This is a genomic window from Flavobacterium pectinovorum, assembly GCF_900142715.1.
In the GTDB taxonomy this organism is placed as follows: domain Bacteria; phylum Bacteroidota; class Bacteroidia; order Flavobacteriales; family Flavobacteriaceae; genus Flavobacterium; species Flavobacterium pectinovorum.
Map to the genome: position 1 here is coordinate 57672 of NZ_FRBX01000001.1, position 57671 is coordinate 115342.

Annotated in this window: 40 protein-coding genes (2 of these 40 cut by a window edge); 26 read left to right on the top strand and 14 right to left on the bottom strand. The window is 33.8% G+C overall.

All coding sequences use genetic code 11. The features are described from left to right. The 13 genes from BUE22_RS00205 to BUE22_RS00265 form a co-directional block, all read left to right on the top strand. A protein-coding gene (locus BUE22_RS00205; RefSeq protein WP_073392772.1) for a type VI secretion system Vgr family protein crosses the window boundary here: on the top strand, positions 1-1453 show its 3' portion. It extends 317 nt beyond the left edge of the window; only the last 1453 of its 1770 coding nucleotides appear in the window; its start codon lies beyond the left edge, outside the window; the stop codon is at positions 1451-1453. A 9-nt stretch (positions 1454-1462) separates the two neighbouring features. Continuing rightward, positions 1463-2812: a hypothetical protein gene (locus BUE22_RS00210; RefSeq protein WP_073392776.1), complete on the top strand. Its 1350-nt coding sequence runs from the start codon at positions 1463-1465 to the stop codon at positions 2810-2812. A gap of 2 nt (positions 2813-2814) precedes the next feature. Beyond that, entirely contained in the window at positions 2815-6987 is a 4173-nt protein-coding gene (locus BUE22_RS00215) for a DUF6531 domain-containing protein (protein WP_084540180.1), read from the top strand. 1 nt (position 6988) lies between these two features. Then, positions 6989-7606 carry a hypothetical protein gene (locus tag BUE22_RS00220; RefSeq protein ID WP_084540181.1) on the top strand — a complete coding sequence of 206 codons (618 nt, stop codon included), beginning with the start codon at positions 6989-6991 and terminating at the stop codon, positions 7604-7606. Positions 7607-7654: 48 nt separating this feature from the next. Then, positions 7655-8005, top strand: a complete 351-nt coding sequence (locus BUE22_RS00225; RefSeq protein ID WP_073392778.1) for an immunity 51 family protein — start codon at positions 7655-7657, stop codon at positions 8003-8005. A gap of 129 nt (positions 8006-8134) precedes the next feature. Beyond that, positions 8135-9064 carry a hypothetical protein gene (locus tag BUE22_RS00230; RefSeq protein WP_073392780.1) on the top strand — a complete coding sequence of 310 codons (930 nt, stop codon included), beginning with the start codon at positions 8135-8137 and terminating at the stop codon, positions 9062-9064. Positions 9065-9404: 340 nt separating this feature from the next. Then, the gene (locus BUE22_RS00235) at positions 9405-10154 is read left to right on the top strand and encodes a hypothetical protein (RefSeq protein WP_073392783.1); all 750 of its coding nucleotides are present in this window, start codon (positions 9405-9407) and stop codon (positions 10152-10154) included. A gap of 50 nt (positions 10155-10204) precedes the next feature. Next, positions 10205-10900 (top strand): hypothetical protein, encoded by a 696-nt coding sequence (locus BUE22_RS00240; RefSeq protein ID WP_073392786.1) that lies wholly within the window; start codon positions 10205-10207, stop codon positions 10898-10900. A gap of 98 nt (positions 10901-10998) precedes the next feature. Then, positions 10999-11523, top strand: coding sequence for an RHS repeat-associated core domain-containing protein (locus tag BUE22_RS00245; protein ID WP_073392788.1), 525 nt, complete (start codon positions 10999-11001; stop codon positions 11521-11523). 14 nt (positions 11524-11537) lie between these two features. Further along, on the top strand, positions 11538-12215 hold the full coding sequence (locus BUE22_RS00250) for a leucine-rich repeat domain-containing protein (protein WP_073392791.1): 678 nt from the start codon (positions 11538-11540) through the stop codon (positions 12213-12215). A 358-nt stretch (positions 12216-12573) separates the two neighbouring features. After that, positions 12574-13185: a hypothetical protein gene (locus tag BUE22_RS00255; protein WP_073392792.1), complete on the top strand. Its 612-nt coding sequence runs from the start codon at positions 12574-12576 to the stop codon at positions 13183-13185. A gap of 302 nt (positions 13186-13487) precedes the next feature. Beyond that, positions 13488-14369, top strand: coding sequence for a leucine-rich repeat domain-containing protein (locus tag BUE22_RS00260; protein WP_073392795.1), 882 nt, complete (start codon positions 13488-13490; stop codon positions 14367-14369). 180 nt (positions 14370-14549) lie between these two features. Further along, complete coding sequence (locus BUE22_RS00265) at positions 14550-15041, top strand: Imm26 family immunity protein (protein WP_073392797.1); 492 nt, start codon at positions 14550-14552, stop codon at positions 15039-15041. A 185-nt stretch (positions 15042-15226) separates the two neighbouring features. On the opposite strand, the gene BUE22_RS00270 is transcribed toward BUE22_RS00265, so the two are convergent. The 3 genes from BUE22_RS00270 to BUE22_RS00280 all read right to left on the bottom strand — a co-directional run bounded on the left by BUE22_RS00270 (position 15227) and on the right by BUE22_RS00280 (position 17632). Further along, a complete protein-coding gene (locus BUE22_RS00270; protein ID WP_073392800.1) occupies positions 15227-15700 on the bottom strand; it encodes a hypothetical protein in 474 nt (157 codons plus the stop codon). A gap of 284 nt (positions 15701-15984) precedes the next feature. Beyond that, on the bottom strand, positions 15985-16482 hold the full coding sequence (locus tag BUE22_RS00275) for a hypothetical protein (protein WP_073392801.1): 498 nt from the start codon (positions 16480-16482) through the stop codon (positions 15985-15987). A 178-nt stretch (positions 16483-16660) separates the two neighbouring features. Next, positions 16661-17632 carry a helix-turn-helix transcriptional regulator gene (locus BUE22_RS00280; protein ID WP_073392804.1) on the bottom strand — a complete coding sequence of 324 codons (972 nt, stop codon included), beginning with the start codon at positions 17630-17632 and terminating at the stop codon, positions 16661-16663. Positions 17633-17731: 99 nt separating this feature from the next. On the opposite strand from BUE22_RS00280, the gene BUE22_RS00285 reads away from it, so the two are divergent. The 4 genes from BUE22_RS00285 (at position 17732) to BUE22_RS00300 (ending at position 21235) form a co-directional block, all read left to right on the top strand. Then, on the top strand, positions 17732-19030 hold the full coding sequence (locus tag BUE22_RS00285; protein ID WP_073394236.1) for an amidohydrolase family protein: 1299 nt from the start codon (positions 17732-17734) through the stop codon (positions 19028-19030). A gap of 161 nt (positions 19031-19191) precedes the next feature. Then, positions 19192-19599, top strand: a complete 408-nt coding sequence (locus BUE22_RS00290) for a cupin domain-containing protein (RefSeq protein ID WP_073392807.1) — start codon at positions 19192-19194, stop codon at positions 19597-19599. A gap of 136 nt (positions 19600-19735) precedes the next feature. Continuing rightward, positions 19736-20653: an alpha/beta fold hydrolase gene (locus tag BUE22_RS00295; protein WP_084540182.1), complete on the top strand. Its 918-nt coding sequence runs from the start codon at positions 19736-19738 to the stop codon at positions 20651-20653. A 69-nt stretch (positions 20654-20722) separates the two neighbouring features. Further along, on the top strand, positions 20723-21235 hold the full coding sequence (locus tag BUE22_RS00300) for a RidA family protein (RefSeq protein ID WP_073392809.1): 513 nt from the start codon (positions 20723-20725) through the stop codon (positions 21233-21235). Positions 21236-21314: 79 nt separating this feature from the next. Here BUE22_RS00300 and BUE22_RS00305 read toward each other — a convergent pair whose 3' ends face one another. Next, positions 21315-22823 carry a PAS domain-containing sensor histidine kinase gene (locus BUE22_RS00305; protein WP_073392811.1) on the bottom strand — a complete coding sequence of 503 codons (1509 nt, stop codon included), beginning with the start codon at positions 22821-22823 and terminating at the stop codon, positions 21315-21317. 223 nt (positions 22824-23046) lie between these two features. Beyond that, positions 23047-23415 (bottom strand): winged helix-turn-helix transcriptional regulator, encoded by a 369-nt coding sequence (locus tag BUE22_RS00310; protein WP_243396814.1) that lies wholly within the window; start codon positions 23413-23415, stop codon positions 23047-23049. Positions 23416-23550: 135 nt separating this feature from the next. Between BUE22_RS00310 and BUE22_RS00315 the strand changes: the two genes are divergently transcribed. The 3 genes from BUE22_RS00315 (at position 23551) to BUE22_RS00325 (ending at position 26526) form a co-directional block, all read left to right on the top strand. After that, positions 23551-24306, top strand: coding sequence for an NADPH-dependent F420 reductase (locus tag BUE22_RS00315; protein WP_073392816.1), 756 nt, complete (start codon positions 23551-23553; stop codon positions 24304-24306). A gap of 439 nt (positions 24307-24745) precedes the next feature. Then, the gene (locus BUE22_RS00320; protein ID WP_073392819.1) at positions 24746-25642 is read left to right on the top strand and encodes a helix-turn-helix domain-containing protein; all 897 of its coding nucleotides are present in this window, start codon (positions 24746-24748) and stop codon (positions 25640-25642) included. Positions 25643-25758: 116 nt separating this feature from the next. Further along, complete coding sequence (locus BUE22_RS00325; RefSeq protein ID WP_073392822.1) at positions 25759-26526, top strand: SDR family NAD(P)-dependent oxidoreductase; 768 nt, start codon at positions 25759-25761, stop codon at positions 26524-26526. 98 nt (positions 26527-26624) lie between these two features. On the opposite strand, the gene BUE22_RS00330 is transcribed toward BUE22_RS00325, so the two are convergent. Beyond that, positions 26625-28166 (bottom strand): helix-turn-helix domain-containing protein, encoded by a 1542-nt coding sequence (locus tag BUE22_RS00330; protein ID WP_073392824.1) that lies wholly within the window; start codon positions 28164-28166, stop codon positions 26625-26627. A 588-nt stretch (positions 28167-28754) separates the two neighbouring features. Here BUE22_RS00330 and BUE22_RS00335 point away from each other — a divergent pair. Genes BUE22_RS00335 through BUE22_RS00350 form a run of 4 tightly spaced genes read left to right on the top strand, consistent with a single transcriptional unit; the run spans position 28755 to position 39273 of the window. Beyond that, the gene (locus BUE22_RS00335) at positions 28755-29459 is read left to right on the top strand and encodes a hypothetical protein (protein ID WP_073392826.1); all 705 of its coding nucleotides are present in this window, start codon (positions 28755-28757) and stop codon (positions 29457-29459) included. Between the two features lie 11 nt (positions 29460-29470). After that, positions 29471-36349 carry an Ig-like domain-containing protein gene (locus tag BUE22_RS00340; protein ID WP_084540183.1) on the top strand — a complete coding sequence of 2293 codons (6879 nt, stop codon included), beginning with the start codon at positions 29471-29473 and terminating at the stop codon, positions 36347-36349. Between the two features lie 60 nt (positions 36350-36409). Further along, positions 36410-37318: a PorP/SprF family type IX secretion system membrane protein gene (locus BUE22_RS00345; RefSeq protein WP_073392832.1), complete on the top strand. Its 909-nt coding sequence runs from the start codon at positions 36410-36412 to the stop codon at positions 37316-37318. Between the two features lie 2 nt (positions 37319-37320). Beyond that, positions 37321-39273, top strand: a complete 1953-nt coding sequence (locus BUE22_RS00350) for an OmpA family protein (RefSeq protein ID WP_073392834.1) — start codon at positions 37321-37323, stop codon at positions 39271-39273. Positions 39274-39451: 178 nt separating this feature from the next. Here BUE22_RS00350 and BUE22_RS00355 read toward each other — a convergent pair whose 3' ends face one another. The 8 genes from BUE22_RS00355 to BUE22_RS00390 form a co-directional block, all read right to left on the bottom strand. Then, a complete protein-coding gene (locus BUE22_RS00355) occupies positions 39452-40375 on the bottom strand; it encodes a glycoside hydrolase family 16 protein (RefSeq protein WP_073392837.1) in 924 nt (307 codons plus the stop codon). A gap of 44 nt (positions 40376-40419) precedes the next feature. Beyond that, a complete protein-coding gene (locus tag BUE22_RS00360) occupies positions 40420-41811 on the bottom strand; it encodes an endo-1,4-beta-xylanase (RefSeq protein WP_073392839.1) in 1392 nt (463 codons plus the stop codon). Between the two features lie 133 nt (positions 41812-41944). Then, positions 41945-43066 (bottom strand): hypothetical protein, encoded by a 1122-nt coding sequence (locus tag BUE22_RS00365; protein WP_073392841.1) that lies wholly within the window; start codon positions 43064-43066, stop codon positions 41945-41947. Between the two features lie 10 nt (positions 43067-43076). Further along, positions 43077-44600, bottom strand: a complete 1524-nt coding sequence (locus BUE22_RS00370) for a RagB/SusD family nutrient uptake outer membrane protein (RefSeq protein ID WP_073392843.1) — start codon at positions 44598-44600, stop codon at positions 43077-43079. A gap of 61 nt (positions 44601-44661) precedes the next feature. Further along, the gene (locus BUE22_RS00375) at positions 44662-47715 is read right to left on the bottom strand and encodes a SusC/RagA family TonB-linked outer membrane protein (RefSeq protein ID WP_243396802.1); all 3054 of its coding nucleotides are present in this window, start codon (positions 47713-47715) and stop codon (positions 44662-44664) included. A gap of 541 nt (positions 47716-48256) precedes the next feature. Next, on the bottom strand, positions 48257-52417 hold the full coding sequence (locus BUE22_RS00380; RefSeq protein WP_073392848.1) for a hybrid sensor histidine kinase/response regulator transcription factor: 4161 nt from the start codon (positions 52415-52417) through the stop codon (positions 48257-48259). 244 nt (positions 52418-52661) lie between these two features. Next, positions 52662-54962 (bottom strand): beta-glucosidase BglX, encoded by a 2301-nt coding sequence (gene bglX, locus BUE22_RS00385; RefSeq protein ID WP_073392851.1) that lies wholly within the window; start codon positions 54960-54962, stop codon positions 52662-52664. Positions 54963-55328: 366 nt separating this feature from the next. After that, positions 55329-55598 (bottom strand): hypothetical protein, encoded by a 270-nt coding sequence (locus BUE22_RS00390; protein WP_042566645.1) that lies wholly within the window; start codon positions 55596-55598, stop codon positions 55329-55331. A gap of 224 nt (positions 55599-55822) precedes the next feature. Between BUE22_RS00390 and BUE22_RS00395 the strand changes: the two genes are divergently transcribed. Beyond that, the gene (locus tag BUE22_RS00395) at positions 55823-56851 is read left to right on the top strand and encodes a rod shape-determining protein (protein ID WP_073392854.1); all 1029 of its coding nucleotides are present in this window, start codon (positions 55823-55825) and stop codon (positions 56849-56851) included. A 337-nt stretch (positions 56852-57188) separates the two neighbouring features. Continuing rightward, on the top strand, positions 57189-57671 hold the 5' portion of the coding sequence (locus BUE22_RS00400; protein WP_073392856.1) for a DUF6624 domain-containing protein. Its footprint extends 117 nt past the window's final position; the window shows 483 of its 600 coding nt (coding positions 1-483); it begins with the start codon at positions 57189-57191; its stop codon lies off the right edge, out of view.

A 57671-nucleotide genomic window follows, 5' to 3' on the forward strand; every position in this document is an offset into this window, starting at 1 on the left:
AAAATTACATTCCTGGGAAGAACTATCTTTAAAAGACATCATAAAAGAGGTAATAAAAAATGGTGCTGGAGAGCAACTGCAAAATGATATCAATCCTGAATATACCAGTAAGATGGATTATCAGAATCAATATCTCGAAACAGATTTTCAGTTCATCCAGAGATTAGCAAAACAATACAATGAATGGTTGTATTATGATGGTGAAAAATTAATATTCGGTAAACCAAAAAGCTTTGATAGTCCTATATCGTTAACGTACAATAGTGAGATTTCTAAACTAAAAATATCTGTGCAGGCAGTACCTAATAAATTTAGTGCTTTTACATACAATGAAGGTGCTGATAAACGCTACACTGCAAAATCAAAAGACACAGTAAGCGGATTGCCAAAATTAGGTAATGAAGCATTTGCAAGCTCAAAAGAAGTGTTTGCAACACCTGCGTTTACGCATGGTATAGTGAGTACCGGTGATGATTTGGTTTTAGAATCTTTCTTAAAAAAGAAACAGGAAAGCGCAGCAGCCAATACTAATTATGTTTCAGCAACTACAAAAAACTCAAAACTAAAAGTAGGAAGTATTGTTACCATACAATCAAGTGTTTTAGAAAACTCAAGTATGTTGACACAAGAAGTAGGCTCTTTTATAATTACCGAAATTAGTCATTATGCAACACATTTGGGAGAGTATGAAAATAATTTCAGAGCCATACCTTCAAAAGTACTAAGCTTGCCGGAACCCGATGTTGCGTATCCAATTGCTCAAACACAGCAGGCTGTAGTAGAAAGCAATACAGATCCTCAAAATAAAGGAAGAGTGAGAGTTCAGATGCTTTGGCAGCAAGGTACTCAAATGAAAACCGCCTGGCTGCGTGTCATGACGCCGGATGCGGGTAGTAGTGATAAAGTAGGAACCAACCGAGGAATGGTATTTATTCCGGATGTAGGCGATCATGTAATGGTACATTTTCGTTATGGTGATCCTAACCGACCTTTTATTTTAGGAAGTGTTTTTCACGGAAAAAGCGGCGGCGGCGGTGGAAAAGACAATAACAAAAGAAGCTTTGCCACAAGAGGCGGAACTTCGCTTGTTCTCGATGAAGAAAAAAACACCTTTACGGCAACAGATCCAAGTGGTAATATGATAATGCTTAACGGAGACGGAACAATGACTATTTATGCCCCAAATAAGGTTGATATACAATCAAAAGAAATAAACCTTATTGCTGATGAAAAAGTAAGCATTAGCGGAGTAAATGAAGTAAATGTTGACAGTAAAAAAGTACTCGTTTCCGGGACAGATGAAGTGACCGTTAAAAGTGATACCCAAATTACGGATGAAGCACCAAGTATTAATATTAAAGGAAAAAATACAATTCTGGCAGAAGGAATGGTCGTTGATATAGATGGTAAAACTATGACTAACGTTAAAGGCGGAATCGTAAATTTAAATTAAAAATTAGAAATGAATAACGCTCACAATCCTATTGCTGTAAGGGTCGAAAACATTCAAAAAATATGGAATAAGACCAGAGCAGCCAAACCAAAAGCGCAAGTGTTTAGTATGGTTTGTTATACCGAAGATTATCCATTGGTAGATAGTTTCATTCGGTTAGAATCTTCCGCTTACGGCAGATCAGAGGATTCGTTTGTAGCTTTTTCAATTGATTTTTATGATAAAAAAGACTTTTACACCACTATTATAGAACAATGGATTCTGGCTTTTGATGAAGACCTGAAAAAAAACATTGGATGGAATTGGGAAGATTTTGCTTCTTTTAAAGCTGCTCTTCAGGAGATTGATAAATTAAGTGTTGCTGGCTTAAAAGATTTTTACATCAACATGCTGGTAAGTTTCAAAAAGTTTGAAGCGAGAACAGGCAATCTTTTAATTGTTAGTTTTTTAATAAAAAAAGTAAGCAGCCTTGATTTACTAAATGAAAGCATAAAAGAACTGATAGTTTTATTGCCTGAAAATATAGGATTCCTGTTTCTTGATTATAAGGAAAGGCAACAATATAAGGAAGTGATTGCCTCAGTAAAAGAAAAAGGGATCATGATCGAAATTCCAAATCAGGAAATAAATAAAGCGTACAAAGAAATAGCCACACAAGGAAACCCAAACGATCCGCAGGTGCGCTATAGAAAATGTTTATTTGAAATAGGCGAAGCGGCAAAAGATAAAAAGCAGGAAAAAGTAAAAAAACTAGGCAACGAGCTTATAGACATTAGCAAGAGTACAGGAGAAACCAGTTTTTGGGCTTCCTCTTATCTTGTTTACGCCAGTTTTTTATTTCAGTTTAAAGATGAGCAGGAACTTATTCATCAATTATTGGATAAAGGGATAAAAATAACAACACCTCTTTATAAGGACAAACAAGATATTGCAGGTATTTTGATGCAGCTGCTCATGTACAAAGGCTCACATTACAGTATCATGGGGAAACGCGATACTGCTATAGATTATTTTTTAAAACAAACAGTTATAGCCAAAGAAGTCCAGCAGGAAATGCAGGTAATAAATGGCTATAATTATGCACTGTTATTGGCTGCAAAAAAACGAGACCAACAATATAGTGAAATTTTAAACGATGCCTTCGAATACGGATATGCCTTGACAGATGAAGTACTCAAAATCATCAATTTTACCTTTATAGCCAACAGTTATTTAGAAAATGACCCAAAAATTGATTATTCAGAAAAAGAAGCTATTTCGGACAGAATGAAGTCAATTTTTGGAAAAAACTGGAAAGACAATCCAAAACAAATTGCAAAACAAATACAAGAGGAATATCAATTAAACAACACCTATTAATTATGTTATTGACCGATAATCATTTGACTATGGTCGTAGGGATAGATATCCATTTTACTACCCTGCCGCCTTTTAATCCGTTTCATCCTTACATAGGTATTGTTATTGATCCAGCCGATTATATTCCTTTTTTAGGTACCAGTGTACATGTCAACGGTTTTAAGAGAGGGAACTCAGACACAGGAGGAATCATTATTCCGCTGGTGCACATTCCACTTTTTACCCCGCCATGGCTTATGACGCCTATTATCGGTCATGAAAGCATGAACTTTTTTGCTTCCCAAACCGTTTTTTCAGACAGTACCAGAATGAGTCCAAAAGGACATATGTTGATGACTTGTAATGATATCGGGATTCCGTTATCGCTGTCGTTGGGAAAAACCAAAATAGGCAAAAAAATGCTTCCTTTTGCGCCAACGCTTTTTGCGCCAACCTCATTTTCTTTGCCAATACCAACGGGAAAACCAGTAATGGTAGGAGGTCCTTATCCGCCCGACTGGGGAGGTATGCTAACCGGATTACTGGCCAGTATAGGATTCAGTACCCTGATGAAATATGGAAAAAAAGCATTCAATAAACTTCTAAAAGGATCCGTTGGTCCCAACTGGCTAAGTAAGCTTTTGTGTAAAGCAGGTTTTGAGCCGGTAAACCTTATCAACGGAGCTGTAATCTACGAAGGCAGCGATTTTGACATCACAGGCCCGATAGTCCTTAATTGGGAACGTCGCTGGTACTCAGATTCTGAGTATATCGGATGGCTTGGTCACGGCGTGCATTGTGTATATGACAGGGCAGTAGAGTTATATCCGGAAGATGATGCCTTGGGGCTTCGCATGGATGATGGAAGAATAGTGGCATTCCCGTCACTATTGCCCGAAGAAGAATTTTACCTGCGTCAGGAAAAAACAACCCTTAAAAGAACCGCAGACGGATATCAGGCATACGAGCATAAAAGCAAACTTTTTTATGATTTCACCCTTTTTGACGGTAAAAAATACCAGCTTACGCAAATAACCAATAACGATGGGCTGTGCATTATTTTTGAATTTTCGGCATACCGTTTAAATAAAATTATCGATACCGCCGGCAGGGAAATAAAAGTAAGCACAATAAACGGACTTATCCAGAAATTAGAATTGGAGGGACCGGAAGGAGACGAACTTTTGATCGCTTATGAATATGATGAGCATCAAAACATGTCTGCCATTATAGATGCTTTGGGTAAACCAACTGTTATTAAATTCCAAAACCATCTTATGGTGGAAAAAACAGATCGTAACGGACAGACTTTTTATTGGGAATATGATTCGCAAAACCGCTGTGTACACACTTGGGGCGATGGCGGATGGCAGGAAGGCTGGCTCGAATACCATCCCGAAGAAGGCTATAACCTTGTAACGGATGCCAACGGAGCGGTAACCACCTACTATTATGAGCCCAGCCAACTGGTAACCCAGGTAAAAGACCCTATGGGCAACAGCATTTTTTATGACTATACCGAGTTTATGGAACTCTATCGAGAAATCGATCAGGAAGGCCGAATCACCGGGTTCATTTACGACGAAAAAGGCAATAAAACAGGTACTGTTTACCCGGACGGCACAGAAGAAATGATGATTTATGATGACGAGAACCGCCCATCGATTGCCATTGATCCCGAAGGACAAAAGACCATTTATTTGTACCATGCCCAAAACCCGAACCAGCTAAAAACCATAATTGCACCGGACAAAACCAGTACCCATTTTACTTATAATGCTGACGGACTTTTAGCAACCGTTGCCAAGAATAATAACGAACTCGAACTGGTTTACGACGAGCAGTACAACCTTATTGAATGGCGTGAAAACGAAAAGAAACTAAAAACATGGGAGTATGACCATCGTGGTCGCGTACGGGCGATCTACACTCCAATGCAAATGGCAGATTATTTTAGCTATGACGCTCTGGACAGAGTAAGGCAAATTGTAGAGAAAGACAGTAACGTAATACAGTTTAGCTACGATAGTTATGATGATGTAGTAGCCTTAAAAGACAATAAAAACAGCATTAAGTTTACCTACACACCATTAGGAAGCCTTTCTACAAGAGAGCAAAACGGCGTAAAAGTTCGTTTTGACTACGATAAGATGGAACAGCTTGTTGGGATTAAAAACGAAGACCACGAAGCCTATTATTTTACAAGAAACAAAGCCGGATACATTGTAAAAGAAACTGCTTTTGACGGTATCGAAAAAAAATACAGCCGCAACCTTGCCGGAGAAGTCACGCGAATAGACCACGGAGACGGAAAATATACCGAATACGAGCAGGATGCCCTAGGGCGTATTACCAGGGCCGATTACCATGACGGTACCTGGGAAACCTATACCTACAATAAAAACGGACAACTGATAGAAGCCGTTAACCAAAATGTAAGCATCTACTTTGAGCGAGATGCCGTTGGTCGCATCATAAAAGAAACCCAGAAACAACAGCTCGATGCCAATGAAAATGGTATAACCCTGACATCAACTTACAATGTTTTAGGACAGCGTACCAATTTAAGCACCAGTCTTGGCGCAGATATAAACACGCATTACAACCAAAAAGGAGAACTTGAGCGTATAGAAGCGCAAAGTAACGAACTTAAGGAACAGCACCAGGCTTGGGAAACTACCCTGAAACGTGACGAATCAGGGCGTGAAATAGAGCGTTTTGCCACAGGCGGGCTTCACATAAAAACCAGCTATAACAACAGCGGCAAGCAAAAAGAACAGGAAGTATTTGCCAATGGCAAACGCACCGGAGCGCGTTTTTATAACTGGGACACCAACCAGCAATTAAGAAGCGCGGTAAACCAAATGACCCAAAGTTTGACCTATTTTGATTATGACGATTTTGGAAACCTTGCCAAAGCCAGTTATGATGGAAAAGAAGAGCTGTACAAAACCCCTGATGCAGTGGGTAATTTATACAAAACTGCTGACCGCAGTGACCGTAAATACGGCAAAGGCGGGAAGCTGCTGAAAGACGAAAAATATTATTACAAATACGATAAGCTGGGGAATTTAATACACAAAAGCCCCCGTGATATTACCCAACCGCTTGTTTTTGAAAAAGCAACAAACTTCTTTGATAAACTTCTAGGTAATAAAGCCGAAGAAGCAAGTTTACAAGAAGAACATGAGCAGTGGCAGGACGGAGATACCGCATATACCTGGCTCGCAAACGGAATGCTCGAAAGCGTAACCAACCCGGATGGAAAAGTAGTAAGTTTTGAATACGATGCACTTGGAAGACGTACGGCAAAAATTGCAAACAAAGAAATAAATCGTTATGTTTGGGATGGAAATGTTCTTATTCATGAGTGGAAATATGATTTAAAAGAGAGACCAAAACTTATCGTTAGTGATGATGATTTGGTTTACGATAAACCTGAGCCAATTGAAAATTTAGTTACTTGGGTGTATGAAGGTGGAAGTTTTGTGCCAAGTGCTAAGATTGTTGGCAACAACAAATTTTCTATCATTAATGATTATATTGGCAGACCAATCCAAGCATATAGTGAATCGGGAGAGCTAGTTTGGGAAACTGATCATGATATTTATGGTGATTTAAGAAATCTAAAAGGCGATAGAAGTTTTATACCTTTTAGGCAGCTGGGGCAGTATGAGGACATTGAAACATCATTATACTATAATCGTTTCAGATATTATAATCCTGATAATGGAATGTATTTGAGTAAAGATAGAAAAGACTTAAAAGGTAATAATCCAAATCCCTACGCTTATGTCTTTGATTCGAACTCTCAATTTGATCTTTTCGGGTTAGATATTTTTTATCAATTATTTAACAATGGTAAGATGGTCTATGAAGGGATTACAGAAAGAGATGTACAAGAAAGATTAACAGAACATGCCCGAGATGGGAAAAATTTCAATGAAGTTAAATATCTTGATGATTTAGATGGAAGGGTAGGTTCTAGAGATGTAGAAGGGTCTTCTTTACATCATAATAAAAATAATGCAGGTCAACTTAATAAAAGACGACTAGATGGAGGATTTTATCATTCGTATGATCCTGACAACCTGAAACCAGGCAGGAAATTTTTTAGTAAAGAAGAAATAGATGCAAAAATGAAGAATGCAAAAGTTGTTGATGTAGATGCAAAAGGTAAAATAAAATGTCATTGATATGGAGAAAATAATAAGCACAAAAATAAAAAAACAATTAGATATTATTTTAGAGTTAAAAGCTCAAATAGAGAATTGGAAATCCTATAATGAAGATGAACTTTTTCAAATAGTGAAGGAATTTGAGAAAAAACCAAGAGATGAAGGATCATTCTGGTATGAAGAAGTTTTATCTGACAAAACACTAGCTTCTAACTTACTTGAAATTGCAAATAAATATCCAGAAAATACAAAAATGAATATTTATATTGTGTCTGCATTAGGGAATATGATTAAAAGATACAAATTAGAGTCTTCTGAAGAAATCTTTAATTATTTTTTAAAAAAGACTCAAATAAAAGGAGTTGCTTTATATGTCTCATTTTTTTTACCATATTTACCTCAATTTGACAAATATGATAATAAATGGGAATATATTATGTCGATTAAAAAAATCACACCATTAAAAGATGCAGAAATATCCTTTAGAGAAAGAATTGAATTCTTTTTGGATCAATTACCTATTATGTATGTACAAGAAACCATTACTTTTTTTGAACAATGCATTATTGTTGCCAAAAGTGATTATTCAAAAAAAATGTATAAGGAATTAATTGAGAAATTAGAACAATTGAGCTGAAAATTAGAAATAGTAAAAAATGACGAACTTTTAAAGAATTAAAACAATATGAATATCAATAATTTTGAAAAAGTAATTTACCCTTTTTTTTGGGTAGAACATGATAAAAGTGTTTCGGTATGCTTAAATGTAGGAGAATATAAGACAGAAATTTTTGAGACAAGAGAAGATGAAGGGTTTGAAGGAAACGGATATGACTGGGCGTCATTGGCACAAGTTTTCTTGGAGGAGAAAAAACCTGAGTTTATCAATATAGTTAAGTTTGATCCAGAAGGGAGTATGTTTTGTGCCTACTCTTCTGATGCAGACGCTTTGAAAGCATTTATTATATCATTTAAAGAAGCTTGTGAAGATAAAATATTGATACTTGATTTGTTTTCAAGAGCAGAGTTAGATTAATATAGTTTATATACTTAGTAATAATAAAAGACTGCTTGAGAATTATTTTCGAGCGGTCTTTTTTTGTTGATGTCAATTTGAGATAGAAATAGATATTAGACTTAAAAATGTGTAATAATAAATAAAATTATGAAAATAGATTATCTTGAAATTGATGATTTAAAAAATAAATTGAATTCAATTTTAGAAAAAAGAATAATATTAATTGAGAAAGGATGTAGAAAAGAATTTTTAATTGCTTTAAATGAGCAAATTAGAAATAAAGAAATAAAATTGGTTTTAGTTTGTGATTATAATAAAACAGCAGAAAATTCTTTAATAAGAAACCTTGAAGTTTTAGAGTATTTAACTAATGTTAATGGGGTTGATGTATTATCTAATTCTTCAAAAGAATTAGAACAAATAAATAACGTTCAAAATATTAGTGACTTAAAAAGTTTTGCATTATTTGGATTTTATAATAAAAACATTAACATAGAGGTTTTAAACAAGTTTAAAAATTTAAAAATATTTGAAATTGAAGGATTAAGTGATGGTAAGAAATATAAATTACTGGAGAATTTTAATCTTGAAAAATTAGCAATAGAAAAATTAGACCTGGCAAAAGTTGAAGTAAATCCAAATTTAAAGCATCTAAAAATTTCCAAGGAACTGGTTAATGAAAAATTATTAGTTGAAAAATATCCAAATATTGTTAATGTTGAACTTGTTAACTGTAAAAAAATCATAGACTTTTCTTTTCTGACAGATTTAACACACTTGCAAACTATAATAATAAACAATACTAACATTGAAGTTTTTCCTGAAGTAAGTAGTAATGTTACTAAGATACAACTGCTAACAAACAAAAAATTAAAAGATATCGAAATGATTTTTAAATTGAGTAATTTAAGTAAAATTGCTATTACAGATTCTTCTGTAAATTTTGAAGATATAATTAAGTTATCTAAATTAAATTTCATCAATTTTTATTTTAGAAGTAAATCAAGAACAGAAAATGATGCTTTTGAAAAAATTGCCATTGAAAGAGATTTTTGTAATAATTTAGCTAATTGGTAGAGGAAATTAGGTAAACTATATTAAGCTGATTAAAACAAAACAGGCAACTTTTTTAGTTGCCTGTTTTGTTTTATAAATATTTTGCAATAGATTAAATTAGTAAAATCAAAGTCTATTTTTCTTGTTTTAAATAGTATTTTTATTACATTTATGATTGTATTGTTCATAATGCACAAGGCTTATAGTGAAAGGGGAAATGTGATATGGAAACGGATTATGATATTAAACAAAGTTATCTCTAAAGGAAAAGAAAGACTAAGTCTTACGATAAAAAACTAAGTGAATTACCGCACTTCAAGAATTGGGTTTGACAAAAAAATAAAGGTTGTAAATAATTATTATGCAAGAAGAGTTAGAAAATATCCACGATACTTGGATTGATAAATTGTTTGAAGAATACAAACAATGTGTTAAAGAAAAGGTTATTGAATCTTTTATAAGAAGTTTTAGCTCCAATAAGCATGATCTGAGATCAGCTTTACCAGTTTTTGCAATAATGCAAACATTCCCTAATCATAAATTTGTTTTAAGGGAAAATCAAGATTTAAAAAGAGAATCTCCATGTGGAATTTGTTCAACAGCTTATGGTTATCCTAAAGAACTTGAAGAAGAAGATGTAGAAATACTAAATATGTCTGTAAATACAGGGGGATTAATAGGTCATCGACTGACTAGTTATTTCTATTATTTGCATTATTTTAACAAAAAAAAAGAAAAAGAAAATATAAAGATTAATGGCGAAGATATTCGAATTTTTTCTGAAATAATTGATATTATACTTAAAGCAGAAGAAGGTGATACCTTAAAAAAAGAAGTTCAGAAAAACATAGGGAAAATTAAGGGCTTTAAGACAACAATAGAAGACCGAAAAGTTTTACTAGAAACTTTAGGGTACTGTAGTATTTTGGAGACTGAAAAATACAAAGGCTTATTAGAAGAATATACTAATCTTGCTGTTGCCCCAAGAAAAACCCATAGTTCTGATTGGAATTACCCTGTAGATTTCTGGCTTGGTAAAGATGGTATTAATAAAGAGGCTTTTAAGTTTTGGTTTGGAGATTATAAAGAATTAGAAAAGTATTGGAAATAAATCATCCATTAGATGTTTTTTAGTAATTAAAATAAATTTGATTATGTCATATGTCAAAAAGAGCAACACCTTGGAAAGAAGGTAAAATTATTAGTATAGAAACAAGAAAAGGCATATTTGTATTGGCTCAAATGTTAAAAGAACCTTATATAAGGTTTTATAAAGCCTTTAGAGAAGATGAGAATTGGGGGAAAGTTGATACAAGTATTTTTGATACATTAACTGTAACTGCTGTAATAGCACAATTTCTAAAATCTAGTAATATATCAATAATAAAAGAAGCAATACCTGATACTAAAAGAGAAGATTCAGATACTTGGATAAAGCAAAATAGTGGATTCAGGAAGGTTAAAACATGGACTGGAACAGAAAATGAATTAGAATTTACGATAATAGGGGAGGAATCAGGAGGTAGTTTAGTTAAAAAAAATTTATGGTGGTCACCAACACATGGTAATCCCACAAGACCCCATCCAAGCGGTGTTATTGATTCTGTAATATTGGAGGATATACCATTAAATGCGAATGCTATTATTGATCAACATGATTTAACAAATTTAGCTGTTTATCCTTCATTAAATGAGAGACTTTATTTATGTTATAAACTAGATAAAAATGTAGATCCTTATAAAGATTTAGTTTTCAATAGAGAAATCCCTGAAGAATATAGCGTAGCGATAGATATTTTGTCAGCAGGAGGTAATGCTGAAAAAAAAGAAACTATATTAAATACTTATTTTAGATAATTTAGTAAGCGCAAGCTTTTATAAGAGAATAAAACAACAAAACCCGCTAATTTAGCGGGTTTTGTTTAGTATTAGACACTTTAAAGTGTTCGGTAGTTTTGTATGAGGATGTAGAGACAGGCTTATACTATAACCGATTCAGATATTATAATCCTAAGTCAGGATTGTATTTATCGCAAGACCCAATTGGACTTTTAGGAGGTATAGCACTTTACGCATTTGTGCATAATGCAAACTCTTGGGTTGATATATTTGGTTTACATGGAACTGGAGGAGCTTATCTCTTTGAATTAGAGAACGGCAAGAGATATGTAGGAAAAGGTGAAGCACCAAGAATGGAACAATCTATTACACAAAGAACAGCTCAAGCAAAATCACCTGTAAGTGTAAAATCACATATAAGTACAGGAGGAGATAATGAGTTAGGAAAAATGGTTGAACATAAAATCATGAAAGATGAAGGTTTTGTGAAGGGTAGTGTTCCTGAGAATTATTTGAACAGTCATCTAAGTGGTCAGACAGCTTGGGACTCAAATCCACATTTGCAACAGAAAGCAACGGATCTAGCAAATCAATTAAAAGCTGATTTTGATGCAAAAAAAGCAGCAATATTATGTCATTAACATTAAAATAAATCATGACACAAGAAGAGAAATTTAAAGTTGATTATAGTGATGGTTCTCCTTTTAAGGGAATTAGGATTCTTTATAAATATTTAGAAGAAGGCATAGAATATGCAAGAAAGAACAAAATAGAAGATGTTTGTATTTGGCAAGGTATGGATAGTGGTAAAAAAGAAATAAATTTTGATTTTTTAAAGGAATTATCGTTTATAAAAACCTTTCATTGCCTAGTTTTCCTCTCAAAAAAATCAAATATAGAAGGGCTTTATAATTTAATAAATCTTAAAGATTTTAGATGGGCTGTAGATGATGATTTTACTATTGATTTTAATAGATTATCATCAATTGAAAAACTAAATATAACTTATAGTAAAAAACTAAAAAATTGGAATACTCTAAAATCTCTTAAAGAATTATATGTAAATAAAGCAGATGATTGTTTTTTTCTTTCAGGAATAGAAAGCTTAAAAAAAGTAAGATTTATCAAATGTAAATTTACATCTTTAAAAGGATTAGAAAGCTGTGTAAATATTAAAGAAATTGATATTCGATTTTGTCAAAATTTAGTTGAAATTACTTCAACTGTAACGCAACTTAAAAAATTAGAATATTTGGTTATCGATTCTTGTAAAAAATTGATAATTGATGAAGAATACCTGAAACAAACAATAAATCATGTAGGGGTAATCTAAAATAATTTGTTTGTTTCTCGGAAAAAAATAAACTTTAGGATGATGTTTGTATTCCCATTAAACCTTGTGCACGTAAGTGCGAGAATAAAAACAAAAAAACCTCGCAATCTGCGAGGTTTTTTATGTCCTATTTTAGCATATACAGATCATTAACAGCTAGTTTTAGTTTTTATTAAATTTTAAGTTTGAGAAAAATAAAACTATAATTGATTTTAAAAGCAGAGCAATGTAAAGTAGAGGTGTTTTAAATAAGATTTAAAATTATGAATTAATATATATTTTAAACGTTGATGATTTATGCTAAAACTAGTGATATTAAAAACGGTAAAGTGAATATTCATTGCTATTAAGGTTAAAAATGGAAAATAAGTATCAAGAAAAAGTAGACAAGGAAGTTATTGAAATAATTAATCCTATTCGTAATAATTGGGATAATTTTACTGAAAAAGAGTTAGAAATCTTCTTAAAAAAAATTGGAAATATATGTAGAGACGAAACTTCTTTATTAAGAAAAAATATTCTTTCGGATAATGAATTAGCCAAAGATTTGTTAGAAATTGGAGATAAGTATAATAATAATTCTAAAATTTTAATCGAAATAATATCGTCAATAAATAATATGAATAAAAGATATGGTTTAGAAATTACAGATGATATTTTTAAATTTCTTATTACTCAGACTAAAAATAAGAAAGTGAATTTTTATGTTTCAATTTTTATAACGGAGTTGCCTCAGTTTGCAAGCTATGCTCATAAATGGGATTATATTATGTCAATTCCTAATATTGCACCTAAGGAAAAATCAATAAATACTTTTTACCGAATAATTAATGATAATATTAATAATATTCCTGATAGATATAAAATTGATGCTATAAAAATATTTGATAAAACTCTACTTAATTCTAATTTACATGAAACTACCGTCAAAAAATATTCAAAAATTATAATTGAGTTAATAGAAAGTTAACAAATAGACAGACTTAAAACATAAACTTTGGCTCTGCTGATATGAACGTCTCGCTCGTGAACACAAGCGAATAGGCAAAGCATAAAAAAGAACCTCGTCAGTATGGCGGTTTTTTTTATGCGACAAAATAGGAGAAAAAGTCCTGTATTTTTTTGGAAGAATGTCTGCATTGCGCCGAATGAGCAAAATAATAGTGAGAAAAACTTTTTGCAGATGCAAAATAAATAATAAAAGTTTGTATGATGATATAGTCAAAAAAGCAGATGATTTGAAGTTAATTTTAATAAAGGAGAAGGAATAAAATGTCATTAGATAAAACAATAAGAGAAAATTCGAATGGAAAGTATTTAACTATTCATGCTAATTATTTTCAGGAAGGAATAGAGTATGCTGGTCAAATTGGTATTTCTCAAATCCAGCTAAGAGGGATACTCGGAAGCGGAAGCGAGAATCCAGGTTTCGAAGTTAATTTTAAAGAATTTGAAAAAATTTCTAAAATTTTAAAAGTAATTTCTTTTGCAGGTACTATAGAAAATGTCGTGCATTTAGAATCTATTTATTCCCTAGAAAATATTGAGAAAATATCTTTCCAACAAAAGCAGAAATTTACAATAGATATTTCTAAATTTCCGAATATTGTCCACTTAGGAGGTGAATATTGGAAGGGATTGCATAATATAGATAAGGCATTTTCTTTGAAGAGTATGGTGCTTTTAAAAATTCCAGATTCTAATCTTCAAAGGTTCTCAGAATTAGTAAACTTAAGGATCTTACATATTTATAGTTCTAAAATACAATCAATAGAGGGCATTGAGAAACTACCTATTGAGGAACTGTCTTTAGTAAGGAATACTTACTTGAAAGACATTCAGACATTAAAGCAACTGACATTTCTAAAAGAATTAAGTATAGAAAAATGTAAATTCTTAACAGATTTTTCTTTTTTAGGGAATACTTCTATAAAAGAGTTATTTATTGACGATCTAAATTCTATAAAGTTTATTTCTTCCATGATCAGCTTAGAAAAAATAAATTTCTGGAATTGTAAAGATGGAGATATGACTCCCTTGTTAGAGTTAAAAAGCTTAAAAGAAATAAATTTTTATCCTAATAGAAAGCATTATTCACATACAATTGAAGAGATAATAGAAATAACTGGTGCTAGGAGAGGTCGAAATGTTTAATTGAATTTCCAGAAAGATGTGGAGGTAATTTTGACGATTTTAAAATTCAAAACTGAAGATTGTCAGGGAGAAGTTTAGTCTAATGCTCAAAATCCTGTGGACTTAATAATGCAAACTAACAAAAATATTTTGATGCTGTCGACGCGCACCAAAAAACAAAAATAAAATGTAATTAAAAAGATGAAAAAAATTATTGTTATTCCCGGTGAAATATTTTGTATTCCATTGTTTATGGTAAAAGATGACTGGAAGCTTAAAACTAAATTAACAGATGAAGATTTAGGTAAACAGTTTGCATTTGGTAGAGTAATAGAAACAAGTTCTTCTGTATTGGTAGAAATATTTAATAAAATTAGTTCTGCCAATACAGATATAAATGAAATAATTGCCTCAGGTATCATGATTTCACCAGTACAAATATTTTGGGATGGTATTATAAAAAAAAGATGGAGAATAATAGGGCAAACGGAAAATTATGATAAGTTTAAAGATTCAAATTATGAAAATTTAAAAATGGCATTTGGAATGGATGGGGATTTTAGATTGAGGGATTTTAGTACAAAAGAAGAAGAACCTATTACAAGGGAAGAACTGAAAGATTATGAGTTTTCTACTGTTTGGTTTCCTATTGATCTGGAAAACAGAATATTAAAACAAAACCCGCTAATTTAGCGGGTTTTGTTTAGTAAATGGTAATTTAGAAGTGTTCAACAATTTCTTATTTCATTGGTGATCAATACATATTATTAAAAAAGAAGTATTTGAACTTATGATGAGATATTTAATTACTAGAGCTCAAAAATAAAGATGAGACTATTTACTAAATAAAAAAAGAGGCTTTTAATAGCCTCTTAATTTTAGTGTTTTCCGTTTCCTTTACCATTTCCATGGCCGTTGCCATTTCCATTATTTCCTTTGTCTTTTCCTTGTTTATTATTTCCTTTTCCCGGTTTTTGTCCAATCGTTTTTTGAGGTTTCCCTTTATAACCTTTTCCGTATTTTACTTTATGCGTTTTAAAATTGTCATACGGGGTGTTTCCTCTGTAGTCTGTTAATACTACTTTATATTCGTTGTAAAGATCATAGTTTCTATAAACAGAAGGCAATGTTCTGGCTCTTAACCATTTTCCGTTACTAATGTAAATATAATTTGAAGTGTTCACATCATAATAAGTTTCAAGATCCGGCAAATAATAATAACGTGCCTCACTATAACCAACTGGACCCCATGCCGGCGGTGTACCAATATTCACATTAACATTCACTTGAGCATTTGAAAAATGAATAGTCAAAAGGAAAAAACCTATGAATAAATATTTTAATGATTTCATAATTTTGTTTTTTTTAAATTATTATAATGATGGTTAAACAAAAAGCGTACCTAAAAATATTATGTTACTTTTTAAACATGGCTATTTAATGATTATCCCTAAAACAGCAGCAATAAGGATAATATAAGGTTCTTGATTTTTTTTTATATAAAGTAAAGCAAAAATGGTTACAATAGTTATTTATAATGGTTTGAATATCAATAATTTTCCTTTTTTGCAACGATAATTACAGATCTTGCTAAAGCTCCAATGACGGCAGCGATTTTCGCTCATGATACTAGTATTTAAAAAGCAATCCCAAATTGAAAACCTATTGTAAAAGAAGCCGGATGATCGTTGCCAAAGCGAACCGGTAATGGTACGGCCGCATAGTAACTGCAGGTTTTATTTTTTATGATGGTTTTATTAAATACGGGAGTAACACCATACCTGCCGCTGGTTTCAAAAGCAGCTCTTCCTGCAAAAGTATAGCCATTGCCCAAAGCCACAAGAACACCTGGATGAAATAATAAGTTAGTTACTTTGTCTGTTCCCTGATCGTCTTTTATGTTGGGAACTATTTCAAAAGAGAATCCGATTTTTTCACTTTTCCAGATATTAATTCCGGTCGGAAAACCAACAGCATAATAATCTCTAAAATTGACATTAGTTTCATGTTCACTAAAAGTAAACACCGGGTGCATTATCCCAAAATAACCAGTAATTTTTGGATAAACTGTTTGTGAAAATAAAACCGGGCTTGTAATCACGGCAAGCAAAAGGAGTGAATATTTAAGTGACATATTTTTTGTTTTTAATAATAAAAACAAAACTATAACGATCAAATCACTGTAAATAGAATCTTATTTACCTTTTGTATCTGGATTACTTTTCTTTATTTTTGTGGTAATAAAATAAGAGAGATTGATTTTAATTTTGCTTGAAATTTGTTTTAAATCAAATAGAAATTAAGTGTCAATTTTAATCCTGAATCCATTTCTTTTTTTGAAAAGATTTGGGCTTCATTCCAATATGCTCTTCAAAAACTTTAGCAAAATGACTTAAGTTAGAAAATCCCAGACTAAAACCAACTTGTGAAACAGACATTTCATTTTCTTTTAGTAATCGGGCAGCTTCTTTCATTCTAAATTTTTGGTAATAACTAAAAAAACTGTCGCCAAATATTTGTTTAAATAATCTTTTAAACTTTGATTCGCTCATTCCTATTTGAGAAGCAAGATCTTTAATAACCGGAGGTTCATTAATATCGGTTAAAATTAGATCCCTCACTTTATAAATTTTTTGAACATCGATTTGGTTCAGGGCGTGCATGGTAGGATTTTCTCTTTTAAAAAGTTCTTTTAAAGTGAGATATATTAATTCCTCGGCTTTGATTTTAAAGAAAAAATCACTCAAAGAATCCCGAATTTCAGGTTGAATAATTTCCAAAGCTACTTGTTGAATTTTTGGAGAAATTAACTCTTCAAAAAGAATGGATTGTTCGCTATCAATAATATTTTTAAAAATTTCATTATCAATATGTAATCCTAAAGTTTTGGCTAATTTATCTGAATCAATTCCAATAAAAATAGAATTGAATTTGGTTCTGCCCGGATAAAATGTTTCAATATTTAGTTTTCCTTTAAAAATTTGAATCGAAGGCAAATCTTCTCTTGAATATTTGTTTTTTGAATGAACATCCGGAAAAATATTATTAAAAGAAAATAGAATTCTATTTAATGTATTTTGACCTCCAAATCTCTTGGCAAGCAGATTGTCATTAAACTCATAAAAACTTACAAGCATATTTATTGAATTGTCTAATCTAAATCCCATTAAATATCCTTTGCCTTTAGTTTCTGGTATTACTAATATTCCATTTTTTACTTCGGTACCTAATAAATCAGCAAAACCTGCTAAAAAACCGAATTCCTTCCTAACATTTAATTCCATTTATTTTGACCTTTTAGAGCTGTTATTGTGTCAAATGTAGCTATTTTAACCCTTATTGATTAGATAATTTTGGCAAAAAATAATTTAAAAAACTACAAAATGACTAATACTAAAAGTAAGGCCATCCTAAATGCGAATGTATTTGATGGTAAAAATGTGATTGGTAAAAAAAACGTTGTTTTTATAGACGGTGTAATTGTTTCCGTTTCTGATGAGTTGCCACAGGATATAGATGAGGTGATCGATGGAACAGGATGTACTCTTCTGCCAGGTTTAATAGATGCCCATGTTCATACATCAGTTGAATTTTTAAAAGATGCATTAAAATTTGGTATAACAACCGAGTTAGAAATGATGGGAGGTTTTACCAAAAAAGGACGTGATACGCAATTAAAAGGAATTACCGGTGCTGCTGATGTTCGTTCTGCGGGAATGGGTCTGACAGCTCCCGGCGGTCATCCTGACGAGCTGATTCCTAAAGGGAATGGAATTCCTGAGTTTGTGTTAAAAGAAATGGAGAAAATGAGCGAAGAAGAAAAAGCCATATTTATAGCTGCCCACCAGGCTCAGAAAGAAGAAGAGGAATTAGGTCCCGATGTTACTTCACTTGAAGGAGCGATAGATTTTGTGAATCGTCAGGTAAATAATGGTGCAGATTATTTCAAAATAATGATTGAGGAAGGAACCGTAATGAATGCACCGGGTTTGCCTGTTATTGAAACTCACGTATTAAAAGCGGCAGTAGACGAAGCTCATAAATTAGGTAAAATTGCAATAGCGCATGTTTTAACAGCCGAAGCAGCGAAAACAGCTGTCGAAATTGGTGTAGATGGCCTGGCGCATTTATTTATTGACAGACCGGATTGGACACAAGATCTTATCGAATCCATCGCTAGTAAAGGAATTTTCGTAACACCCTGTCTGGTATTGAATTCATCGATTATAGGGAATTCAGCCTGTCATGTTGCCCATGATGAAAGAGTTGAAAATAAATTGAATGAAGACTGGAAAATGACAATGTGTTCTTGTTTCAATACTTTTCCGGAAGGCAACATGGAAGATAACTTTAATAATGTGAAAGATCTACGCGATGCAGGTGTAGATATACTTGTTGGAACAGATGTATCAGTACCGATGCCCCATTTAGGAGGTCTTGCACATGGTGTGAGCGTTCATCATGAAATGCAGCTGCTGGTAGAAGCGGGATTAAACCCAATTGAGGCACTAAGATCTGCAACATCAGTCACTTCCAAAAGATTTAATTTATCAGACAGAGGATTAATTGCTGAAGGAATGAGAGCCGATTTACTATTAGTTAAAGGTGATCCTACCAAAAATATTTCAGATTCTCTATCTATAACTGGTATATGGAAAGAAGGTGAATCTTATCACAGCTAGTCTTGCAGGATTTTATAATCCATAATACTCATAACTCCACTTTTGTCCACTTCATTACTCCGTTTGTCCATTCGGGCTATGTTGTCATTTCAATGCAGGTAATGCCTTGGTACTTTTGACAAGGAAATTAATAAAACAACAAATTAAATAAAACTAAAAACATGAAAACTTTAAATTTTGCATCAACCGCAGTTTCTGCCCTTAGCTTTTTAGCATTGATTATTACAAGTACTGCTTCTGCCCAGCAATCAGGAATAAAACGTACCGATTTACAACGTTATGATCTTAGTGTTCCCGGATACGAAACAGTTCAGGCGCGTATTGATTTTGAAGCTCATACCGCTTTTGGAAAGCACTCTCACCCGGGTGAGGAAGTTATTTATGTCCTTGATGGCGTATTAGAGTATGAAGTTGAAGGTCAGTCTCCTGTTATTTTAAAGGCTGGAGAAGTACTTTTTATTCCGGCAGGCGTAGTTCACTCTGCAAGAAATAACAGCCACGCAAAAGCTTCGGAACTGGCAACATACATAGTAGAAAAAGGAAAACCAGTTCTGGTAATGAAAAAATAAATTATAAATAAAATTTATAAATGCTAAAAATTATTAATTTGATTTATAATTAAGAAAACCGCAATTTTGTCCTGTCAATAAGAAATGACAGAATAAAAAATCAAAATTTTAAAATAACAATTAAAACACAAAAGAAATGAAAACCAATTTAAGAACAATCGTAACAACAAGCTTCGCCATTTTTTTATTAGCAGTAACAACTGCATTCTCTCAAAGCCAAAGAAAACCGGCAAGCCTTGGAAGAGAAGAGTATATTGAAGTAGAGAAAAATGTAAAATTGCATGTTACGGATTTAGGAGAAGGAAAACCCGTAGTACTAATTCACGGATGGCCATTGAGTGATGCCATGTACGAGTACCAATATGCAGAACTTATCCAGAAAGGATACCGTGTTATCGGAATTACTTTAAGAGGTTTTGGATTATCAGACAAACCGGGCGGAGCGTATAACTATGATGTTTATGCAGATGATATTAAAGTGATTTTAGATAAACTTAAAATTGAAGGAGCAACCATCGGCGGATTCTCTATGGGAGGCGCAACAGTGATTCATTACGTAGCCAAATACAATGCAGCCCATGTTTCAAAACTGGCTTTGTTTGGTGCAGCAGCTCCGTTATGGACTAAAAGAGCCGACTTTAACTATGGTTTCTGGACAAAAGAAGATGTAAACGGACTTATTGCCCTTAATAATACTAACAGACCACAATTGTTTGAGAATTTCGGAAAAATTTTCCCGGCCAATGAAACAAGCGTATCTGCAGGACAAGGTGCATGGCTTGGAACTATTCAGGCACAGGCTTCTCCATATGCAATGGCAGAATCTATGAAAGCACTTCGTGATACTGATTTAAGAGAAGATTTGAAAAAAATCAAAATACCAACTCTTATCCTTCACGGAACACAAGACAAAATCTGTTCTTATGAATTAGCAGAGCAAATGCACAAATCAATTGCCAATTCAACTTTGGTTCCATTCGAAAAAAGCGGTCATGCCTTGTTTATTGAAGAGCTTCCAAAATTCAATGCCGAATTGATCAAATTCATAAAATAAATAAAAACAAAATCAGGAAAGCTATCTTTTAAAGATGGCTTTCTTTTTTAAAACAAATAAAAAGAAACAATGAAAAATATAGCAGCCTTTGTATTAGTACTATTGAGTTTTAATTTGTTTGCACAAACTCCGGAGCAAAAAATAAAGCAGTTGGGAGTTGAGTTGCCACAAATACCAGAATCGTTAGGAAGTTATCAGGATATGGTAAGAGTTGGAAATCTTGTTTTCCTTTCGGGAAGAGGGCCCCTTAAAGCAGATGGTAAATATATTATCGGCAAAGTAGGGCAGGACTTAACTGCGAATGAAGGTTATCAGGCCGCCAGGCTAACAGCTATAAATCAGCTGGCGATACTTAAGCAGACTTTTGGAAGTCTGGACAAAATAAAAAGGATAATCAAAGTAAATGGTTATGTACATACTGCTGATTCTTTTACGGAGCAATCTAAAGTTATGAATGGTTTTTCAGATTTATTAATTGAAGTTTTTGGCGAGCAGGGAAAACATGCTCGTACTTCAGTAGGTGTATTTACACTTCCACAGAATATGGCAATAGAGGTAGAAATGATTGTTGAGGTGAAATAATAGCTAATAAAATAACTGCTGTTAAAACTAATGAAGAATATATCAATAATATCTTGTTTGATATGATTGCTGAAAAATACTAGATAGTATTTGTTGTTTGTTTTAAAGGCAGAGTTACTATAAATTCAGCCCCATTATCTTTTTCGCCTGTAGCCGTAATAGTACCGCCATGTCTTAGTACAATTTTTTTGCAAAGTGACAGCCCAAGACCGTTTCCTTCATATTCATCTTTAGAATGCAGTCTTTCAAAAGCATTAAATATTCTTTCGTAATGACTTGAATCAAGCCCAATTCCATTGTCTTTAATGTTTATTTGAATAAACTCCCTTTGGTCTTTGTTTATAATAAGAGATGATATGGTAACTCTGGGCGGTTGGTCTGCTTTTGAAAATTTTAAGGCATTGTGTATCAAATTATAGAACAGCTGTTGAATTAAAATTGTAGCCCCTTCTATCTCAGGAAGCTCGCTTTTGATAAGTATGGCGCCTTTTTCTTTTATGATGAGCTCAAGATCAACTTTTATGTTTTCAATCACTTCATCAAGATTTATGCTTTCTATAGGCTGAGTTTTTTTATCCAGAGTAGAATACGCGAGTATTCCTTCTATTATTGTCTGCATTCTTTGAGCAGACTGATCTACCTTAGTAAGATACTTGTTTGATATATCATTAAAATAGGCACTGGAGTTATTCCTTAAAAGACTGATGAAAGTTTTGATTTTTCGAACAGGTTCTTTAAGGTCATGGCTTACAATATTAGCAAAATGCATAAGATCTTCATTGGATCTTCTAAGTTCCTGAGTGCTTTCATCCACTTGTTTTTTTAACTCCTGCTCAAATTGTCTTTGCTGGTCAATATCCTGAACAATTCCAATAATAGTAATTGGAATACCGTTCTGATCATTAATTAATTTACCGTTAACCTTTATCCACTTAACGGTCTGATCCTGATTTATAATTCTTGCTTCGTAATTTATTTTTCCGGTGATATGTGCCTCCTGGTGTGCTTTTTCGCGAAGAAGCTGATCTTCTGGATGCAGTTTTGCTATGAGCTGCTCATTTGGAATTTCCTTGTCAATAGACCATATTGTATTGAAATTTCCATTAGTATTGATCTTTTTTGTAGAAAGGTCTATTTCGTAAGTTCCCATTCCCGAAGATTCAATAGCCATTCTGAGCCGCTCATCTGAACTTTGAATTTGTTTATGTGCTTCATAAAGATCAGAAACATCTGCCCCTGTATTCATTATGCCATAGATTTTTTTCTCATTATCAAAAAGAGGAATAAAACTATAGTTGAAATAAAATGTTTTTAATACGTCGTCGATTACCAGCTCTACTTTTTTGTTTTTGGCATGAAACGGAATTCCCGTTTGAAACACCCTTAATGCCTGGTCAAAAATCTGCTGGTTTTCGATTTCGGGAACGACCTCAATATATTTTTTGCCAATTACCTCAGTCCCTTTTCCCCATGCCTTAATCATGGCTGGATTAGCCAATTCTATTTTAAGTTCATTTCCTGTGTAAACAGCTATTGGCAAAGGGGTATTGTCCACAATGTTTTTCAAAAGCATTAGGTTGTCGTACATCAGTATTGGTGGTTTAGATTTCTGACGAAACTAGCTATAAGTTTTCATCATTTTGTTACGTAAATATAAAAGAATGTTTCAGAATTACAATATTAGGTTCTTTTGGATATTTTATTTATAAATATGACGCTGCCTGAAATTCCCCAAAACTGCTCACTAATATAATTCAGCTTATTAGAGTAGTAAATGTAGAATGATAACGTAAATGATAGTATCTGCATATTTAAACTTTTATAGGATTAACTTCCTGAAAAATTTTCTTCTTGTGGTTTAATCCCCAATCTTTCATAGCATAGATAATCGGTGTTAGCGTATCCGCATAGGGCTGCAGAGAATAGGATATTTTGACAGGATAATCGTTTGTTATAACTCTTTTAATCAGTTGGTGTTGCTCAAGTTCCTTAAGTTCTTTAGAAAGCACTTTTGGTGTCAAACCAGGAATGCTCTCTTGAATTTCTGTAAATCGGCTATTACCTACACCTACAGAAATAATGATGGATAATTTCCACTTTCCATTTATTACTTCCAATGTGTCACGCACTGGCTTGACGGTATTTAGGCATTCACAATAAGGTTTCTTTTTTGACATCATACAATTATTTATTTCGCTTTCCTTTGGGAAAGGACTATACAAAGGAAAGTAATTTTGATTTAATTTTGCAACATAATCTCTTCAAAATTTGCAAATTATGAATTTGCAGATATAACAAAATAAAATTTACATAAAATGAAAATAGGAATAATAGGTACAGGCGCAATAGGCGGTACAATCGCAAAAAAAATGGCAGCAGCGGGGCACAACGTGAAAGTTACTAATTCAGGAGATACTGATAAATTAAAGGCTCTTGCAGGAGAATTAGGTGTTGTAGCTGCAACGATTAAAGATGTTATAGAAGACGTAGATGTCATCATTTTATCAGTGCCGACTGTAGCAATTCCAACTTTGCCTAAAGATTTATTAGCAAACGTTCCCGAAAATGTAATTGTGGTTGATACATCAAATTATTATCCTTTTCGTGATGCCGATATTGAAGAGATCAAAAACAGAAAAGTAGAAAGTGTCTGGGTGTCTGAGCAACTGGGAAGACCAGTAATAAAAGCTTTCAACAATTTATTGGCAGAAACATTAGCAAACGGAGGAAAAGAACCTGGTGCTAAAGACAGAATAGCGATGGCTGTTGCAGGTGATGATTTAAAAGCAAAAAAAATAATTGAAGGATTAATTAATGATGCCGGTTTTGATGCAGTTGACTCTGGTAATCTTTCTGAATCCTGGAGACATCAGCCAGGAACACCCGCTTACTGCACGGAACTTACTGCAGAAGAATTAAAACAGGCACTTTCTAATGCTGTAAAAGAAGAAGCACCTTTGTTAAGAGATAAAGCTATTGCTGATCTTTCTTCGCTGCCATCATATCCATCTCATCAGGATATAGTAGAATATAATAGAGGATTGTTTCAAAAAAATCCTAAGTCTGTTTAAAAAACCGATTATAAATAGATCTTCCCTTTTTGATCAGGAAAGATCTATTTTGATTTTTTTTGTAACTCAATATAAGAACAATCCAGAAGAAATAGCAAGGAAATTATGTTGATATCTGTTACAAGTGCCGAGTTCGACAGGGATAGAATTTCGTAAAAACGTTTCATTATTGCCTACTTTTGTATCACAATAGCTATTACTGATTAGCAGAACTTTGTCATTATAATATTAAAGATAAAATAATGGCAAAAAACAATTTTTATAACAGGCACATCCCGCAGATTTGGGAAGCTCTGGACAGAAGCATTTTTATGATGTCGGGATAATATAGTTGGATTCATAAAATCTGCCAAGGTTACTACTGCAAAAAACTGCTTATTATTGGTAAAACACACCTACCCGAATCTAAATAACCCGATTCTTTTTTAAATTGAGTACAATGAGACATTTCAAAAAAATTAGCGATCTGCATGAAGCTCTTGGTGTAAAACCTCCGGAAAATCCGATTTTTAGTGTGGCTTACGGTGAACGTGGTACATGCAACGGTAGTAATATTCTCGAATTTTCTTCAGAATTTTATATCATCGGATTTAAAAAATTGAAATCCGGCAGTATGTTGTATGGAAAAACAAAATATGACCATGACCTTGGTTCAATGTCGTTTGTAAAGCCTCAGCAGAAAGTGGTTTTTAAAAATGTGGAACTAGAGGAAAAGGGATTTCTGATTATTATTCATGAAGATTTTTTACCGGGAACAATGCTTTACAACGAAATCAGGAAATATGGTTATTTTGATTATGAGGTCAATGAAGCATTACATCTTTCGCCTGCAGAAGAAGATATCATCTGGAATTTGTATTTCAGCATTGAAAAAGAATACCATAATAATACTGACGAACTGAGCAAGGCTATTATTGTAAGTCATCTGGATTCAATGCTTAAATATGCACAGCGTTTTTATAAAAGACAGTTTATTAACCGTAAACAACTAACCGGTTCTACAGTCACAAAGTTTAATGCACTGCTGGCTGCTAATTTTGAAGAAAGAAAAACAAAAAACATTGGATTGCCAACGGTATCCCTTATGTCAGAGAAGCTAAATATATCTTCGCGCTATTTAACCGATTTGCTCAAACAAGAAACAGGAAAGACGGCTTTAGAACTTATTCATCTTTTTTTAATTGGCGAGGCAAAAAACTTATTGACCGAAGGGGAATTGAATATTTCTGAAATTTCGCACTTACTTGGTTTTGAAAATACAACTTATTTTTCACGTCTGTTTAAAAAAGAAGTAGGCAGCACACCAAATGAATTTAGAGGAAGCAGGCTAAATTAACAACATATCTCATAAGTTATAAAGAAATAGATCTTGGCTGGTATAAGTAAAATTATATGGGCTGGACTCTGTAATGATTAATTTTTAAAATACTAACAAATATAAAAACAATAAGAATGTCAAATAATCAAAATAAAATTGCATTAGTTACAGGAGCAAGCCGTGGACTTGGAAAAGATTCGGCTTTACAATTAGCGAAAAAAGGATTTGATATCATCCTGACTTATCAAACCAAAAAAGAATTTGCAGACCAAGTGGTAAAAGAAATTGAAGCTCTAGGAAAAAAAGCGTTTGCTTTGTCTTTGGATATTTCTACAACGGCAGGTTTTGACCAATTTGTAACAGAAGTAAAAGATGTTTTAGAAACTCAATTTTCTTCTGCAAAATTGGATGCATTGGTAAACAACGCAGGTATCGGAATCAATGAAAGTTTTGAAACCACAACAGAAGAAACTTTGGATGCAATGACAAATATCCATTTTAAAGGACCTTTTTTCTTAACACAAAAATTGCTGCCATTATTAAATGACGGAAGCAGTATCGTGAACACGTCTTCTGGTTTGGCAAGATTTTCTTTTGCCGGATATTCCGCTTATGGCGCAATGAAAGCAGCAGTCGATTCATTATCAAGATACCAGGCTTTAGAATTGGGAAGCAGAAAAATAAGAGTCAATTCCGTTGCTCCGGGCGCCATTGAAACAGATTTTGGAGGTGGTGCTGTTCGTGATGTTTCAGATTTGAATACGTACTTAGCTTCAGAAACAGCTTTGGGAAGAGTTGGTTTGCCGGATGATATTGGAAGTGTGGTAGCATTCCTTTGTTCTGATGATTCCAAATGGATTAACGCACAACGAATAGAAGTTTCCGGAGGATTTAAAATATAATAGAGTTTTAAATTTTAAGAAAGCCTTTAAATATTGTATTTAAAGGCTTTTTCTTTTTTAACTTCTACAGAAAAATTATCTTCAGAATTAAACAATGCTTATTTTTTAGCATTTTCCTTTTGCAAATAGGTAATAAAGTCTAAAGGTGAAACTCCTGTGATTTTTTTAAAGGTTATTGTAAATCTGCTATGTGATGAAAACCCTGATTGATCTGCAAGATAACTGATCTTATATTTTAAATAATTGCTGTCATTTTTCAAACGATCAACTATATAATTAATTCTTAACTCATTGATGTAACCGGCAAAATCTTTTGATTTATGTTTGTTTATAACATAAGACAAATACCTATGATTGATATTAAGGTCTGCCGCAACAGAATTTAGTGATAAATCTTTATTCAAATAAAAATGTGATTTTTCAAATTCTTTTATACTTTCCAGAATAGTATTTTCAGTAGCCTCTGACATATATTCCCTGGCAATTTCCTTTTTTGGTTTTTCTTCAATCTGAACCTCTGGAATTTCCTGGCTTTTATTGATAAAGCTTTTGAATTTTTTATAGTCCTGCTGTCTTCTGTAATAATTAAAGCAAACGATGAGGATAATGATAAAAATGGAAATACCTATAATTATTAAAGTAGTCTTTTGATATTCTGATTTGTTTTCGACTTGCTTTTTGCGGAGCGATTTGATTAAATCATCTGCAATAATTTTTCTGCTATGTTCTTCATTTTTATTTAGCTCGAGATTTTTTTCATTATAAAGAATGTATTTTTTATTATCGGTCTTTTTATAAAATTCCAAAAGAGAGCTGTATACTTCCTGTTTTAAAGCGAAGAAATTTGATTCATTAGCAATTTGTTCTGCTTTCTGATAATTTGAAATTGCATTTTTATAATCAGCCTTGGAGTAATAAACATTTGCAAGACCATTATATAGAAAACCTTTTAGCGGACTGTTAGAAGACTGCGATGCATTAAGTTCTGTCATTGCTTTTTGAAAGAATATCATAGCAGAATCAATCTTTTGCAATGAAAGATAATTCTTTGCGATAAGTTCGTCATTCACTGCAAACTGAAAATTTTCGTCAATACTGGAACTGGCCTTTTCAAATAACTGATTTCCATTTTTAAGATGTTCAATTGCCTTGGCGTATTTCTTATCGTACATTTCATAGTAGGCTATTTCCTGAGATAAATTTCCCTGAAATTTATACATCTCATTTTTATCCTCTATTTTTTTACTCACAGCCAATGCTTTTTGTAAATGAATTTTCCCAAGGCTATAAATTTCATTCTCACGGTAAAGCGTTGACAAAAAGCCATTTATTCTTGCCTGCAGATTATAATTTTTATCAATTGTGACTATACTGTCTGCGCGTTTTAAAGATAAAATAGCTTCATTACGTAAACCGTATTGACGTAAAAGTGTTGCTCTAAGCATGCAGGCTTTAATTCTTTCTGCATTATTACTTGAGATTTTATAGAGATAATCGGTATTTTTTAGTGCTTTTTTTGGATTTGAACTTAGAAGGACTTGTGCTGTTTCAGAAAAAACACTATCGTATTTTGACTGGGAGAAACCTGAATAAGAAGAAACAACAATTAATAGCAGTAGGAGAAAAGATTTTAGGTGCATATAAATAAGTATGGAAATTAAAGTATAATAGATTTCTAGGTGGATATTTTAAATTTTAAGATAAGCAATTATTTTCATTATGATACTATTTTATCTGCATTCTAACAATATTATATTGTTAAGTTAGAAAATAGTAGTTGACATGCTTTTGAAGATCTAACAGGATTAACATTTTATATCATCATTTTAAACTTCGTCATCTTATTGCAAAATTAAAAAAATGTTGTATTAAAATATCATTTTCTCTTTGTACCTGTCTGATCTCATTTTAGATATTATTGTATTAAGATCGCGTACAAATATATTTATACATCTTGTCTCGCGTTTTAGGACGATTCTTTCTTGAGGTTTATCCATAATATAACAGTTGTACGAGCAACTTATATACAGATATTAAGAATTAGCTATGAAAAGTGTAAATAATACTCTTTTTGTAAATGTCTGTTTTTTAGATATTTATGTCTTTTTAGAAGAGCGGATGTTTTTCTTTTTACGTAATTGGTAAAGGTTTAAGGTAATTTTCGGTGGTCAAATAATTTAGTTTCGCAGCCATATTCTATAAAGCTATTTTAAACTAAATTTTCACTTATGATCAGAAATATTTATTGGAAATACATCTGTTCCAACCTTAAAAAACAGTTAGTCTGTTCTTTATTTTTAATCTTATTTATACATCAATCTCAGGCTCAAAACCAAATCAATGGTGAAATTAAACAATTTTATGCAGTGATTTCATTTGATGAAAAAATGAATTTTGGACATTTTGATTCAGATGTATCTTGGAAGATTACAAATTCTCAAAACAACATTAATGTTTCTTTACAGGGTAATGAAATTAACGATTATGTATTCCAGCAGGCCGGAGATTATGAAATAAATTTTACGGAAAACAGAAAGCATAATCCAGATGAATGCAGTCATCCGGCAATGCCCGAAAAAGTACTTGTGAAAGTGCAGCCCGTTAAATTGGTTTTCGATTTTTCTAAAATTCAGTTTTCTGAGAAATTGCAAAAAGGGAGAAACTATTCAGATTTAATAATTACTGTTCCCGCAAAAGTTATATCAAAAGATAATTCTATCACAAAATTACCGGCGCCGGGACTGTCAGTTAGCGGTATTGGGGTTGCTTTGGCAGCTAAACCTGTGAATACCGAGATTGTCTTAAATAACAAAATTCAATTATTGAAATATAAAATTTCAGGAAAAGCAGACAAAGAAGCTTATCTGATGTTTGACTTCTATGATTTCAATAACCAGGTTCAGACTTACAATCTTTCTGAGAAAATAAAATAATAAGATAACTTATGATAAAAAACTACTTTACACTAAATAAAATATTGAATTTCAAAAAAACAATCTTCTTGTTTTTTTTGTTTTTTATATTCAATCAGGTTTCCAATGCCCAGTGTTCGACGCCCATTGTTGGATGCTCAAATACTGATTTATCGAATTTTGGAAGCGATTCAAATAACAATGCAGCCACTATAGAGTATGATAATTTTGTTTCTAGTTTTCATACAACAGTAGTAAGAACTTCAGATGGTTCTTTTCAGGTATGGGGAGAAGATATTGGAAATGATGGACTTGCAGATGTATTTTCGCCACTAACAATAAATGTAGCAAATTTTCCTGCTTTAACAACTGCAACGCCTTTAAAGGTCGGATTAGGAAGTATTTCTGCGAATAATGTTCAGGGTATTGTTTTAGCTACAGATGGTTTGTATGCATGGTCAAAAGAAGGGATTGTTCTTGACGGGTCAATTACTTCAGGAACTGCTTTTCAAAAAATTACTATTGGTGGAAATGCAAATGGTTTACCAACAGGAGTAACTCCCGGAGATGTTAAAATGCTGTTTGCAACCTACAAGACATTAGCCATTACGACCTGTAGTGGAGATGTTTGGGTAATTTCACAAACCGCAAGTGTTCGAGGTAATGGGGGAGCAGGAAATGCAACCACCTGGTATAAAGTTACAACTGATGGGACAGGTAATCCATTTTTAAGTGATGTCGTAGTCTGTAGAGGAAATTATGACGGACTTATGGCTTTAAAATCAGATGGTTCAGTCTATGTGTGGGGAGTAAATGTATTATTAGGAGATAATACAGCTATAATTCCGAGTCAGACAAGAGCTATACAAATGGCACTGCCTGGTGGAACACCAAAAATGATTGGTTCATCTGGAAGCGGTACCGAAAGATCCTATTATATTTTAGCGACCGACGGTAACATGTATGCTGTAGGTGAAAATACAAACAGACAATTGGGAGACTGGACAACTACTGATAGATTAGGATGGGTTCAGCCCCGATATACATCTGTTACGGGCCCACTTATGGATAATATGGATGATATTAAATGGTTCAGCGTACAGGAGCATGATAATTTATATGGCAGTGTTAACGTGATTAACAGCAATAAAAATTTATATGCTTTTGGACAAAGTAATAACTTTTTGCTTGGTACTGCTTCAGATCCAAGTAATCCGTCAATTCCAGCCGGACTAACTCTTACAGATAAAATTCTTGCTGTTGAAACAGGAGGGCATACATCAATGATAGTTAAAAGCTGTCAGACTAATTTTGGTTATGTTGGCCATAGAATAAGAGGAAGTATGGGTAATGGTTCTAATGGTACCAGTGACGAAAAATCTTATAATTTTGCTACTGCAGCTGTACAAATTTGCGGTGCAGAGTCAAATCCTGTTATCCAGCCTATCTCAACAGGAGGAGGGCCTGGTTCAAAATACTGTGTTGGCGATCCTGTTTTGCTAAATCCAACTCCCGCCGGAGGTACATTAAGCATAGTAAGCGGTCCGGGAAGCCTTACAGGAAATACTTTGAGTTTTACATCAGCCGGTACCGTAGTGGTTCAATACTCCGTAACCACCGAGTGTGGAGGTACTTCAGTTACTACTAAAAATTTTGAAGCTGCTCTTTGTCCTATAGATTTAGAGGTTACAAAAACAGTTGATAATATTAATGCAAGTGTTGGTAATAATTGTGTATTCACAATTACGACAACTAATAAAGGACCTTATAAGGCTACAGGAGTTAACGTAAATGACGTTCTTCCTGCTGGTTATACTTTTGTAAGTGCAACACCATCAGTAGGAACATGGTCAGCACCAAATTGGACTGTTGGCAGCCTTATTAATGGAGAAAGTGCCACCTTATCAATTGTAGCTACAGTTAATGCTTCAGGACCGTATGCGAATACGGCTATTATTTCAGGTAATGATCCTGATACTAATTCTGCAAATAATACAGCAACTGCAACACCTGTAGTTGATACTAATCTTTTAGTAACTAAAACGGCAAGCACTGGTACACATAATGTTGGGGACAACGTTACATTTACTATCACAGCTTCTAACTCAGGACCAAGTAATGCTACGGGAGTTAAAGTAACCGATACGCTTCCTGCAGGTTATACATTTGTTAGTGCAACACCTTCAACAGGAACATGGTTAGCACCAGACTGGACTATTGGAAATCTTGCCAATGGAGCAAATGCAACACTTACGATTATTGCAAAAGTAAATGCTACGGGCTCTTATGCCAATACAGCCAGTATTACAGGAGAACAGAATGATCCAACACCTGGAAATAATTCAGAATCTGCTACACCAACAGTAAATCATGCACCAGTGGCTATTGATGATGATCTTAGTGCTTCTCCTTTAAATGAAGATGGAGCTAATGGTACGGTGAATGTACTTTCTAATGATACTGATCCAGATGGTAACCCGATTGCTCCCGTAAATGGAGTTGGGCAGTTTACAGTAGATTTAGATCCTGCTTTGCCAGGTATTCAAACAACGTATTCTGATGCTAAAGGTGTCTGGACATTAAACCCATTTACAGGAATTGTAACTTTTAATCCTGCAGATAATTATAATGGAACAGCAATATTAACTTATACTTTATGTGATGCTTTCGGATTGTGTGATAATGCAGATATTACTTTTGTTGTGGCAGCAGTAAATGATAATCCGGTAGCGGTAGATGACGTTTATACTGTTGCAGAAGATGCTACAGTAACCTTAAACCCATTGGCATTGGATTCGGATCTTGATGGCGATACGTTGAGTATTACTTCAATTGGAGGAACAACTCTTACGGGTGGAGCACAAACTATCCCTGTTACAAACGGAACAGTAAATATTTCAGCTGCAGGTGTGATTACTTTTACACCATCGGCAAACTTTAATTCAGCTACGGCTATTAGTATTCCTTACGTAATCAATGATGGTCATGGCGGAACTGACACGGCAAATCAATTGATTACAGTTACGGCAGTAAATGATAATCCGGTAGCGGTAGATGACATTTATACTGTTGCAGAAGATGCGACAGTAACTTTAAATCCATTGGCATTGGATTCGGATCTTGATGGCGATACATTAAGTATCACATCAATTGGCGGAACAACACTTACGGGTGGCGCACAAACTATCCCTGTAACAAACGGAACAGTAAATATTTCAGCTGGAGGCGTGATTACTTTCACACCATCGGCAAACTTTAATTCAGCTACGGCTATTAGTATTCCTTACGTAATCAATGATGGTCATGGCGGAACTGACACGGCAAATCAATTAATTACAGTTACGGCAGTAAATGATAATCCGGTAGCGGTAGATGACATTTATACTGTTGCAGAAGATGCTACGGTAACTTTAAATCCATTAGCGTTGGATTCTGATCTTGATGGCGATACGTTGAGTATCACTTCAATTGGAGGAACAACACTTACAGGTGGCGCCCAAACAATTCCTGTAACTCACGGAACAGTAAATATCTCAGTTGCAGGCGTGATTACTTTTACACCATCGGCAAACTTCAATTCGGCTACAGCTATCAGTATTCCTTATGTAATCAGCGATGGTCATGGCGGAACTGACACGGCAAATCAATTGATTACAGTTACGGCAGTAAATGATAATCCGGTAGCGGTTGATGACCTTTACACGATAAACGAAGATACTACAGTAACCTTAAACCCATTAGCATTGGATTCGGATCTTGACGGCGATACATTGAGTATCACTTCAATTGGAGGAACAACACTTACAGGTGGCGCACAAACTATCCCTGTAACAAACGGAACAGTAAATATCTCAGCTGCAGGTGTGATTACTTTCACACCATCGGCAAACTTTAATTCAGCTACGGCTATTAGTATTCCTTATGTAATCAGCGATGGTCATGGTGGAACTGACACGGCAAATCAATTAATTACAGTTACGGCAGTAAATGATAATCCGGTAGCGGTAAATGACGTTTATACTGTTGCAGAAGATGCTACAGTAACCTTAAACCCATTGGCATTGGATTCGGATCTTGACGGCGATACATTGAGTATCACTTCAATTGGCGGAACAATACTTACAGGAGGAGCACAAACTATCCCTGTAACTAACGGAACAGTAAATATCTCAGCTGCAGGTGTGATTACTTTCACGCCATCGGCAAACTTTAATTCGGCTACGGCTATCAGTATTCCTTATGTAATCAGCGATGGTCATGGTGGAACTGACACGGCAAATCAATTGATTACAGTTACGGCAGTAAATGATAATCCGGTAGCGGTAGATGATCTTTACACGATAAACGAAGATACTACAGTAACCTTAAACCCATTAGCATTGGATTCTGATCTTGACGGCGATACATTGAGTATCACTTCAATTGGCGGAACAATACTTACAGGTGGCGCACAAACTATCCCTGTAACAAACGGAACAGTAAATATCTCAGCTGCAGGTGTGATTACTTTCACACCATCGGCAAATTTCAATTCAGCAACAGCCATTAGTATTCCTTACCTGATCAGTGATGGAAAAGGCGGAACTGACACGGCAAACCAGCTTGTAACAGTAAATGCTGTAAATGATAGTCCGACTGCAGCTGATGATATAAATACCCCAATTTCATCAACGGCAGGAGCGACAGTCTTAAACGCATTAATCGCTACAGATATTGACGGAACTATATCAAACTATACAGTTTTAACATTACCATCTCATGGAATTTTAGCATTAGCAGGAGTTCCGGTTACCGTAAATCAGATTTTGACGCCTTTAGAAGCAAGCATGCTTACTTATGAACCAAGCGGAACATTTACAGGCAACGATACCTTTACTTTTACGGCAACAGATGACCTTGGTGCCATAGATTTATCAGCGGGAACAATTACAATTCCTGTTGGAAATAATGCACCAGTTGCAAACGACGATACCAATGCTGGTATTCCGTCAACAGCAGGAGCAACAGCGATCAATCCTTTAACAGCAACAGATACCGATGGAACTGTTGTAAGTTATACAATCCTGTCATTACCAGCTAATGGAACTTTAGCATTATCAGGAACACCTGTAACGGTAAATCAGGTATTGACACCTTTAGAAGTTAGTATGCTTACATATGATCCTAGCGGAGCATTTTCAGGGAACGAAACTTTTACTTTTACAGCAACAGATAATAACGGCTCTATTGATGCAACGCCGGCAGTAATAACAATTGTGGTTGAAAAAACAATTTTGAATGCCGTAAATGATCCGGTAAATCCTGTAGTAGGAATTGATAAAACAGTCACAATTGTAAATGTATTTGATAATGATACTTTAAACAATAATCCCCTAATACCTACAGATGTTGATTTACATGAATTGACTCCTGATCCAACAGGAACAATTACATTAAAACCTGATGGAACTGTAGAATTGATTCCAAATGCACCGGCTGGAAACTATACTTTAACATACGAAATTTGCGAAAAAGCGAATCCTTCAAACTGTAGTCCTGCTACCGTTACAGTTTCGGTTGTAGCGCCTACTATGACAATAACGACAAATAGTTATTGCGATAATAATGCTCCGTATGTTTCTTATAATGTTGTTGCAGATAATTTTACACCAACAGGATTATTAACTATTAATTGGATAGACAGTGCTAACAACATTGTGGCAACCCAAAATAATATGCCATTAAGTGGTACTGTTTTATGGCCGGGAGCAGTCGTTGATAGTAATAATAAACCAACAGACTGGCCGGGATGGGTATTAGTAAACGGACAATGGATACAAGGAAATGACGGTTTTGAATTAACAAGACCTGCCGTTACCATGCAGTTTACATTAAATCCAACACAATCTGTTGTAGTTAATTATCCTGCAGCAGTAGCTGGTTGTAACGCGAGGCCAACATTCGGAATTCATGCAGGTAATGAAGATGATGTAACTCTTGCTGACGGACTTAATGGTTCATTAGAAATAATCAATGTTTTAGACAATGATACGCTAAACGGTGTTCCTGTTAAACCTTCAGATGTTATAGTAAAAGGTTTGGACTGGCCAACAGGAATTACCCTTAATAATGATGGTACAATCAATATAGCACCAGGCACAAAAGGAGGAGAGCATACACTAACTTATCAAATATGCGAAGTAGCCAATGGATCAAATTGTACTACTGCAACCGTTAAGATTTTTGTTGAAATTCCTGCAATTGCAATAGTAAAAACAGTTGTATTGAATGATGATAATGGAAATGGATTTGCCGAAGCCGGAGAAACTTTAACCTACAATTTCGCGATAACAAACAAAGGAAATGTTGCTCTGGAAAAAATAATGGTTTCAGATCCTTTACCTGGAATTGTTATGAATGGAGGCCCTATTAATCTGGCGGTTGGTGAAACTGATAATTCTTCGATAACAGGAACCTATACTTTATCTCAGGCAGATGTTGATTCCGGAAGCATAAGCAATCAGGCAACAGCATCAGGTACGACGAAAAGCGGAATAATTGTTTCGGATAAATCAGATTCTAGTGATACTGAAGGAGATAAACCAACTATTTTAGAATTAGGAGGTTGTGTGATTAAAATCTTTAATGCTGTTTCTGCAAATGGAGATAATCAAAACGAAAGATTCTACATTCAGGGCTTAGAATGTTATCCTGACAATAGCGTACAGATCTTCAACCGTTGGGGAGTTTTAGTATTCGAAAGAGAGCATTATAACAATGCAGAAATTGCTTTTAGAGGTGTTTCAGAAGGTCGTGCTACTATTAAAGACTCAAACGGATTACCTGAAGGTACTTATTATTACATCATTAGATATAAAGATAAGCAATCTAACCTACAGCAAGAGGCTGGGTATTTATACCTTACCAAGTAACATACTATACAAATTAAATGGCTTAGTGAAAGCTAAGCCATTATTTTAAAAATAAAATAAATGAGAAAATTAGTTTTAGTTTTATTGTTTTGTTCGGTTGCAAGTTTTGCTCAGCAAGATGCGCAGTTTACACAATATATGTATAATACCATTAGTATAAATCCGGCTTACGCGGGTTCAAGAGGAGTCATAAGTGTTTTAGGACTTTATCGTACACAGTGGGTTGGGTTAGATGGTGCACCCGAAACAAGCAGTTTTTCTGTAAATACACCTGTAGGTAATAATGTAGGACTTGGGGTTTCATTAGTAAATGATAAAATTGGTCCTACAAATGAAAACAACATATCAGCAGATTTTTCGTATTCTATTCCAACATCGGCTACAGCCAAACTTTCTTTTGGTATAAAAGGATCAGCAAATTTATTCAAACTTGATCCCACAAAGTTAAACCCCGAAAATCAGGGCGATCCGCAATTTCAGGATTTTAAAAATAAATTTTCACCTAATGTTGGTGCTGGTGTATACTTGCATTCAGACAAAGGATATGTTGGTTTATCTGTACCCAATTTTATCGAAACAAATCGTTACGATGATAATGAAACTGCAATTTATAAAGAGCAGATAAATTACTATTTGATTGCCGGATATGTATTTAATCTGGATCGTTATGAGCAAATAAAGTTCAAACCAGCAGTTTTGGCCAAGATGATAGAAGGTTCACCGTTTCAGGTTGATGCTTCGGCAAATTTTATGTTTAATGACAAGTTTGTTGTTGGTGTTTCGTACAGATGGAGTGCTGCAGTAAGTGCACTGGCCGGATTTCAGATCACAGACAGTTTATATCTGGGTTATGCCTACGATCGCGAAACAACTAAGTTAGTGAACTACAATTCAGGATCGCATGAAATATTCCTGCGTTTCGAGTTTTTGAATAAGTATAGCCGAATAACATCACCAAGATTTTTCTAGTCATGAAAATAAAAAATATAATTTATACCGTACTAATGTCTTTTTGCTTTTTCAGCGGAATGGCTCAAAAGGCACTTTTGCAAAAAGCAGAAAAGCAATATGATAATTATGCCTATGCAGATGCAATTTCGATTTACGAAAAGCTTGCCGTTAAAGGATATAAAGACGAAAAAATGTTTCAGAGATTAGGTAATGCTTATTACTTTAATGCCGAATTAACAAAAGCAGTCGTTTCTTATGATGAACTTTTCTTTCTGAATCCCAAGCAGGAACCCGAATATTTGTACAGATATGCACAGTCTCTTAAAGCAGTAGGAGATTACGCTAAAGCGGATAAAATGCTCGACGAATTCAATAAGAAAGTAAATACAGATACCAGAGGAATTTTATTTGAAAATAACAGAAATTATTTAGAGCAGATCAAATTAAACTCTGGCCGATTTGAAATTGTAAATACCAATATTAATACAGAACAATCAGATTTTGGAAGTACTGTTTTAAATAATAATTTAATATTTGGTTCTGCACGTAAAATTAGAAAGAAAGAAGGAAAGACATTTTTATGGACAAACAGAGCTTTTACAAATTTATATACTGCAGCTATTCAGCCAGATGGTAATCTTGGGACTCCGGTTTTGCTGGATACAGATGTTAATTCAAAATTTAATGAATCGACTCCTGTTTTTACAAAAGATGGCAAGACGATGTATTTTACAAGAAATAATTTTTTGGATGGAAAACGAGGAAAAGACGACAAGAATATTACCTTATTAAAACTGTATAAGGCTAGTTTCTTAAATGGTAAATGGGATAATATTACAGAATTACCTTTTAACAGCGACGCTTATAGTACTGCTCATCCGGCGTTAAGTTTAGATGAAAAGCAATTATTTTTCGCATCGGATATGCCGGGAAGTTTAGGTCAGTCTGATTTATACAGCGTAACGATTAATAGTGATGGAACATTTGGAAAACCCGAAAATTTGGGATCCAATATTAATACGGAAGGAAGGGAAACTTTTCCTTTTATTTCAGGAGATAACGAATTGTATTTTGCAACCGATGGACGTCCCGGACTTGGCGGACTGGACATATTTGTTTCGAAAATACTGGACAACGGAACTTTTGACAAAGTACAGAATATCGGTGAACCGGTAAATACTAAATTTGATGATTTTGCTTTTATCATTGACAGCAATACACGTAATGGATATTTTTCTTCTAATAAAAAAGGAGGAATGGGCTATGATGATATTTATAAGTTTACCGAGACAAGAAAATTAGTTTGCGAAAGAACTTTAAAAGGAACCATTTATGATGGTAACGCTAATACTGTTATAGAAAATGTAAAAGTAGTTTTGCTTGATGAAAAGCTTCAGGTTTTAGAAGAAGTACTTACAGGTAAAGACGGCAGCTATTCATTCAAAGTTAACTGTAACAAAGCATATACTGTTCGTGTAATTGGAGAAGGTTATCCAATAAAAGAAAATCAGGTTACGATTTCATACGCTGTTGATAATAAGTTAGATTTTACTTTAGAAAAAGAAAAAACAGAAATTAAAGAAGCAAAACCAATTGCAATTGGAACAGATTTGGCCAAAACGCTAAATATTTCAATGATTTATTTCGATTTAGGAAAATGGAATATTACAGATAAAGCAGCAATTGAATTAGAGAAAATATTTGCCGTAATGCAGGAATATCCAAAAATGAAAATAGATATTCGTTCGCATACAGACAGCAGATCATCTGTAAAATCAAATATGGTTTTATCTGATAAAAGAGCAAAATCTATTATGGCGTGGCTTGTAAAAAAAGGCATTTCCGCAAATCGATTAAAAGGAAAAGGATATGGCGAAAGCAAATTGCTTAACAGATGTAAGGATGGTGTAAAATGTAGTGAGGAAGAACATCTCTTAAACAGAAGAAGTGAATTTTTAATAATATCCATGTAATTTTAAAACAGCCCAATTCGAAAGAATTGGGCTGTTTTATTTTGGTACAAATTATTTAAAAAGAATAAGCCTCGTCTGAAGTACAATCCTCAATATCTTCTTTGACAATAGCAAATCATATACATAAAAAAGCTCCAGATTTCTCTGAAGCTTTTTTATTACTGATTGCGATATAATTTTAGATTGGTCTTTTGTAAACCGTAACATCATCTACCCACATCATTACAGATGAAAATAAGTTAATTTTATTAGGATCTATAAAATTAGAGTCTTTAGATCCCACATTCATATTGAAAATAATCGAATGTGTTCCAAAATTATTAAAATTAAGATTGGCTACACTACTGTTCGTATAAGTTGCAACAGTTATATTGTCAACCTTTATGGTTACTGTTACGACATTGTTTTGCATTTTCCAGAAGGATTCATATAAGTGCCATCCGTTATTTCCGTTTAAATTAAAACTACCGGGATAGTTTCTTTCGGCAGCATTTCCTAATAAGTTGTTTCCGGAAGAAGTTCCATAAAAAATATTTGAAGTATAACGGCTCGCATTTGGTGCAAAAGAATACCCTTCCAGAATATCAATTTCTCCTTTGGTTGGCCATGCGTTTTGCTGTACAGACCAAAAGGCCGGCCATGCACCGTAAGTATCTGAGAAAGATTTGTAGGTTCCGCCATCCATCGCTATTAATTTAATATTAGCAGAAAGCATATACTCTGTATTGTTTTCTGGTTTGTATTGGTAATGAGAAGAAATGAAACCAGATTGATATTTGTAAGCACTTAACTTGGTTGTTTTGATTTCTAAACATTGTTTTCCATCTCTCCATTGTGTGGTAGGTACCGAACTATTATAGTCACAATACCAGGAATTATAATCCGCTCGCTGTTCTTTTGTCCATTGTGACAAATTAGAGCCTACATTGAATGTGTCTTCAAATTGTTTCACCCAGGGTGCAGCGGCTATTTTACCTGTACTTGCAGCGGTATTTACACTTGACAATTGCTCTTCTGCCAATACAGGAGTTGTACTATCTGAGCAGGATGCAAATCCTAAAACACATGATAATGCTAATGATAACAAATTTAATTTTTTCATAATTTTTTGTGGTTAATTAATAGTATAGTATTATGCTTTAAAATTTAATCTAAACCTTCCAGAAATCCGGTATGCGAACTTTTGATAGCAAAATTGGAGTCATACAATAAAGGCCAGTCATTTCCAACATGGTTCAGATCTGTACTATACGGAATCCAGGATTCATTATCCTTCATTCCCCAAATCGTTAAAGCGTATTTATTTGCTGCCGGAATTGCATTATAGATTTTTACCATTTCCTTGTATTTTGCTTTTTGGGCTAACCTTCTTTCATTTGTAAAAGTAGAAATGTCATTAAATGGATTGACCTGAATGTCTAATTCTGAAACGTGAATTTTCAGACCTTTTGAGACAGCTCTGTTAATATCTGTTTCGATTTGAGTTTTTGTTGGGCTTAAATAAGTATTATGCATTTGAAAACCAACACCATCAATAAGGTTACTTGTTTTTAGATCATCTATAATGCTAAAAACTTTATCTTGTTTTGGGATATTAGCAGACGTTGCATAATCATTATAAAACAATAATAAGTTGGTGTCATCTGCCGCAGTTGCTGCATTTCTTGCCCATTGAAAACAATCTTTTACATAATTAGGACCCATTCGTCTAAGAAAAATAGTATTTCTCATATTTCCTCCATTGTCATCTACAGATTCATTAACCACATCCCAGGATTTTACTTTTCCGGCATAATGCGTAACAACATCTGTGATATATTTTTTTACTTCCGCAGCAAATTCAGCATCAGTACCTGAAAAATCGGTTAACCATTTTGGTACTGAATTATGCCATACTAAAGCATGACCGTGAACATTGATGCCATTTGAATTTCCGTAAGCAACAATTTGATCAGCAACCGTCCAGTTATAAACACCGCTTGCAGTAGAAATTTGATCCATTTTCATTTCATATTCGGCAGAAATACTGCTAAATTCATTTTTCAAAATAATATCATAAGGGCTTCCGCTGGTTAATTGCGAAGCTTTTATTGCCATACCAACAAAAAATGGATTTGCCGCCTTATTGACTTTTACTTTTAAAAAAGTAGGATCTTCAGGAATACCATCTGAACCAGTAGTTACAACACTAATAACATTTGAATAATCTGAAATCTCTGTTTCTGATTTGGCTCTTACTCTGTAATAATATTGCGTGCCTCCTGTTAAACCAACTACAACTTCATTTAAATCAGTCACTTCTTTTGCATTGTAATTGGACACAAATGCTGTAAAATTTTCGGTTGTAGAAACATCCAAAAGGTAGCTTTTAGAATTCGAAACATAATTCCATTTAGCTTTAAACCCATTGTCATTCACATCTTTTGGTGCGTTTGCAACTGGATTTTCTAAAGTTTCAACAGTTTCATTGTCATCTTTAGAACAGGCACTTAAAAAAAGGAAGAGACTGCTGAGCACTAGTAAAAATTTAATTTTCATACTGTTTTTTTATTATAGAATATTCTGGAATACTCTTATTATATTTTCTTTATTATTTATGATATAATTTGCTTTTATAAAGAGGCTGCTTTTGATAACAACCTCTTTTTTAGTTAAAGCATATAATCCTCAATTATTCGTAACGAATTTTAATATTGTCAAATTTTATCACACTAGGATTTGGCGTATCACTCTGTACAATTCCTACTTTGATTTCATTAACTTTAGAAGCGTCCAGCGTAGTGGCAGGCAATCCAAACCCATAATTATCTTTAAAATCAGCTAAGGTTATGGTTTTTGTTGTCCAATTTGTATCGGTTACTTTAAAATTATAACCATAGTCTTTACCATCAATAGTGTTTAATTGTATGGCAAATTGAGCGCCTACGACATTGGCACTTACGTCAATATCTATAAAAGTTTTTGCAGCATCAGTGTTTGATGCACTTAGAAAGCTAGTTCCCCCTCCGGCGCTGCTTCCGTTGTAACCGTTGGCAGTTGAACCAGTCCATGCAAGTGTTGCGTAATTACCTGTTGGGCCACCTGTAGTATTTGCGTTAAAACTATCGATATCGCCATACGAATTCCAACTCGTTCTGACACCGTTTCCGTCAAAATCAGACACGATAACAATAACTTCCGGAGTAACAGGAGGAGGAATCTGTATTACTTTTTTTGCTATACCTCCCGGCGTTGTAAGTACTAACTCTGAGCCAAAGACGGCATCTTCAGGCACACCTATAATAATTGAAGAAGATGATTTTGAAGTATAACTTATTGCTTTTCCGTCTAAGGTTATCGAAGAAATATTATAAAACCATGTACCTTCAATTTCAAGCGGAGACCCCGGAGTTGCTATTTCAGGAATTGTTTTTGTAATGGTAGGAACAGGCTGTAAAATTTCAATTTCTTTTGTAAACGAACCAGCAGCAGTTTCAAATGTAATGGGTTGTACACCAAATCGACTTCCTAGTTTGTCATCAAATGGAACAGTAAAAATAAACGCTTTGTCTGAATTATGATTAGGATTAAAACTGATATTGATTTTATTATCCAGCGTAATCTTTTTTAATCCCGCTAAACCTTCGCCTTCGACCCTGACTTTATTTAACGGAAAAGCCTGATTAAGTAAATCTCCGGGTTCAGCAACCATTGCATCTATAGTTGCAAGAGTACTATTATCATCATTTTGGCAAGCTGTAAAAGAAACCAGAGCCAAAAGAATTATAATTCTATATTTTATTTTATTGATCATAGTATAAAAATTAATTGAAGTTAAAAGGAACCGGCGGTTCTAATAATGATGGATTAGTATCAATAGCAGATTGAGGTAATGGCAATTCAAAATAATTGTTTCCCGGAGTTATTTTTCTGGAAACCAAGTCTGTTCTGGCATCATCAGAATAAAAACCAACTTCCTGCTGTGAAATAATTGCTGTAGCTTCAGCAATACCACGGCGTTTTAAATCAAAGAAATATTGTCCTTCAAGTGCAAATTCAACTCTTCTTTCGTTAAACAGATCATCTCTCGTAAGTATTGTTTTAGCTGGTAATCCGGCTCTTGATCTCACTTCATTAAAAGCGATTAAAGCATCTGCAGAAGTAGTAGAACCTGCTCCGGCCAAAATCGCTTCAGCATGCATTAATAAAACATCAGAATATCTTAGTATAATCGTGTTTTGTGATGTTCTCATAAAAAACACATCGTTTCTTTCGGCTGCAGAACCTACAATGTATTTTCTGAAATTAGCTCCTGTAGAAGAAAGGATTTTTTTGTATGTGAAACCACCTTGATTTTTTAATAATTCAGGATAAAAGTCACCATCTGTCATAATCGTGTTCTTTTTTCTGGTATCATTTGGCTCAAATCCAGCTTGTAGTGAAATAGAAGGCAGGTAAACTCCCCAGCCGTCACCGCCACCCGTTATTCCTGTACCTCCCGGAACTATATAGGCCTGATTGGTGTTTTGTGTTCCCCATTCTGTAGCAATCGCTTTCCATTGCAGGGCAAACATACTCTCTGCGCTGTTATTATTTTCAGGGCTGCTAAATAAGTTTCCGTATTCCTGGATTAACTTATATTGGTTTCCAATAATTTGCTGGGTTAAGGCTAAACTTTCTCCGTATTCATTTAAGGTTAAATGCACTTTTGCAAGAATACCCATAGCAACATATTTAGTAACGTACCCTTTTTTTAATGGTTTTTCAGGTAAATTTTCAACAGCATATTCCAAATCCTGTTTTATAAATTTATACACATCAGCAACGAGATTTCTTTTTGGCTGTGCAGCAGAACCTGCTTTACTAATAATAGGCACAGCACCAAAAGTTCTCACGAGATAGAAATACGCATTGGCTCTCATAAATCTGGATATTGCAATCGCTTTTTTATAAGATGCTTCAGGCAATTCGCTTTTTCTTTCTTCAACCAGACTCATTAAATTATTGGATTGATCGACAACCGAAAATAACGAAACGTATCCTTCTGTCAGGATTGGGTTTTGCGAGGTTACCTGTGCATCTTTAAATTGCGCATAAGCACCATCAAACGAAAAAGCATTTCCCGCATACATATCTCCTACAGCAATCAGGAATTTATCATTAAAAGTAAACCACGGCTTAAAGTACAAACTCTCAGCGATTCCGTCAAAAGCGGTAACTCCTTCGGGCAAATCGGCCGGGGTTAATTGATTTTCAGATGGTGCATCCAAAAAATCATCTGAACAGGAAAATAAAGACAGCAATGGTATTAGCATTCCCATCATAAAAAGTTTAAAAAGTTTTTTCATAACTACTTTTTTTTATGTTAACGATTATGAATCATTAAGTTAAATGTGTTTTTTATCAATTTTAGAATTCTAAATTTACTCCCATAGAAATTGTTCTTGGCACAGGATATCTTCCTAAATCAATACCGCTCAGGGTTATATTTTGATCTAAATTTCCAAGGGCAGGGTCAAAACCGGAGTATTTAGTAAACGTGTATAAATTTTGAACATTTGCGTATAATCTTACTTTAGAGAAAATAGAGTTTTCGAATATTTTTTCTGGTAAATCATAGCTCAAAGAAACATTCTGAATTCTTAAATAAGAACCGTCTTCAACAAATCGATTCGAAATTCTGCCATTACCGTTTGGATCATTAAGTGTGATTCTTGGAACATCAGTATTTTCGTTTACTCCAGGTTCAAAAGCCTGCAGCGCCTCAGTACTAACGTTTCCGAAACGATCTCCAAATCCCGGATAAATGCCATCTGTATAATGACGTGTAAAGTTGTAGATCTGGTTACCCTGACTTCCTGTTAAAACAACAGATAAACTGATGTTTTTGTATTTAAAGTTATTGGTAAATGCATACGTAAAATCAGGAATTGCGTCTCCTATGGCTGTTTGATCTTTACTATCGATTTTTCCATCGCTGTTAAGATCTTTAAAGCGAATATCTCCAATTCCGGTTCCTGTTTCCTGAGTTGGTCCTGCAGCTAATTCGGCAGCATTTTTAAATAATCCATCGGTAACATATCCATAAAATTGTCCTACCGGCTGTCCTTCTGTTGTTCTGGTAACGTTATACAAATCAAATTGTACTTTTCCTAACAAAGATTTGCCCTGACCCTGAAAACTGGTCAGCTCATTATTGTATTTAGATAAAATAATTGTACTGTCCCAAGTGAAATTTTCGGTAACAATATTTCTTGTATTCAAGGTAAATTCAACTCCTTTAGTTACAATTTCACCTGTGTTGAGGTAGTAATTAAGGGCACTTTGATTCGATTCATCGTTGATTTGTTTAGTCAGGAAATCGGATGAATTCTTAACATAATAATCAAAATCTATTTTTACTCTGTTATCAAATAAACCTAATTCAAAACCGGCATTGAAAGATTTAAGAGATTCCCATTTAATGTCCGGATTACCTAAATTATCAATTGTTGGCGAAACACCTCCAAACGGGGATGAAAGTAACGACAGTATGGTTTGATATCTGTTTGCCGGAATATTTTGATTTCCAACAAGACCATAACCTGCCCTGAATTTTAAATAATTTATAGTCTTAGATAAAGGCTCAAAGAACTTTTCGTTGCTTACTGTCCATCCTCCTGAAAATGATGGAAAATATCCCCATTTGTTGTTAGGACCAAAATTTGACGAAGCATCTGCTCTTAAAGACGCAGAGAAAGAATATCTGTCAGAAAAGCTATAGTTTAATCTCGAAATATAAGATGCCATCGACCATCTGCCAGAACCATTTCCGTTAAGTGCAGTATCAATATCGCCAATGTTTAAGTTCGTAAAATTCTTATTTAAAAACTCACCCGTTCTGTAACCGCTTAAATATTCATAGCGGCTTTCCTGAGCTTCCTGACCTAATAAGAAAGTAAAATTGTGATTTTCATTTAGCGTTTTATTATAAGTCAGATAGTTTTTAATGTTCCAATAATAACTTTGATCTTGCTGTTTGAAAGATTTGTTTAAAAGTTCAGACACATTTCCTAAAGTATATTTAGGTGCAAAAGCACTGCTTTTGGAAAAATTAAGATCATATCCTAATTCAGATCTAAAAACCAATCCTTTGATAATCGTGAAATCAGCAAATAAATTACCATTAATTTTAAATCTCTCTGTAGTTGAATTATTGTATTCAGACAAAGCGATTGGGTTGGTTGCTTCATTTGCCGAAGACCCTAAACCACTTGTTGGTCCCGCATAAGAACCATCGGCGTATCTAACCGGTAATTCCGGCGATTGTCTTAAGGTATTCATTACCAAACCACCTCTGTCGTCATTTCTTACTACTTGTTGAGACGACTTGCTTACAGATAAATTATTCCCAATTTTCAGCCAGGATTTAACATTAGAATCTACATTTAATCGCATCGATAATCTGTTGAAATCTGAGTTTAGAACAATTCCTTCCTGATCAAAATAATTTAAAGAAGTATAATAACGCGTTCCGTCTTTTTCACCAGAGAATGACAGCTGATGATTGTACATGGTAGCGGTTCTAAAAAGTTCATCCTGCCAGTTTGTTCCATTACCCAATAAATTAGGTTTTTGATATTGATACGGAACAGGCTCTCCATTTAATTTGAAAATTTTTGCCTGATAAGCAGCATATTGAGGCAAGTTTAAAACATCAACAGTATTGGTTACCTGCTGAGTACCTAAATAGGTTTCATAGGTAAACTTTGATTTTCCTTTTTTCCCTTTTTTGGTTGTAATCAAAACGACACCGTTGGCACCATTTGCACCATATATAGCCGTTGCCGATGCATCTTTTAAAATATCAATAGTTTCGATATCAGAAATATTCAAACCTGATAAAGCCGAGTTTTTAGTTTGTCCGTTTCCTCCACCTAAAGCGCTAAAAGAAAAAGAGTCGTTGTTTTTATCAGCAAAAACGGGTGTTCCGTCAATAACGTATAAAGGCTCGTTACCGTTAATGGAAGTTATTCCTCTAATTTGAACAGAGATTCCGCCTCCGGGAGTACCTGAATTTTGAGTAACGTTTACACCTGCAGCCTTACCCACAAGAGCCTGATCGATAGAAGTAAACGGTTTGTCCTGAATTTCAGAAGCTTTAATAGAAGAAACAGCACCGTTTATATCTTTTCTTTTTGAAGTTCCGTACCCTATTACAACAACCTCATTTAATTTTTCCAGATCATTGACCATAACCACCTGCATTACTGATTTTGCGGGCAGTATTAAATTTTTATATCCTACATAACTAAAAAGCAATGAAGCTGTTGGTTCGACATTGTTTAAGGCAAAACTACCGTCGAAATCGGTAACTGTTGCGTTTTTTGTTCCTTGTACTATTACACTAACACCTGGCAGACTGGTTCCGCCTGATGTTACTTTACCTTTAACAGTTTGAGCAAAGAAAAAATTTCCCCACATACACACTATTAAACACAATAGTTTTTTTAATGTTCTTTTCTGCATAAAATTTGGTTGTTAGACTGAGTTAAATAATTAGTTATTTTAGTTTGTAAAAAATATTTAATGGGTTGGTTTTTGTCTCACTTATTATTTGAGTTGTGGTAAAAAACTATTTCTTAAATATTTCTTAACGAAAGTAAAATCTACAGCAGTCCAAGTGTAGAACAGATGAAGCAAATCATGCATCATTTGATGCAAAACCGCATCTCAACCCTCTGGATTTAAATAATAAGAGGTAAAAACCACAAAACCACCAATGAATTATTGGCAAAAAATTATGCTTTAAAATATATTTTGCGAAATTATATTGTAGTATTTTTATTAAAATAACAAGTTTGCGCAAATTAAAAAAAATCCTTTTTTAGAAACACACCAACAAAAAAAGCCCCAATTTAAATCAGGGCTTTCTAAAATTATTATCGCTTATAAAAATCTTTTTATCTCTCTTCTATATTCTTTCATCTATATTCTTTTTTCTATATTCTTTCATCTTTCTTCTCTATTTCTTAGATCCAGTTTCCTGTGTAGGCAGATGCCCGTATTTAAGTTTATAACATTTGGCAAAATAAGAAGGGGAGGTGAATCCTACTTTATAACTAATTTCATTGATGTTAATAGTATTATTGCCTTGTTCAAGCAATTGTTTTGCTTTTTCTAATCGTACATTTCTAATAAACTCATTTACAGAAACACCTGTTAGCGTTTTTATTTTTCGATACAATTGACTTCTGCTCAGGAAAACTTTAGAAGAAAGCAGCTCCACACTTAAATCAGATTCGCTCAGGTTTTCATTAATAAAATGAAGAATTTTTTGAATGAAATCATTGTCTAAAGAAGTTGTTTTTTCCTTTCCGTCTTTTGTGATGCCGGTATAAAATTTCTTAAACATTATTTGTCTGCTTGTAATAAGCTGCGCCAGACTGGATTTTAAAATATCCAATTCAAATGGTTTGCTCAAATACATATCTGCACCAGAGTCTATTCCTTCAATCCTGTCCTGTACCATTGCTTTTGCAGAAAGCATTAATAACGGAATATGACTTGTTTTCAGATCTCCTTTTATATTTTTACACAACTGCAATCCGTCCATTACTGGCATAATAACATCTGTAATTATAATATCCGGCAATTTCTGAACGGCCAGTTCGTAACCTTTTTTTCCGTTTTCGGCGGTAATGACTTTATATAATTTACTCAATTCCGTTTTCAGATAATTTCGTAATTCAAGATTGTCTTCAACAATCAGAACGGTATATGCTTTTGCAGTATCTGCTTCAATTTCTTTTATTGATTCGTTAGGAATCTCTTCATCATCTTCCTGATATTTATTCGATTCAAACAAGAACTTATTTTTATTTTTTTCAATTTCAAAAACTTCATTGACTACTTCATTTTCCTTATAAAAAGAGTTGCCTAAAGGAAATATTACCATGAATTTTGTTCCTTCTCCCGGTGTGCTTTCAACATCAATTTTTCCTTTATGAAGCTCAACAAATTCTTTTACAACCTCTAAGCCAATTCCGGTGCTTCCGTAGTAATCTTTATTTAGGTTATTAACCTGATAAAATCGATCAAAAATTCTTTTCAAATCCTCTTTGTAAATTCCTGAACCAGTATCTGTAATGGTTATTGAAAAGGAGGAAACCTTGCTTCCATTAATTATTAAGGAATTATTCTCATCTAATTTATCGATAGAAACAGTAATAAACCCATCATCGGGAGTAAACTTAAAAGCGTTTGAGATAATATTGAATATTATTTTTTCCAGCATTTTAGGATCTAACCAATCTTCAAGCTCTTCAATTGATGGCTCAAAATCAATAGTTATGTTTCTCGCAGCTGCTTCCTCATCAAAATAGCCTATAATTTCTTTTACAAAAGCGATCACTTCAATTTTTTTAACCTGAAGAAAAATTTTGTTGAACTCTAATTTATTAAAATCCATAAGCTCATTGATAAGCCTTGAAAGCCTGTCTGAGCTTTTATGTACCGTTTTTAATTTATTATGTATTTCTCTCGATACATTTTTACTCCTTAAAATATCTTCGAGAGGGTTAATAATTAAGGTTAATGGTGTTCTGAATTCATGCGAAATATTAGTAAAAAACTGTAATTTTTTATTGTTTAATTTTTCTAACTGAATTGTTTTTTCTCTTTCTAAAATGATGGACTGTCTGGCTTTAAAACGATTTTGATAAATCTTGTTGAAATATATAATCAGGAAAACTAAAATTGAGGCGTATATTAAATAAGCCCAAATAGTTTTCCACCACGGGGGAAGGATTTTTATTTTTAACTCTAACTGAACATTACTCCACGAACCATCTGCATTGGCCGATTTTACTTTAAAAACATAATTACCAGGCTCCAGATTGGTATAAGTAGCTGTTCTGTTATTGTCTACATAATTCCAGTCTTTTTCAAAACCTTCAAGATAATAGGCGTATTGGTTTTTTTTAGAATAATTATAGTTTATCCCCACATATTCGATCGTAAAAACCGATTGTGCATGATTGAGAATAATTTCTTTTGTCTGAGAAATTACTTTGGTTAACGGCGAACCTTCTTCATTTGGTTTTACAGATTTATTAAATAATTTGAAATCACTAAAATACAGCCTTGGCGCTTTTTCTGTTTTTTTAATTTCATTAGGGTTAAAATAGTTTACTCCTTCATAACCGCCAAAATACAGTTCGCCATTTCCGTCTTTAAAGACTGCATTATTATTAAAATCGTTGTCAATAAGACCATCATCTTTATTGAAATTGGTGCTTTGTTTGTTTTTAAAATCGAGTTTTGTTAGCCCGGATCCACCGCTTATCCATAAAGATCCATTGTTATCAGAAATGATGGCGCGAACTGATTTTTCTTCAAAACCCGGAAAATCATCATAATTAGAAAATATCTTGTTTTTTTTATTATAACTAAAAAGTCCTTCGCCATCTGTACCGATCCATATTTTTTTATCGTTGGATTCATAAATTGATAAAATGGTCTGAATACCGCTATATTTTGTTTTATCCCTGAACATTTCATCGCGCATGTTTATCACTCTAAAACCGGAATCGGCATTTAAGTGTACCTGATATAGCCCTAAAATTGTTCCCACCCATAAAATATTATCAGAGTCAACAAAAACTTTGCGAATAAAGGCTTCGTCTAAAGAGTTGTCTGCAAATGGTTTAGTGTTACAATGCACGAATGTGTTGCTCTTATTGTCAAAATAATGAAGTCCTTTTATGAAAGTTCCAATCCAGATTCGGCCTCCGGAGTCTTCAGAAAAACTAAAAATCCTATTCGATTTCAGTCCTGCTGTATTTGTCGTATTGTAGTTTATGAATCGGGTAGTTCCATTTTTCAAAAAATAAATGCCGCGATCCCAGCTTCCTACCCAGATATTTTGTTTACTGTCTATGAAGATAGTCTGAATATCAACAGCATCCAGACCGGAATAGTAGCTTTGATTGTTTTTGTTAACATGAATGTAAGTTTTAGCCGAAAGATTATATATATCAAGTCCGCCGCCTTCATTACTTATGATCAGATTGCCCTTTTTATCTTTTATAACTGAAGTTACATAGCTTGTTTGCAGGGAATTATCGTTGTTAACAAGCGACTCAAGTGAATTAAATTTATTGTTTGGCTTATCAAATACGCCAAGCCCTTTATTGAAATAACCTAACCAAAGTCTTTTTTCCTTGTCTTCGTATAACGACCATACGGAATTCGACTTTAAACTAAAATTATTGTATTTGCTGTGCAGGTATTTTTGCAGTACTTCTCCTTTAAAATTTACAACTAATAAGCCATCATTTTCGGTACCGCAAAGTATATAATCCTGACTGCTTTGTATAATAGATAAGATTTTATTTTTGGTAATAAAAAAATTCTCAAATTGATAGTTATCCGTTTCAGGTTTAATTTTTATCAGCCCATTTTCAGTTGTTCCCAGCCATAAATATCCAAATTTGTCTATAACAACACTTTCTATATCATCTAATAAAGGTTCTCTTTTAAACTTGTCTTTATAAACCTGCTTTACTTTTCCGTTTAGATCGATCTCTAAAAGTCCATAACTGGTTCCTAAATAAATAATTCCCTGTTTATTTTTTACCGAACATTTGATTAAAAAGTTTGGTTTTTCGAGAACTTTTGAGTGCACTAAAGACGCTTTTAAGGTTTTTACATTTACTTTAAATAATCCAAAACCATAAGCACCTAAAAGTATGTCGCCATTGTTATCTTCAATAATGGTTTTTATAGTAATTGGCTGTTCGTAACCTTTTACAATTGCATCCTGAATATTGATTTTAGTAAAATTATCCAGATCCCGATTGTATAAACACAAGCCTTCATCTGTACCAATCCATAAGTTATTTTTAGAATCAATAAAAGTGGCATAAATAAAGTTACTGTTTACTGAACCTGGTTTTTTATCATGTTTATATCCAAAATAATTTACCCCGTCATATCGATATAATCCTGCGCCATTAGTTCCTATCCAAATAAAGCCATTGTGATCCTGAATGATAGAAGAAATAGCCCTTTTTGAAGTAGTTTCCTGTATGCTTCTAAATTGGTAGTTTTCAAATTTATCCTGAGAAAACATACAATTTACAAGACCAAAAAAGCACAGAAGAATATATTTGATATTTTTCATTTACATTTTAATATTTATCAATTCTATTAGAAATAAAATTTATAATTGATTTTATTTAATCATATCTAAAACAATATTAATAAAACTAAACAGAACACTTACTTTTTTTATCCAGATTTACCATATTGCTAAAAACCTGAGCAGATTAATAACCTCAAAAGGATTAATCGTACTCAGGCTATAAATTGCTTAAAAATAAATCAAATGATAAGGGTTATCTTTTTGTTTTTAAGTTCGTTAGCGTTTATTTTAGTTCGAATTTACTCGTAAGACCTTCATTAGAATTCCAGCCAACCATAACATTAAACAAACCAGCTTCGGTTAAAAATTTACCATTGTTGTCATAAAAACCAAGTTCCTTGTCAGTTAAGGTAAACTGAACGGTTTTCGTTTCTCCTTTTTTTAATGCAATAAGTTCAAAACCTTTTAATTCCTTCACAGGTCTAACCACACTGGCGGCGACATCATTTATATACAACTGAACTACTTCTTTCCCATCAAAATTTCCGGTATTGGTAACATCAACACTTAGTTCAATTTTTTCTCCTTTCTGGAAGGAAGTTTTTGCTAATTTCAGATTTTTATATTCGAAAGAAGTATAGCTTAATCCATAACCAAACGGATATAATGGTGTTTTTTCGACATCAATATAATGAGACCAAAAAGCGTTTTGATCTTTATTGGTTGGTCGTCCTGTATTGTACAAATTGTAATAAATTGGACATTGCCCAACGTTTCTTGGAAATGACATTGTCAGCTTACCACTTGGGTTATAATCTCCGTACAAAACCTGTGCAATTGCATTTCCGGATTGGGTACCTAACTGCCAAGCTTCAACAATAGCAGGAATATTTTCTGCTGCCCAAGGTAATGCCAGCGGACGCCCGTTATTTAAGACCAAAACGATATTAGGATTTACTTTGTAAACTTCTTCTAGCAATTGCTGCTGATTTCCAGGCAGACCTAATTCTGTTCTGCTGCGTCCTTCACCACTTTGAAAACCAATTTCTCCTAAAACCATTACCACAACTTCTGCTTGTTTGGCTGCCTTTTTAGCAGCTTCAAATCCGGAAAAATCAGTTGTATTAATTTTTACTTCATCAACAAATACTTGTTTATTTAAAGCCACATCAGTTCCTTTTTCATAAACTAATGTATTGTTTTTATATTGCTGCATTCCTTCAAGAACCGATATTGCGGTATTATCATCAGCGGCAATTCTCCAGCTTCCAAGCGGACTGGTTTTGTCATTTGCCAAAGCACCAATTAAAGCGATTTTTACTCCTTCTTTTTTTAATGGCAAAAGTTTTTCATTCCTCCCCGGCGGACTAGCATTCTTCAATAAAACAATTGATTTTTTTGCCATATCAAGGACAGCATCATTATTGGCCTTGTTTCCAATACTTGATTTTTCACGGGCTTCATCACAATATTTGTATGGATTATCAAACAAACCCAATTCAAATTTTACTCTAAGAATTCTGCGAACAGCATCGTCGACCACACTTTCTTTTACCAATCCTTTTTTTACCAGCTTCGCCAATTCTGTTACATAAACATTTGATTCCATATCCATGTCAGAGCCTGCAATAGCGGCTTTTTGAGCTGCATCGGCAGCATCGGCTGCGTAACCGTGGGTAATCATTTCGCCTATAGAAGCCCAGTCAGAAACGACAAAACCATCAAATTTCCAGGCTCCTTTTAAAATGTCTCTTTGCAAAAAACTATTTCCGGTTGCCGGAACTCCGTTTAATGTATTAAATGAATTCATGAAAGTACGAATCCCCGCATCGACAGTCGCTTTAAAAGGCGGTAATACACTATTGTACAACTTAGAATTACTCATGTCAACACTATTATATTCCCTGCCTGCTTCGACAAAACCGTAACCTGCAAAATGTTTGGCGCAGGCAATAATAGCGGTATTAGCACTTAAGCTCTCTCCCTGAAATCCTTTAACGCGAGCGGTAGCAATTTTGCTGCCCAGATAAGGATCTTCTCCGGCACCTTCCATTACGCGTCCCCATCTTGCATCATTCGAGATATCTACATTAGGCGCAAAAGTCCAGTTTAATCCGGAAGCAGAAGCTTCAACAGCAGCAATGCGCGCCGAATTTTTAATGGCTTCTAAATCCCAACTTGCAGCTTCTGCCAGCGGAATAGGGCTGAGGGTTTTATAACCGTGTATCACATCAAAACCAAAAAGTAGCGGAATACCAAGACGGGTTTCTTCAACAGCTATTTTTTGTACGGCTCTTACTTCTTTAACGCCTCTTACACTTAGCATAGAACCTACCAGTCCTTTCTTTATATTATTGTATTTTTCTTCATTAGAACCTGATTCGGGTTTTGGGCCAGTAACATCCCATGAACCATTGTATTGATTCATTTGCCCTACTTTTTCTTCTAATGTCATTTCTTTCATCAAAAGCGAAACTCGTTCTTCAATTGGTTTATTGGTATCCAGATGTTTTTTTGATTGTGCATATCCGTTTCCAAAAACGATTAGCAGTAAAAAGGCATATTTTTTAATTGGTCTTTTCATCATTGTGTTTTAGTTAGCATCGAATTTTTTAAAATCTGTATATATCATGTATTATTTTTTTTAGTATGATCTATATAGATTGTAAATGTACTTTTACAGTAGTGTCGATAGTACAAGATTTGAAGCATTTTGCAAAACAAATGATGTATTTGCATGCCTTTAAATAAACAAAGAGATTGCTGTTAAAAGTTTTGGATACGATTTTCAATAAATTGATAAAAGCCGTAGAGGGATTTTTTTTAGAAATCCAAAGACCAAAATAAAAGCCTCCAAACTTATCTGTTTGAAGGCTTTTATAAAATGTAATATCTTGATAAGACAAAAAAAATGGAAAAACTAAAATAATTATTCCGTGGATTAGAATTCCTATAAGTTTTCGTGCGTTGTTGTCTGATAATTTTCAATTTCCGATTTTATAACATCTTTATATTTGGCAATCCCAATTCCTATTATCGGAATAGACAATTTTCCTACTATTGAGCCAGCCTGTTTATGGCCTGTTTTATTTAGGTACGAAGACAGAAGCAAAGCACCAATTGCTCCAAAAAGTATCACTTCTCCGGGAACGTCTGCAATTTTAGATTCTATTAATTCCCTGATGTCTTCAAGATTCTCCTGATTGATTAAGTTTTCCATATTTTTATTTTTAAGTGATTCTATTTATATGAATTAAAATTATGGGTAAAAAAACATTTTCACTTTATATAATTGAATGATACAGTTATATGATTATCATTATGATGTAAATTATTGTCGGACTTTGAAGTAAGTAGAAAAAACAGTAAAATATATTTAAAATTTATCTTTATAGAGAATAAAAACATTAGCATTAGCGTTGTTTAAATAAAACAATACTATATATGGGCTTATTTGATTTTATGATGGTGGAAATAGCGATGGATTTAGGAACGGCAAATACTCTAATAATTTATAATGGAAAAATAGTGGTAGACAGTCCTTCGATTGTAGCCAGAGATATTAGAAACGGAAAAATTATTGCAGTTGGTAAAGAAGCGAGTTTGATGCAGGGTAAAACGCATGAAAATATTAAGACAATCCGGCCTCTTAAAGATGGGGTTATTGCAGATTTTGATGCCTCTGAGAAAATGATCAACTGGTTTATAAAAAATATACCAGAATTAAAAAGAAATTTTTTTACTCCTGCACTGCGAATGGTAGTCTGCATTCCCAGCGGTATAACTGAAGTAGAAATGAGAGCTGTAAAGGAGTCGTGCGAACGTGTAAATGGTAAAGAAGTATTTTTAATTCACGAACCTATGGCGGCCGCAATTGGAATTGGATTAGATGTTATGCTTCCCAAGGGAAACGTTATAGTAGATATTGGAGGCGGAACTACCGAAATTGCAGTTATTGCTCTGGGAGGTATAATTTGTGACAGTTCTTTAAAAATTGCCGGAGATGTTTTTACCAGCGATATTTTATATTATATGAGAACACACCATAACTTATATATTGGAGATGCAACCGCAGAGATAATAAAAATTGATGTTGGTGCCGCGATAGAGGAACTTGAGGATGCTCCTGACGATATAACAGTTCGCGGAAGGGATCTTTTAACCGGAAAACCAAAGGAGGTTAAGGTTAGTTATCGTGAAATTGCAAGAGCTTTGGATAAATCAATACAAAGAATTGAAGATGCTCTTATGGTAACACTTTCTATAACGCCGCCGGAACTTGCAGCTGATATTTATAATACAGGATTGTATCTTGCAGGGGGAGGAGCACTGCTGCGCGGTCTTGATAAAAGACTTTCACAGAAAACAGATTTACCGGTTTTTATTGCAGAAGACCCATTAAGAGCAGTAGTTAGAGGAACAGGTATTGTTTTAAAAGATATATCGAAATACCAAAGTGTACTTATAAAATAAATTATTGATGAAGTTTTATAAGTTTAGTGAGTTTTAGACTTAAGGCTGAACCAAAATTTTGCCATAGTTTTTAGAATCCGAATTTTCAACATTAAAATTTAGCTATAAAAAAAAGTCCTAATGAAAATTAGGACTTTTCTAGTGGTTCTAATCTGTTATTTGGAAGAAACGGAGTTATTAAAGGATTTGGGGAATTGGCTTAATGGAAAGTGGGTTTGTATTTGGGATAAAATTTGGCAAATTCGGAGAATGGTCTTAATTTAACCCGCTGTAGTACCAGAAACGTTATTAATTGTTTTTTGGGAAGATAGATTGCCAGAATTAAATGATATCAAAAATGGATTATAAAAGCATTGCTAAAAAAATAATTGACCTGAAAAACGCAGACTTGGTGTTAAGGGATAAACTTGTGAAAAGTGGACAACTTAGCGAAGGGTATAATGAAGAAATGAAAGAATTGCATAACATAAATGCAAAAACATTAAACGACATAATTGACACTATAGGTTATCCAACAATAGATAAAGTTGGTAAAGAAGCAAACGAAGCGACTTGGCTGGTCATACAACATTCAATTGGACAACCAGTATTTATGAAAAAGTGTGCAGAACTATTGGAAAGTGCGGTTAGTGAAAATAAAGCAGACCCGAAATATTTAGCGTATCTTACTGATCGAATAGCAGTATTTGAAGATAAGCCGCAACTTTACGGAACTCAATTTGATTGGGATGAATATGGAAATTTAAGTCCAAATCTTTTTGATCATGTAACCAAAGTAAATGAAAGAAGAAAAGCAATCGGACTTAATACTCTTGAAGAG

What these genes read in the sequence shown, in the direction of transcription:
- BUE22_RS00210 (WP_073392776.1), top strand. Translation starts at nt 1,463, where the DNA reads ATGAATAACGCTCACAATCCTATTGCTGTAAGGGTCGAAAACATTCAA.
- BUE22_RS00215 (WP_084540180.1), top strand. Translation starts at nt 2,815, where the DNA reads ATGTTATTGACCGATAATCATTTGACTATGGTCGTAGGGATAGATATC.
- BUE22_RS00220 (WP_084540181.1), top strand. Translation starts at nt 6,989, where the DNA reads ATGGAGAAAATAATAAGCACAAAAATAAAAAAACAATTAGATATTATT.
- BUE22_RS00225 (WP_073392778.1), top strand. Translation starts at nt 7,655, where the DNA reads ATGAATATCAATAATTTTGAAAAAGTAATTTACCCTTTTTTTTGGGTA.
- BUE22_RS00230 (WP_073392780.1), top strand. Translation starts at nt 8,135, where the DNA reads ATGAAAATAGATTATCTTGAAATTGATGATTTAAAAAATAAATTGAAT.
- BUE22_RS00235 (WP_073392783.1), top strand. Translation starts at nt 9,405, where the DNA reads ATGCAAGAAGAGTTAGAAAATATCCACGATACTTGGATTGATAAATTG.
- BUE22_RS00240 (WP_073392786.1), top strand. Translation starts at nt 10,205, where the DNA reads ATGTCAAAAAGAGCAACACCTTGGAAAGAAGGTAAAATTATTAGTATA.
- BUE22_RS00250 (WP_073392791.1), top strand. Translation starts at nt 11,538, where the DNA reads ATGACACAAGAAGAGAAATTTAAAGTTGATTATAGTGATGGTTCTCCT.
- BUE22_RS00255 (WP_073392792.1), top strand. Translation starts at nt 12,574, where the DNA reads ATGGAAAATAAGTATCAAGAAAAAGTAGACAAGGAAGTTATTGAAATA.
- BUE22_RS00260 (WP_073392795.1), top strand. Translation starts at nt 13,488, where the DNA reads ATGTCATTAGATAAAACAATAAGAGAAAATTCGAATGGAAAGTATTTA.
- BUE22_RS00265 (WP_073392797.1), top strand. Translation starts at nt 14,550, where the DNA reads ATGAAAAAAATTATTGTTATTCCCGGTGAAATATTTTGTATTCCATTG.
- BUE22_RS00270 (WP_073392800.1), bottom strand. Translation starts at nt 15,700, where the DNA reads ATGAAATCATTAAAATATTTATTCATAGGTTTTTTCCTTTTGACTATT.
- BUE22_RS00275 (WP_073392801.1), bottom strand. Translation starts at nt 16,482, where the DNA reads ATGTCACTTAAATATTCACTCCTTTTGCTTGCCGTGATTACAAGCCCG.
- BUE22_RS00280 (WP_073392804.1), bottom strand. Translation starts at nt 17,632, where the DNA reads ATGGAATTAAATGTTAGGAAGGAATTCGGTTTTTTAGCAGGTTTTGCT.
- BUE22_RS00285 (WP_073394236.1), top strand. Translation starts at nt 17,732, where the DNA reads ATGACTAATACTAAAAGTAAGGCCATCCTAAATGCGAATGTATTTGAT.
- BUE22_RS00290 (WP_073392807.1), top strand. Translation starts at nt 19,192, where the DNA reads ATGAAAACTTTAAATTTTGCATCAACCGCAGTTTCTGCCCTTAGCTTT.
- BUE22_RS00295 (WP_084540182.1), top strand. Translation starts at nt 19,736, where the DNA reads ATGAAAACCAATTTAAGAACAATCGTAACAACAAGCTTCGCCATTTTT.
- BUE22_RS00300 (WP_073392809.1), top strand. Translation starts at nt 20,723, where the DNA reads ATGAAAAATATAGCAGCCTTTGTATTAGTACTATTGAGTTTTAATTTG.
- BUE22_RS00305 (WP_073392811.1), bottom strand. Translation starts at nt 22,823, where the DNA reads ATGTACGACAACCTAATGCTTTTGAAAAACATTGTGGACAATACCCCT.
- BUE22_RS00310 (WP_243396814.1), bottom strand. Translation starts at nt 23,415, where the DNA reads ATGATGTCAAAAAAGAAACCTTATTGTGAATGCCTAAATACCGTCAAG.
- BUE22_RS00315 (WP_073392816.1), top strand. Translation starts at nt 23,551, where the DNA reads ATGAAAATAGGAATAATAGGTACAGGCGCAATAGGCGGTACAATCGCA.
- BUE22_RS00320 (WP_073392819.1), top strand. Translation starts at nt 24,746, where the DNA reads ATGAGACATTTCAAAAAAATTAGCGATCTGCATGAAGCTCTTGGTGTA.
- BUE22_RS00325 (WP_073392822.1), top strand. Translation starts at nt 25,759, where the DNA reads ATGTCAAATAATCAAAATAAAATTGCATTAGTTACAGGAGCAAGCCGT.
- BUE22_RS00330 (WP_073392824.1), bottom strand. Translation starts at nt 28,166, where the DNA reads ATGCACCTAAAATCTTTTCTCCTACTGCTATTAATTGTTGTTTCTTCT.
- BUE22_RS00335 (WP_073392826.1), top strand. Translation starts at nt 28,755, where the DNA reads ATGATCAGAAATATTTATTGGAAATACATCTGTTCCAACCTTAAAAAA.
- BUE22_RS00340 (WP_084540183.1), top strand. Translation starts at nt 29,471, where the DNA reads ATGATAAAAAACTACTTTACACTAAATAAAATATTGAATTTCAAAAAA.
- BUE22_RS00345 (WP_073392832.1), top strand. Translation starts at nt 36,410, where the DNA reads ATGAGAAAATTAGTTTTAGTTTTATTGTTTTGTTCGGTTGCAAGTTTT.
- BUE22_RS00350 (WP_073392834.1), top strand. Translation starts at nt 37,321, where the DNA reads ATGAAAATAAAAAATATAATTTATACCGTACTAATGTCTTTTTGCTTT.
- BUE22_RS00355 (WP_073392837.1), bottom strand. Translation starts at nt 40,375, where the DNA reads ATGAAAAAATTAAATTTGTTATCATTAGCATTATCATGTGTTTTAGGA.
- BUE22_RS00360 (WP_073392839.1), bottom strand. Translation starts at nt 41,811, where the DNA reads ATGAAAATTAAATTTTTACTAGTGCTCAGCAGTCTCTTCCTTTTTTTA.
- BUE22_RS00365 (WP_073392841.1), bottom strand. Translation starts at nt 43,066, where the DNA reads ATGATCAATAAAATAAAATATAGAATTATAATTCTTTTGGCTCTGGTT.
- BUE22_RS00370 (WP_073392843.1), bottom strand. Translation starts at nt 44,600, where the DNA reads ATGAAAAAACTTTTTAAACTTTTTATGATGGGAATGCTAATACCATTG.
- BUE22_RS00375 (WP_243396802.1), bottom strand. Translation starts at nt 47,715, where the DNA reads ATGTGGGGAAATTTTTTCTTTGCTCAAACTGTTAAAGGTAAAGTAACA.
- BUE22_RS00380 (WP_073392848.1), bottom strand. Translation starts at nt 52,417, where the DNA reads ATGAAAAATATCAAATATATTCTTCTGTGCTTTTTTGGTCTTGTAAAT.
- bglX (WP_073392851.1), bottom strand. Translation starts at nt 54,962, where the DNA reads ATGAAAAGACCAATTAAAAAATATGCCTTTTTACTGCTAATCGTTTTT.
- BUE22_RS00390 (WP_042566645.1), bottom strand. Translation starts at nt 55,598, where the DNA reads ATGGAAAACTTAATCAATCAGGAGAATCTTGAAGACATCAGGGAATTA.
- BUE22_RS00395 (WP_073392854.1), top strand. Translation starts at nt 55,823, where the DNA reads ATGGGCTTATTTGATTTTATGATGGTGGAAATAGCGATGGATTTAGGA.